Raw genomic sequence first — 55,494 nt, forward strand, 5'->3', positions numbered from 1 at the left:
CTGCTTGGTGGTGGCGCGGCCGCCGAGGCGGTCGTAGAAGCGGATGGCGTCGGTGTTCCAGGGCGGGGTCTGCCACTGGACCTGGGCGAGGCCGAGGGCGTGGGCCTCGGTGACGACGGCGTCCATCAGGCGGGCGCCGAGGCCGTGGCCGCGGTGGCCGTCGCGCAGGAAGAGGCAGTCGAGGTGGAGGTACTCGGCGCCGTCCCAGGTGGAGAGTTCGGGCGCGCAGGTGGCGTAGCCGATCGGGGCGCCACCGTCGCCCGGGTCGGCGACGAAGCAGCGCAGGCGGGGTGACGGTGCGTCGAAGAGCAGCCGGGCCAGGCGGTCGGCGAGGTCGGCCGGGGGCGGGGCGGCCCGCTCGTAGGCGGCGTGCTCGGCGGCCAGTTCGGCGATCCGGGGGAGGTCGTCGGGGCGGGCGCGGCGGACGTGGGGGGCGTGGGGGACCTGGCGGACTGCGCTGGCGGGCACGGGGACTCCTGACGCTCGGGGGTGCCCCGATCATGGCTCGGCGGAGCCGGGCCGGGCCAGGAGCGTGAGCGCCAGCGGAGGTCCGGATCCCGCCAGGTCCCCGGGCGAGGAGCGGACCGGGGCCCGGGCGGGCGTCAGACGGTGTAGCCGGTCATCGGTCCGTGGTCGGTGCAGAACCAGCAGTCGCAGGAGGTGAGCGAGTTGGCGCGGCAGTGGGCCGTGATGAGCCACGGGAGCTCGGCGCAGGGGCCCGGGTCCAGCAGGGTGCCGTCGGCGGGGAGCCTGCGGTGGCAGGCGGTGCAGTCGACGGAGACCTCCACGCCGGTCGCGCGCAGGCGGCGGGCGGCGTCGAGGGCGGCGTCCACCTGGACCGGGGGCATCAGGGGAGCGGGCAGCGGGCCGTCCAGGAGGCGTCGGCTCTGCCAGAGGCTCAGGTCGGTGATCGCCCGGACCTCCAGGAGGGGCGCGGTGCCGGAGGGCGGGGCGCGGTCCACCGTGACGGTGAACTCGGGGTCCTCCACGGGTGCTCCCTGCTGCGTGGTGACGGGTGGTCAGGCCGTCCAGAAGAGTACGGCCTGGTGGTAACGGGCGGTGGTACGGAGGAAGGCGAGCAGGTCCTGGTAGGCGCCGGCGGCGGAGTCGAGGGAGCCGTCGTGGTCCCAGTGGGAGAGGGGGTGGACGCCGGCGGCGGTGAGGTCGGCGCCGGTGACGTCCTGGGCGAGGGCGTCGGGGGTGACGGCCTCCAGGGCCTCGACCGCGCAGCGGACCTGGTCGGGCGTCAGGTAGCGGGGCGGGCCGAAGCCGAGGTCGGCCGCGCCGGTGAGTTCGGTGCCGCCGCGCACCAGGTCCACCGGGAAGCCGCGGCGGCGGAGCAGGAAGGCGATGGCGTCCCAGTACGGGCCGACGCAGTGCCGCCGGTCGGGGGACTGCTCCTGCGGATCGGTCAACTCCCTTGCCGTGTCCGGGTCGGCGAGGGCCCGCCCGAGGTCGGTGGGGGAGAGGCGCGCGTAGTACCCGTCGATGCTCATGGCGGGGATGCTAGGCGGTCGCGGAGGGCTCGCGCCGGACAACGCCAGGGTTGCCGGAGAGGGGGCGGCCGGGCGGGCGGGAGGTTTCCCGTCTATGCGCGTTCACGTGTTGCGGACCGGGCGTTCGCCGTCCCGGGGCTTGAACTGGGGCCGGGTTGGCCCTTCACTTGTCATGGCGCCGACGTTCTTGATCCCCGGCGCTGCTCCACCGCTCCGACGCCCTCACCCGACGAGTCTGGAGATCCCGCATGCCCCGCAGTCACACCCGCCTGCGCCGCGCCGCCGCCACCCTCGCGGCCCTGCCCCTGCTCGCCCTCGGCGCGGGCCAGGCCCTGGCCGCCCCCGCCCCGCTGCCCGTGCCCGCCTCCGCCGGACACTCCGCCTCCCGGGTGGCGGCGATCGAGGACGGGGTCGCCCGCACCCTCGCCTCCGCCCTCGCCGACCCGGCCGTGCGGGAGCGCGTGCGCGCCGCGACCGCCACCACCGACGCCCCCGCCGCGCTGGCACCGCTCGCGGCCGCTGCGGCGGGCCCCGCCGCCCGCGGACTGGCCGAGGCCACCGCGAAGGCGGACCGGAGCATCGCCTCGGCGAAGGGCCTGGGCGCCGACCTCGGCCCGCTGCTGCGGGTCCAGCTGGCCGACCCCTCGATGCGCGGCGCGCTGGCCGCGGGGGCCGAGCCGCTGGTGGCGACCGCCGTGACCGACGACCACGCCCGCACGGTGCGGGCGTACGACAGCGCCGGTCGGGCGCACGAGCTCGCCACGGCCGAGCTGCCCGCCCGCCCGGTGTACCTGGTCGACCTCGACGGGGCCAAGGCCCTGGCGGCCGGGACGGCCGTGCTGCAGCGGGAGTTGGGCGCCCGGGGCATCGCCCCGGCGGAGGCCGCGCAGGCCCTGTCCGGCGGCTGGTGGGGCACGAAGATCACCTCGGTGCGGGTGTCGGACGACGAGGAGCCCTGGTTCAAGGGCGCGGCCGAGATGTTCGCGCTGGTGAGCGGCTTCGGGCTGGACGGCAAGGTCCGGGTCGACTCGGTGGCCATGCCGTACCTCCAGTACGACGGCACCACCTACTACCCGAACCAGATCGTGGTGAACTGGTCGAACTACAAGTACAACCTGGCCGACGTGGTCCTGATGGAGGACGACGGCGACACCAACTACCTGGCCCTCGCCCAGGCGATCGCCGCCGTGCTGCTCACCATCGCCGACCAGGGCGCGTACATCCCGCTGGTGAACGCGGTGCTCGGCGCCATGCCCGCCTCCTGGTGGGTGGACGACCCGGACTACGTGGAGTCCTGGTACACCCTCGCGCGGGGCAGCTCGGGCCGCCTCAACGGCGCCCGGGGCAACGGCTGGATGACCGTCGAGCCGTACTTCGTGCAGCAGTTCTGATCCTGCGCCGGCTCCGGCCCGGCGACGGCCCGATCGGGCCGTCGCCGGGTCAGGAGGGCAGCCGGACACGGACGGTGAGCCCTCCGCCGGGGCGCGCGGTGGCGGTGACCGTGCCGCCGTGCGCGGTGGTGACCGCCTCGACCACCGCCAGGCCGAGCCCCGAGCCGCCCGAGCCCTGGGCGCGGGCACGGCCCCGGTGGAACGGTGTGAAGAGCGCCGGGACCTCCTCCGGGTCGAGCACCGGCCCGGAGTTGGTGACCGTCAGGAGGGCGGCGCCGTCGGCGGATCCGGTCCTGAGCTCCGCGGTGCCGCCCGGGTGGTTGTGCCGGACGGCGTTGGCCAACAGGTTGAGCACCAGCTGGTGGAGCAGCTCCGGGTCACCCTCCAGCGGAGCCGGGTCCGGGGAGACGGTCAGCGCCACCCCGGCGGTGCCGGCCTCCTCGGCCAGCTCGCGGGCCGCCGCCGAGGCGGCGTCGGCCAGGTCGGTGCGCCGCGGGTGCAGGGTGCCGCTCTCGCCCCGGGCCAGGGTCAGCAGGGCCGAGATCAGGCTCTCGGTACGGGCGTTGGCGGCCAGCGCGCGCTCCACCGCGGGCCGCAGGCCGTCCGGCACCCGGCCCTGGGCGAGCGGGATCTCCAGCGCCGTGCGCTGCACGGTCAGCGGGGTGCGCAGCTCGTGCGAGGCGAGCGCGGTGAACCGCCGCTGCGCGGTGAAGGCGCGGCCCAGGCGGTCGAGCATGGCGTCGAAGGTGTCGCCGAGCTCGCGGATCTCGTCGTACGGCCCGTCCAGCGCGAGCCGCTCGTCCAGGCTGCGGTCGGCGCTGATCCGGCGGGCGGTGGCGGTGACCTGGTGCAGGCGGGCCAGCGAGCGGCGTCCGGCCCACCAGGCCAGCAGCGCGGCCAGCAGGGTGAAGACGGCGAGCAGCAGCAGGGAGCGGGTCAGCAGGTCGGAGAGGATGGTGTTGCGGAAGTCGTCGAAGCCCTGGGCCGGGGTGGTCAGGGCGGCCGGGGTGCTGCTCCCGGACGTCGGGACACCGCCCTCGGGCGCCGGGAAGCCGGTCTCCGGGGAGGGGACGACGGGCGTCGCGGGCTCCAGGGGCAACGGCCTCAGCAGGTCCCGGTTGGCCTGGATGAGCTGACGGGCGCTCAGCAGGTTCAGCGCGAGCATCCCGCAGCCGAGCACCGCGAACACCCCGGTGGTGACCAGGGCCAGCCGGCCGCGCAGCGGCAGCCGGCCGGGCCTCCCGGGGCGCTTCACAGCCGGTACCCGAAGCCGGGGTCGTGCACGATCAGCGGTGGGTCGCCGAGCTTGCGGCGCAGCGCGTGCACCGTGACGCGGACGGCCGTGGTGGCCGGGTCGACGGCGGTGTCCCACAGCCGCTCCCGCAGGTCCTCGGTGGCCACCGGCGCGCCGTCGGCGGCCAGCAGCTCCTCCAGCACGCCGAGCTCACGCGGCGTCAGCTGCAGCGGCCGGCCGTCCCGTTCGGCCACCCGGCGAACGGTGTCGAGGCTGATGCCGCGCCGGCTGAGCACCACCGGGGCGCGGTTGGCGGCCGTGCGGCGGCCCAGCGCCCGCAGCCGGGCGACCAGTTCGAGGTAGGAGAAGGGCTTGGCCATGTAGTCGTCCGCCCCGTGGCCCAGGCCCTCCACCAGGTCGGAGAGCGAGCCGGCGGCGGTGAGCATCAGGATCCTGGCCGGGTGCCCGGCGGCGGCCAGCGCCCGGCAGACGGCGTCACCGCCGAGCGCGGGCAGGTCGCGGTCGAGGATCACCACGTCGTAGTCGGCCTCGCCGGTCCGCCGCAGCGCCTCCAGGCCGTCGTGGGCGACGTCGCAGAGCATGCCCTCGCCGCGCAGCCCCTCGGCGAGCATCGCGGCCAGCTCCCGTTCGTCCTCGACAATCAGCACCCGCATGACCCGTCCCGCTCCGTTCGCTCTCCCGTTTCCGGCCACGGGGGCCGTCTCACCGTTCGCATCGGACCGGGCCGGGCCGCCCGGCGCGTGCACGGCCCGCGGTGGGCGTGGGTGCCGGACGGGCCGGGCCCGACCCGAACGGTGAGACGGCCCCTGGGCCCCAGCCTGCCGGGCCCGGCGTTAGCCGCCGGTTAGGCGCGCAGTCACCGGTGCCTCACCGCGCGGCCCGTAGACCTGGTGGAGGTCATCCGAGACAGCCAGGGAGAGTGGACATGGAGAGCAATTCGAGGAGGGGCGTCCGGTGGATCGGCGCCGCCGCTGCCGTCGCGGTGCTGCTGACGGCCGGCTGCTCGTCGGGGAGCGCCGCGCCCGAGGTCGCCGGGGCCGGCGGCTCGGGGCGGGCGAAGCCACAGGACGACGACCAGGTCCGCCGGGCCTGGGTGGACTGCATGCACAAGCAGGGGCAGACCGGTGTCGAGCAGGACAAGGACGGCAACATCGGCTTCCCCGCCGCGCGCACCGACACCGGCCTGCCGGAGGGCTACGAGACCGCGACCCGGATCTGCGACGAGAAGGTGCCCGGCATCCACCAGGTGCAGCAGGCGAACAAGGCCAAGTTCGTCGAGATGGGCCGCAAGTGGGTGGCCTGCGTGCGGCAGAACGGCTACCCCGACATGCCGGACCCGGACCCGAAGGACGGGATCGTGGTGATCCCGCGCGCGGTGTTCGACGCCACGAAGTGGAGCGTGGCGGGCAAGGCCTGCGACGAGCGGTTCCCGATGCCCGGCTACCGGATCGGGGAGTGAGCGTGACACGCGGGGAGGAGGCCCGCGGGCGGCGCCGACTCGTGGTCCCGGTGCTGGTGGCCGTGGTCGCGGCCGGCGGCACCGCGGCCGCGCTGGGCGCGCCGTGGGAGCGCGGCGGAGCGGCCGCCGGGCCGGCCGCCGTGGCCTTCGACCTGGTGACGGTCGAACAGGGATCGCTGTCCAGCAGCATCCAGCTCACCGGCACGCTGGTGCACGACGCGCCGGTCCAGGTGGCCGCCGCCGGGAAGGGTGTGCTCACCGCGCTGCCCGCCGTCGGCGCGGTGGTCCGGGCGGGGGAGCGGCTCTACGAGAGCGACGGGCAGCCGGTGGTGCTGATGACCGGTCAGCGCCCGCTCTGGCGGGACCTGGGGCCGGAGGTGCCCGAGGGGCCGGACGTCGAGCAGCTGAAGCGCAACCTGATCGACCTCGGCCTCGCCAAGGGGCTCGGCCTGACCGCCGACCGGAAGTTCACCCCGGACACCGCCACGGCCGTGAAGCGCTGGCAGAAGTCACTGGGCGTCAGGGAGACCGGCACGGTGGCGCTCGGCAGCGTGGTCATGCTGCCGGAGAAGGCGGTGCGCATCCAGCAGCTCGGTGCCCAGCTCGGCTCGGCCCTCGGCAGCGGCCCGGTCCTGACCGTGACCCGCACCGACCTGGTGGTCACCGTGCAGCCCGCCGAGAACCAGGTCTCCCGGTTCAAGCCCGACGGGCGGGTCCGGATCAGACTGGCCGACGGCTCCACCGTCGACGGCCGGGTCCGCTCGCTGGTGCGCGGCTCGGCGGGCGGAGACGACAAGGCGGCCGGGGGCTCGGACGGACCGGGGGCCAAGACCACCGCCACCCTGGTGCTGGACGGCCAGGAGAAGGCCCAGCAGGCCGGGCCCTCGGCGGTGACGGTCAGCGTGGTCGGCGACACCGCCGAGCACGCGCTGATCGTCCCCGTCACCGCGCTGCTCGCGCTGGACGGCGGGGGCTACGGGGTGCGGGTCTCCGAGGGCGGGGCCACCCGGCTGGTCCGGGTCCAGCTCGGGCTGATCGCCGACGCCAAGGCCCAGATCACCGGGGACGTGGCGGCCGGTGCCCAGGTGGTGATCCCCAAGTGACCTCCCGGACAGATGAGTTCACGCCTCCCGTGCTGGAGCTGTCCGGTGTGGTCAAGGAGTACCCGGGCGCTCCGCCGCTGCGGGTGCTGCACGAGGTCGACCTGAGCGTCGAGGCCGGTGAACTGCTCGCCGTGGTCGGCCCGTCCGGCTCCGGCAAGTCCACGCTGCTCGCCCTGCTCGGCTCGCTCGACCGGCCCAGCTCCGGCCGGCTGCGGTTCGAGGGCCGGGACCTGGCCGGGCTCTCCGAGCCCGAGCTGGCCGCGCTGCGGGCGCACCGGATCGGCTTCGTCTTCCAGCAGTTCTTCCTGCTGCCCGGGCTCAGCACGGTGGAGAACGTGGCCACCGGTCTGCTCTACGGGGGCGCCCCGGCGGCCGAGCGCCGGGCGCGGGCGGTGGAGACGCTGCGCTCCGTCGGCCTCGGCCACCGGCTGGACCACCACCCCGACCAGCTCTCCGGCGGTGAGCGCCAACGGGTCGCCATCGCCCGGGCGTTGGTCGGCCGCCCGGCCCTGCTGCTCGCCGACGAGCCCACCGGGGCGCTGGACAGCGCCTCCGGGGAGGGCGTGGTCGAGCTGCTGCGGACCCTGAACGCCGACGGCACCACGGTCGTGGTGATCACCCACGACCGCGAGCTGGCCGCCTCCTTCCCCCGGCGGGTCGGCATCCACGACGGGCGTATCGCCTTCGACGAACGCGGGCCCGCGAGGGCCGGAGGTGGCGTGTGAAGCCCCGTCAGGAACCCCGCCAGGAGCCGCGTCAGGCGACCCGTCAGGACCCGGGCCGACGGCGGGTCAGGCTGCGCCCCGTCGACCTGCTCCGGCTCGGCATGATCGGGCCGCGCACCCGGCGGCTGCGGACCGCGCTGTCCGCGCTCGGCATCGCGCTGGGCATCGCCGCCGTGGTCGCGGTCACCGGGATCTCCAGCTCCAACCAGGAGCACCTGCTGAGCAGGCTGGACCGGCTCGGCTCCAACCTGATCACTGTGACCCCGGGCAAGGGCAGCGACCAGCGGCCGGTGCCGCTGCCGCCCACCGCCGAGACGATGCTCGCTGCGATCGGCCCCGTCCAGCAGGTCACCGCGACCGGTGCCACCCGGGCCGAGGTCTACCGCAACGACCTGGTCCCGCCCCAACAGACCAACAGCATCACGGTGTTGGCCGCCCGGCTGAACCTGCTGGAGGTGCTGCACGCCACCCTGGGCAGCGGGCGCTGGCTGGACGCGGCCGCGGAGAACCTCCCGGTCACCGTGCTCGGTGACCGCACCGCAGAGCGGCTCGGCGTGAGGGCCCCGGGCGAGCGGGTCTGGCTGGGCGGCCAGTGGTACACCGTGCTCGGCGTGCTGGCGCCGAACGAGCTGGCGCCCGAGCTCGCCACCACGGCCCTGGTCGGCTGGCCGCAGGCGGTCGCCCACCTCGGCGCGGACGGCACCGCCGCCACCGTCTACCTGCGCTCGCACCCCGAACGCGTCCCGCAGGTCCAGGCGGTGGCGGCGGCCAGCGCCAACCCGGCGAGCCCGGCCACGGTGGCGGTCAGCCGCCCCTCGGACCTGCTGGCGGCCCGGGCCGAGACCCGCTCCGCGCTCACCGGGCTGGTGCTGGCGCTGGCCGCGGTGGCGCTGCTGGTGGGCGGGGTCGGCATCGCCAACACCATGGTGGTGGGCGTGATGGAGCGCCGGGGTGAGATCGGGCTGCGGCGGGCACTGGGCGCGCGCGGCGGCCAGATCGCGGCGCAGTTCCTGCTGGAGGCGGTGCTGACCGGCTTCGTCGGCGGCGTCGGCGGCCTGCTGCTGGGCGGCCTCACCGTGTACGGCTACGCGCTGGCCCAGGGCTGGCCGGCCACCGTCCCGCCCTACACCCTGCTCGCCGGGCCCGCGGTGGCGGTGGCAGTGGCCGCGGTGGCGGGGATCTACCCCGCGCTGCGGGCGGCGCGGGCCTCGCCCACGGAGGCGCTGCGCTCGGCGTGAGTGCCGCTGCCCGGGCCCTCGCCGGAAGGCGGGCCCGGGCAACGGCGGGTGACGGCTCACCAGGCGACGGGCAGCTCCCGCAGGCCGTGCACGGCGGAGGAGCTGCGGAACTCCAGCTCCTCGTAGGGGACCGCCAGCCGCAGACCGGGCAGGCGGCGCAGCAGGGTGGGCAGGGCGATCCGCAGCTCGATCCGGGCCAGCGGCTGGCCCAGGCACTGGTGCACGCCGAAGCCGAAGGCGAGGTGGCGCCGGGCGTCCCGGGTGATGTCCAGGGCGTCCGGCCCGGTGAACAGCTCCTCGTCCCGGTTGGCGGTGGAGAGCATGCAGAGCACGCCCTCGCCGGCCCGGACCAGGGTGTCGCCCAGCTGGACGTCGGCCAGGGCGACCCGGGGCACCCCGTGGTGCACGATGGTCAGGTAGCGCAGCAGCTCCTCCACCGCGCTGTTGGTCAACTCCGGCTCCTTGCGCAGCCGTTCGGCCTGCCCGGGGTTGCGCAGCAGGGCCAGGGTGCCGAGCGCGGTCATGTTCGCGGTGGTCTCGTGCCCGGCCACCAGCAGGAGCAGGCCCATCGAGGCGGCCTCGGCGGTGGTGAGCTCGCCGCGCGCGACCAGACGGCTGATCAGGCTGTCGTCCGGGGTGCGCCCCTTCGCCTCGGCGAGTTCGGTGAGGTAGCCGGTCAGCGCGTCCACGGCCGCCGTCACCTCCTCGGGGGTGGCGGCCAGGTCCAGCAGGCTGCGGCTGTGCCGCTGGAAGAAGTCGTGGTCCCGGTACGGGACGCCGAGCAGCAGGCAGATCACCAAGGACGGGACGGGGAGGGCGAATTCGGCCACCAGATCGGCCGGACCGCCGTCGGCGGTCATCCGGTCCAGCGCCTCGTCCACGATCCGCTGGATCTCGGGGCGCATCGCCTCCACCCGCTTGATGATGAACTCGCCCGTGAGCATGCGGCGTTGGCGGGCGTGCTCGGGGTCGTCGAGGCGGATGAAGCTGGGCGTGGTGCGGGTGGTGATCTCGCGCCGGCCGGGGGAGAGGAAGGGGAAGCCCGGGTGCCGGGCGTCGGCGCTGAAGCGCGGGTCGGAGAGGGCGGTGCGGATCTCCTGGAAGCCGGTCACCAGGTGGCAGGAGGTGCCGTCCCAGAGCCGGGCCTCGGTGACGGGGGCGAGGCGGGAGGCGTCCCGGTAGGCGGGCAGCGGGTCGAAGGGGCAGCGGCCGGGGGCCGCGGGCAGCTCGGTGGGGGCGGGGCGGGCGTGGCCCTGCGGCGGCGCGGGGGTGTCGATGCTCATGGTGCGGCGCTCCTTCCAAGGTCCAGCGGGGGTGGCGGGGACGGGCGGCGGCTCGGGGCCGGGCGTTTCTCAGGCCTGATCGTCCGTCAGGGTGATGGCCCCGCCCGGGCACAGCGCGGCGGCGAGCCGGACGGCCGGGCGTTCGGCGGGCCCGGGGGCCGGGTCCAGCAGCTCCACCAGGCCGTCGTCCTCGCTCTGGTCGAAGACGGCGGGGGCGGTCAGCACGCACTGGCCGGAGCCGCAGCACCGGTCCTGGTCAACGGTCACCTGCATGGTGGGCACCTCGGTCGCTCTCGTGAATCGGTTTCCCTAGGCAACCAAATCACTCTAACCCCACGTTCATCGCACACGAAGGTCCGGCGCGCCCCGGGGCGGAATTGGCGGAAAACCGCCCCTGGCACGGGGCTTGGGGCCGGTGTCACCGCCCGTGCCTACGATGGCGGCATCCGGCCCCGAACCCCAGGAGACCTCCGATCGCCGCCGACCTCGCCACCCTGATCCGGGGCGCCCTCGACCTGCTCGCCCGTCCCGAGCTGCACCCGCGCGAGCTGGACCCGTACGCCACCAGCACCGTCGACGTGGCGGGCCGCCCGAGCGTCTGCCTGGTGTCGGCGTCGGCGCCGGGCGGGCCGGTGGTGGTCTGGTCGGCGATGGGCGCGTACGAGGAGTGGATGGCGGCCGGGCTGGCGGGCCCGTACCTCGCGCTGCACCTGGAGCCCGACTCCGGGTACTTCCACCTCGGGCAGCCGGCCCTGGTGCGCGAGCGCGGGCACCTGCGGCTGGTCGCCGAACTGGTGCCGGAAGCGCTGGCGTCGGAGCGGGAGTTGGCGGCGGCGCTGGAGGTCTTCCTCGACCGCCAGTGCCGTGCGCACGAGCTGCTGCGCGCCCTCGGCTGAGCGGGGCGGACGCCCCGTCAGGTGCGGGCGGTGGCGTTCGCCCGAAGGTGTGCGAGCAGGGCGGGCACGTCGTTGCCCGGGTCGCCGTCGCGGGTGAAGGCGGTCATCGCCTGGAGGGCGGCGCGGGCCAGGCCGCCGTTGCCCGCCGGGGTGTCGGGCACGGTCCTGGCCCAGCTCGCCAGCAGGTACGACCACTGGATCAGCAGGCGGGAGGAGACGCCCTTCTCCAGCGTCGCGAGCTGGGACTCGCGCTCGGCCGGTGGCCGGTCGGCCAGGCCCAGGGCCTCGGTGAGCAGCAGTTCCAGCGCGTAGGCGCTGTACCGGGCGACCAGCGCGGCGAGGGCCGGCTCGCCCTGGCCGCCCCGGGCCAGGGCGGTGAGGGCCCGGTCGTCCTGCTTCCAGGCGGCCTCCAGGGCGTTGACGGCCCGCAGCATCTGATCCGGCGTCATGTCGGGACTCATGGCCGCACCGTAGCCGCTGCGGGGGTGGTGTCCTGCGTGTCCTGCTGGTCAGCGCACCCAGGTGCGGGTCATGTCCTGGACCGCGGAGCCGTCGAGGTCGGCCAACTTGGGCGCGGTGAAGTCCCGGGCCCACTGCGAGGTCTGCAGGCGGAAGGCCGGCCGCTCCTCGGTCAGGGCCGCCAGGATCGGCTCGGCCGCCTCGGCGGGGGACTGGGCGTTGGCGAAGGAGGCCTGGGTGCGGGCGAGGTAGGCCTGGAGGGCGGGCGCGTAGGGGCCGGCTGCGGCCAGTGCGGCCGGGACGTCCAGCCCGATGTTGGCGACGAACTCGCTGGCCACCGCGCCCGGTTCGACCACGGTGACGCCGACGCCCACCGTGGCGGCGACCGGGGCGAACGACTCCATGAAGCCCTCGACCGCGAACTTGGCCGCGCAGTAAGCCTCGTTGAAGGGCTGGCCGACGATGCCGCCGACGCTGGTGACGGTGACGATCCGGCCGCCGGAGGCGCGCAGGTGGGGAAGGGCGGCGTGGGTGGTGGTCACCACGCCGAAGAAGTTGACTTCCATGGTGGCCCGGACGGCGTCCACGCCCATCTGCTCGACGGTGCCGACCCCGGCGGCACCGGCGTTGTTGACCAGCGCGTCGAGGCGGCCGTACTCGGCGATCACCTCGTCCAGGCAGGCGGTGACGCTCGCCGGGTCGACCACGTCCAGGCGCTTGATCCGGATCCGCTCGGCGAGGCCCTCCTCGGCGGCCGCCTTGAGCAGGGGCTCGGCCTTGCCGGTGTCGCGCATGGTGGCGATGACGGTCCAGCCCGCCCGGGCGGCGCCGAGCGCGGTGGCCAGGCCGATGCCGGAGGAGGTGCCGGTGATCAGGACGGTCTTCTCGGTGGTGGTCATGGGGCCCTCCAGCGGGACGGGTCGGGTCGGCAGGGGCGAAACGGGGAACTCCCCGGTTCCATTCGAAGGTAACCGGAGGACTCCCCGTTTGTCCAAGTAGACTGATGACCCGACGAAAGGAACCACCCGTGCCGAGCCAGCCGAGCCAGCCCGCCCCCCTGCGGGCCGACGCCCGCCGCAACCGGGAGCGCATCCTCGAAGCGGCCGTCCGCGCCTTCGCCGAGCAGGGGCCGGACGTGCCGCTCGATGCCATCGCCAAGGCGGCCGGCGTCGGCTCGGGCACCCTCTACCGCCACTTCCCCCGGCGGGAGGAACTGGTCGAGGCGGCCTACCGCAACGAGCTGGCCCGGGTCTGCGACAGCGCCGTCGAACTGCTGGACGCCTACCCGCCGGACCGGGCGATGCGGCTGTGGATGGACGGGTTCATCGGGTACCTGACCGCCAAGCAGGGCATGGCGGACGCGTTGCGCGCCGCCGTGGCCTCCGGCGCCGACCCGTTCGCCGAGACCCTGGAGCGGCTCGGCGGTGCGATCGACTCGCTGCTGCGGGCCGGGGCCGAGGCGGGGCTGCTGCGCTCGGACGTCGAGGCCTTCGACGTCGGCCTGAGCCTGACCGGCGTCGCCCAGCTCACCGGCACCCCCGGTCAGGCGGAGCGGGTCGGCAGACTGCTCGACCTGCTCCTGGACGGACTGCGGTACGGGGCCCGCGGCGCCCGGGGGGCCTGACGGCGGGTCAGTGCAGAGTGGGTCAGCGGCGCGGCGTCCAGGAGGGGGTCCAGGTGCCCGGTGCGTCGTGGCCGGGGGCGGTGGCGGCGAGGTGGGCGCGCAGGGCGGCCAGGGCCGGGTGCGGGTTGTCGCGGTGCCAGAGGAAGGAGTGCGGGTAGACCGGCGTCGGGTCGGTGACCGGGATGCGGCGCAGGTCGTGCCCGGCGGGCCAGATCAGGCGGGTGTGGCCGCCCATGAAGGTGGCCAGCGCCGGGGTGTCGGCGATGGTGTCGAGGAGGGAGTCGGAGCCGAAGTTGGGGCCGGTCGCCTCGATGGTGAGGCCGAACTCCGCGGTCAGCTCCGCGTAGTAGGCGGCCCACTCGCTGCCGGGCAGCAGGCCCGGCATCCAGATCCGGTGCGCGGCCAGCTCGGCGAGCGTCACGGACCTGGCGCGGGCCAGCGCGTGGTCCGGGCCGGTGAGCAGGTGCAGCGGCTCGTCCAGCACCCGGACGGAGCGGAGCTCCTCGGGCAGCGGGTGCCCGGGCGCGGCCACCGCGCGGAACGACCCGTCGAGCGCCCCCGAGCGGAGCGCGGCCACCGCCTGCTCGACGTCCAGCAGCATCAGTACGTCCAGCTCGGTCTCCGGGTGCGCCCCGTGGAAGCCGCGCATCAGGCCGGAGCCCGCGCCGCGCGAGTTCAGCACGTCGATCCGCAGCGCCCGGTGGCCGGTGCGGACGGAGGCCAGCGCGCGCTCGGCGGCGCGCAGCAGCTCGCGGGCGTGCGGGAGGAAGGCCCGGCCGTCGATGGTCAGCTCCGCGCCGCGCGGGGTGCGGGTGAACAGCCGCACCGCGAGGCTGCGCTCCAGCGCGGCGATCCGCTTGGAGACGGCCTGCTGGGTGAGCGTCAGCTCGTCGGCCGCCTCCTGGAACCGGCCCGAGTCGGCGGCGGCCACGAAGGTCCGGACGGTGTCGAGGTCCATGGTCCGCCACTGTACGGGAACAACCGGTGGTTGTGACTGGCGGCCGGATCGTTGTTTGAACTCCGAGGATCCCGAGAGATTTGATGCCGGAGGTCGCCTGCCGGTTGTGGCGGGCCGGGGGAGGGTGCGAGCTGATGGGGCGTCGGTTCGGGTGGTTCCTGGGTGCGTACGGCGCGAGCGCGCTCGGCACCTGGCTGGCCTTCGGCGCCTTCCCGGCGATCGCGGTCGGGGTGCTGCACGCCGGCCCGGCCGAGGTCGCCCTGCTCTCCTCGGCGGCCGCGCTGACCGGAGCCGCGGCGGCGCTGCCGCTCGGGGCCTGGGCGGAGCACCGGCGCAGGCGGCCGGTCATGGTGGCCGCGGACCTGGTGCGGTGCGGCGCGCTGCTGACCGTCCCCGTCGGGTACGCGCTCGGCCTGCTCACCCTGCCCTGGCTGCTGGCCGTCGCGGCGCTGCTGGCGGCGGCCGAGACCACCTTCCGCGCGGCCTCCGGCGCGTACCTGCGCGAGCTGCTACCGGGTGGGGAGCTGCTGGCCGCCAACTCCCGCCTGGAGGCGGCTTCCTGGACGGCTACGGCGATCGGCCCGCCGCTCGGCGGAGTGCTGGCCGGGCTGCTGGGGCCGGTCGCGACGGTGACGGCCGATGCGGTGAGCTACCTGCTCTCGGCGCTGGGGCTCGCGGCGTCGGGACGTCCAGAGCCCGGGGTGGAGCGGAGGGCAGGGGGCGGGACCGGGACCGGGACCGGGGCTGGGCAGCGGCGGGAACTGTTCGACGGCTGGCGGCTGATCCTCGCCGACCCGGTGCTGCGGCCGCTGCTGCTGCACACCGCCCTCTTCAACGGGTTGGTCACCGCCACCGAACCGCTGCTCGCCGTGCTGATGCTCGGTCAGCTCGGCTTCGCCCCCTGGCAGTACGGCCTCGCCTTCGCCCTGCCCTCCCTCGGCGGCCTGCTCGGCGCCCGCCTGGCCCGGCCGCTGGCCGCCCGCCTGGGCGAGCACCGGGTGCTGCTGGCCGCCGGCGCGCTGCGCGCGCTCTGGCCGCTCGGCCTGGTCCTGGTCGGCCCGGGCACCGGCGGTCTGCTGCTGGTGACGGTCGTCGAGGGCGGTCTGATCGTCTGCTGCGCCGTCTTCAACCCGCTGCACGCCACCTGGCGGCTGCGCCGGACCGCGCCCGGCCACACCGTCCGGGTGATCTCCGCCTGGTCGGTCACCACCCGCGCCGCCACCGCGCTCCTGACGGCCGTCTGGGGTGTGCTCGGCAGCCTGCTGGGCGTCCGGACGGCGCTCGGGCTGGCCGGTGCGCTGGTCCTCGCGACGCCGCTGCTGCTGTTCCCGCAGGGAATTCGGCGAGCCGTTTCTGTCAGTGCTCGGCCGTAAAGTGGAACCAACGCTGAAGGGAACGCCGGAAAGGCGCCCGAGTCGCGTTTCCACCGCACCGTCGAATTGGGGGATCCTCATGTCCGTCAGCAGGATCAAGCACAAGGTCAACCACGTCTCCCTGGTGGTCGACAAGTCGGGTTCGATGCACCAGCACGAGGCCCAACTGATCCGCGTGGTGGACGAGTTCGTGAAGGGCCTCCAGGAGGAGTCCGACCGGCTCGGGCACGAGACGCGCATCAGCCTCTACGCATTCGACCACGAGGTGCACAATCTCGTCTGGGACATGGACGTCAAGCACCTTCCGTCGCTCAAGGGCCTTTACCGCGTGGAGAACGGCGCGACCGCGCTGATCGAGGCCGCGGTGAAATCCGTGGACGACCTGAAGAACATCTGGGAGGGGTACGGCGAGCACTCCTTCCTCCAGGTCGTCGTCACCGACGGCGAGGAGAACGCGTCCGGATTCTCCGAGTCCGGGAAGATGCACGTCCGGCAGAAGGGCGGCACCGGCACCGCCGTGCTGCGCTCCTGGACGGAGCGGATCCACACCGCGATGGAGGAGCTCCCCGAGCACTGGACGTCCGCGATCCTGGTGCCCAACTCGCTGGCCAAGCGCACCGCCCAGGAGTACGGCTTCCCGGCGGGGAACATCGCGATCTGGGACGCCGACTCCACCCAGGGCGTCGAGGAGGCGATCGGCACCGTCAAGTCGGCCGCCACCAGCTTCCTGCGCGGCCGCGAGAAGGGCGTGCGCGGCACCAAGAACCTCTTCGCCATGGGCCAGGACCTCAAGGCCGCCGACGTCAGCGCGAACCTGGACGCCCTCGACGCGGGCAAGTACATCCTGGTCCCGGTCGACGAGCAGCTGCCGATCCGTCAGTTCGTCACGGCCGCCGGGCACCCGTACAAGACCGGCTGCGCCTACTACGAGCTCTCCAAGCGGGAGAAGATCCAGCCCCGCAAGCAGCTGGCGGTGGCGGAGAAGGACCCGACCACCGGCCGGATGACCGGACGGGTGTTCTCCGGCCCGGCCGCCCGCCGCCTGCTGGGCCTGCCCGCCACCGAGACGACCGTGAAGCCGGGCGACAACCCGAACTTCACCGTCTTCGTCCAGTCCACCTCGGTCAACCGAAAGCTGGTCCCGGGCACCAAGCTGCTCGTCATGCTGTAGCGGCTCGGTCCGGCCGGGTCCGGGCGGGCCCGGTGTGGCTCGCTGGAGGTGCAGAGGTGCACCTCCAGCAGGCTGCGGCGGAGGATTCGGTGACGGTGCCTACCGGAGCCTGCTGGTCCTCACCCGGGGACGTCCCGACGCCCAAGGCCTGGCCTTCGACACCATGTACTACGCCTTCCACCCGCTGGACGTCCTCGCGGCCGTCCGGGCCGTCGCCCCGCCGACCGTCGGTACGGCGGACCACACCGGCACCACGCCCCTGCCCGGGAGCATCCAGCTCTGGTGAGACCCGCTCCGGTGGTGTCCAGCGTGCGGTGGTGGAGGCGGGGGTTGATCCCGGCCGTGCGGTGCGGGTGGCGGGCCGTCAGGCGGTGGCCGCCGCCACGGCGGCTGAGAGCGAGGGGAGGTAAGGGCCGGGCCAGTCGTCCTCGCGGGAGTGGGCGTCGTTGGCCGCCCAGTCGCTGGCGCGCAGCATCATCGCCGTCATGCCCTGCCCGCTCGCGCCGGTCAGTTCGCCGCCCCCGCCGTCCCCGATGTAGAGGCAGTCCGCCGGCTCGGCGCCGAGCGCTGCCGCGATCCGGTGGAACAGCTCCGGGGCGGGCTTGCGCAAACCTTCCCGGCAGGAGAACACCACCGCATCCACCAGCGGCGCATGCGGCAACTCCGCCCAGAGTTCCGCGAGTTCGATCGAGCAGTCGGTCAGCACGCCGGTCCGCAGCCCCAGGCCGCGCAGCCGCTCCAGGGTGTCGAGCGCGTCCTCGCGGAGGACGAAGAGCTCGCGCTGCGCGCCGAGCCGCGCCGCCACCGCCTCGGCCAGAGCCTGCTCGGACGGCTCCACTCCGCAGCGGCCGGCCAGGGTGCGGATCGTCTGCGGGAGATCGCCGAGGGCACCCGTGGCCCGCTCCGGGAAGGACGCGTCCAGAGCCCGCCGCCAGAGGTGCGGCGGGATGCCGAGCGGAGCGGCGCTGCGGGCCGCGTGCTCGTCCCAGACGGCGGTGGGAGTGCTCGGGGTGAGGGTGCCGAAGAAGTCGAAGACCGCGGCCGAGAGGGGCATGGCCGGACCCTACACGGTGCGTCAGCCCCGGTGCGGGGACGCGCCGTTCGGGAACGTGCCGTGCGGGAACGCGGGCAGGTGTCAGGACAGGGAGAAGCCCAGGTCGCGGACGATCGGGGTCATCGGGACGTAGAGGACCTGCCAGTAGCAGGTGGTCGGGGTGGCGGTGGAGCGGGGCGGGCAGGTGACCGAGCTGGAGGAGCCACCGGCCACCACGACGCCGCGGGCCTCCATGTCCTGTTCCGCGCCGTAGGGATTGGCGAGCACCGGTCCGCCGCTGTCGCCCTTGGCGACGATCGGACGGTGGTCGCCGCCGCGCGACTCGGCCACGTCCACCGGCTTGGTGACGGAGCCGTCCGCGCCCTTGGCCTGGACGTCGACCGCCGTCACCTTGACGTCGCAGGTCCAGCCGGTCTGGGCACCGCTGAGGCAGACCAGGTCGCCGACGTTGTTGCGGCCCGGCCCGTACACCCGGCGGGAGGTGCCCCGGGCGTCGGACCAGGAGCCGTCGTAGACCCGGCCGGAACCGTCGCCGTTGATGCCGACCAGGCCGACGTCGAAGCCCTCGTTGGCGGCGATCCGGTCACCGATGTAGCGGTCGGCGCCGTTGTAGTAGCGGCCCGGGCCGCAGTGCGCGGCGGTGAGCACCACCTTGGCCGAGCCCTTCCAACCCGTGAACGCGGTGGAGCAGAACGCCGCCTTGTCGGTACGGACCTGGGAGCCCGCGTAGTAGGGGGAGTTGTCGCCCTGGCGGCCGCCGGAGAGCGGGACGGCGTGGCCGGCGGCCCGGACGGTCACCGGCAGGCCGGCCAGGTCGGAGGCCCGTTCGGCGAGGCTCGTCCGGGCGGTCTTCGCGTCGCGCTCGGCGGTGGCCGGATCGTGGGTGACGGTGATGCCGCTGCCGTCCTCGTTCGGCCCGGCCGAGGTCCAGGAGTCCGGCGCGGCCCGTCCGGTGAAGCGCTCGACCGCCGCCGTCATCTCGGCCCGGGAGTAGCGCCCGGTCCGCAGCTCCACGGCCAGCCCGGGCGGGGTCAGCCGGCTGACCAACTCGTGGATCTCGCCGGGCACTTCGCCCTTCCAGTAGACCTGGGCGCGCCCGGCCGCGGCGTCGATCACGGTGCCCGCGTAGCCGCCGCTGCCGGGCAGGCCCGACTCGGCCCAGTCCTGCACCGCGTCGGTGGTGCGGTGGAGTTGACGCTGGGTCAGCGGATCGGCGGGCAGCAGCAGGGACTCGCCAGGCACCCGGACGCCGCCGGCCTCGTCGGGCTGGTCGGCGGCCGCACCGAGGGCCGCCACCGAGGCGGCGGCCAGGCCCAGGGCGAGCGTCACGCGGACGGGGCGCATCCCGTACTTCCTCTCAGCGGGGTGGCCCTCAGCGTAGGGGTGCGGGCACGGCCGACCGGCCTCCGAAGAGCGGAGATCACCCGGGTAGGCGTACGCCCAGCGCCGGGTGCCCGGGCTCGGGAGGCGTTGACCCTCGACCGAGCTCGACCAGTCCTTCGGAGTCCACGCGGCCCGTGAACCGGCTTGCCGAGCAGGCCTGTTCGCCGACGCCTCGGGAGAACCTGGCCCGCTTCGCGGAACTGCGGAAGGCGTGCTTCCGCACTTACCCCCGCGGGCCCTCGGGGCCGGCCGGACAGACGGACCCGTCGGTCCGGTCGGGCGGCAGGTAGACCGCCTTCTCGGTCGGGCTGAGGTCACGGCCGACGGCCTCGCAGATGGCGGTGACGGCGGCGTCCGGTGCGAGATGGGTCCACAGCCGTACGGTGAGGTCCCCGCCGGCAGTGGCGAGCGCGCGGCCGTCGGGGCTGAAGGCGACGGAGTTCACGTCGCCGGTGTGGCCGGTGAAGGTGGCGGTGGTCGTGCCCGTGGCCACGTCCCACAGGCGAGCGGTGTGATCGTCGGCGGCGGTCGCGAGGGTGTGGCCGTCCGGGCTGAACGCCACCGAGTTGACGGCTTCGGTGTGGCCCGTGAGGACGGCGGTCGTTCTGCCGGTGGCCGCGTCCCACAGGCGCACGGTGCGGTCCCGGCCGGCGGTGGCGAGGGTGCGGCCGTCGGGGCCGAACACCACGGCGTGCACGGTGTCGGTATGGCCGGTGAGGACGGCGGTGGTCGCGCCGGTGGCCGCGTCCCACAGGCGCACGGTGTCGCCCTGGTCCGCGGTGACGATGGTGGCGACCGTGCGGCCGTCGGGGCTGACCGCGCCCCTGGGCGGGGGTGCGGGGCGGCTGTCGGTGGTGGCGGTGGCCTTGCCGGTGGCCACGTCCCAGGACTGCGTGGTTCCGCTGCTGCTCGTGGTGGTGAGGGTGTGGCTGTCGGAGGTGAACACCGCCGAGAGCACGTCCTCGGTGGGCCCGGTGAGGACGGCGGTGGTCCTGCCGGTGGCCGCGTCCCACAGGCGCACGGTGTTGTCGTCGGAGGTGCTGGCGAGGGTGCGGCCGTCGGGGCTGAACACCACCGACCGCACGATGCGGGTGTGGCCGGTGAGCGTCGTGGTGGCCACGTTCCACAGGCGCGCCGTGCCGTCGGAGCCAGCGGTGGCGAGGGTGCGCCCGTCGGGGCTGAACGCCACCGAGGTCACGATCTCGGTGTGGCCGGTGAGGACGGCAGTGGTCCTGCCGGTGGCCAACTCCCAGAGCCGCGCGGTGTGATCGTGGCTGGTGGTGGCGAGGGTGCGGCCGTCGGGGCTGAACGCCACCGAGTCCACGGCGCTGGTGTGGCCGGTGAGGACGGCGGTGGTCGCGTGGCTCGCCACGTCCCACAGGCGCGTGGTGTGGTCCCGGCCGGCGCTGGCGAGCGTGCGCCCGTCGGGGCTGAACGCCACGTCGAACACGTCGTTGGCGTGGCCGGTGAGGACGGCGGTGGTTCTGCCCGTGGTCACGTCCCAGAGTCGAACGGTGCGGTCGTAGCTGCCGGTGGCGAGCGTGCGGCCGTCGGGGCTGAAGGCCAGGGCGAACAGCTCGTTGGTGTGGCCGGTGAGGATCGCGGTCGTCGCTCCGGTGGCCACGTCCCACAGGCGCGCGGTGTGGTCCCAGCTCGCGGTGGCGAGGGTACGGCCGTCAGGGCTGAACGCGAGCTCGACCACGTCGTTGGTGTGGCCGGCGAGGACCGTGGTGGTGGCACCGGTGGCCACGTCCCACAGGCGGGTCGTGTTGTTGTCGGCGGCGGTGGCGAGCAGGCGGCCGTCCGGGCTGAAGGCCACCGCGCGGGCGGTCCCTACGAGAACGGCCGTGACCCTGCCGGTGGTCACGTCCCACAGCCGCGCCCGGCCGTCGTTGTCGGCGGTGGCCAGGGTGCGGCCGTCGGGGCTGAACGCCGCTTCGGAAACCCATTCGCCCGGGCTGACGAGGGTGCGGCGCAGGGGAAGGGCAGCGGCACTGCGGACCGCGGCGGCCGCCTCCGCGGTGGGGTCGGTCCGGTAGGCGGCGACGGCGAGGAGAGAGGCAATGTCCGAGTCGGCGACCAGCAGGGCGGTCGACTGGGACGCCAACTTCCGCGACTGCGAGATGAGTTGAGCGGCCCGGGCGGTGCGCTCCGCGGTGACGGCCGACTGGCGCTGCCACAGGGCCAGCCCCGAGGCGAGCAGGGTGAGGGCGAGGAAGGTCGCCAGCACGGTGTTCCGCAGCCTGCTGCGCCGTGCGGCGGCCTGCTGGTGGCGTCGGCCCGCGTCGAGGAACGCCGCGAGCTCGGCCGGGATACGCCGGTGGTGGGACCAGTCCGTCCCTTCGGCGAGGAGGGCTCTGGTGGGCAGGTCCTGGGGATCGCCGCCCGCCTGCCAGCGGGACTGCTGGACGCGGGCGCGGTGGAGCCAGTCGTTGAACCGGGCGGTTTCTCCCACCCAGCGCCGCAGGGTGGGCCAGTCACGGACGAGGGCGTCGTGGAACAGCTCGACCATCGGCGTCCCGACCGCGTCACCGGCCCGGCTCGGCCCGGGTATCCGGTCGGTGGTGATGACGCGGTGTCGGGAGAGGACGGCCAGGACCTCGTCGACCGCGCCCAGCGCCTCGGGTGTGTCGGCGGCGGCGGCGAGTTCGCGCAGCTGCTGGAGCGGGAGCTGTTGGCGTGCCGCGGGGAGGTTCAGCAGCTCGTCGGCGGGGCGGACCAGAGCGGTGAGAGCGCGGCGGGCGATGTTCCGTTGCTGTTCGTCGAGCTCACGCAGGGCGTCGCCGTACAGGTCGGCCAGAGCTCCGGTGACGCCGCGGATGCGGCGGTAGGCGTCATGGGTGAGGCGGCCGTCGTGGGCCAGGCGGCGCTCCCAGAGTCGGCTGAGAGCGACCTCGAGCAGCGGCAGGACGGTGACCGGTGCCGCGGAGTCCTGGGCGGCGAGGGGGTTGAGGGCCAGGGTGTCGGAGACGATCCGTTCGGCGAGCCCCGCTTCGAACCGGACCGGCAGGTCGGACGGCCCGCCGACGATCGCCTCGAGGTCCCCGACGGACAAGGTGGCGGGGACGTTGAGCACGCCGTGCGTGTCGAGTGCGGCCTGCAGCAGGCCGGGGGCCAGGGCGGACAGGCGCGGGTAGAAGTCGTCGCGCATGACGAGGACGAGGACCACCTCGGGGGCTGGGTCGGAGATGATCGCCCCGGCGAGTTCGGTCAGTGCCGTGAGGCTCTCGTCACGGTGACCGGTGGTGGGCGCCAGGAGCTCCTCGAACTGGTCGATCACCAGCACCACGCGCCCACGGCTCCGGACGGTCTCCGGCCCGGCTGCTGACGCTCCGTCGGATCCGGGGGTGACCGACGGTGGGCCGGCCTTCGCGAGGGCCGTCGGCAGCTCGGGCCCGGGACGGGTGACCACCTGGCGCCAGCGGTCGCTGCCCGGCAGCCGCCCGTCGGCCAGGGCGGGCAGGAGACCCGCCTGGACCAGGGAGGACTTGCCCGCCCCGGACGGACCGAGCAGCAGCATCACCTGCTGCCCGCTCCCCAGGACCGCCAGGAGCTGGGACACCGCCTGCTCGCGGCCGCGGAACCATCGGGCGTGCTCGGCGGTGAAGGGCTCCAGCCCCCGGTACGGCGACACGTCGCGCAGCTCCAGGGAGGGCCGGGCCGCCCGGAGCACCTCGGTCGGCGTGGCATAGGCGATGCCCTGGCCCCGGGCGTGGACGTCGGGTGCCGTGATCGAGGTGACCATGCCGACCACCAGGCCGGTCGACTCGTCCAGGAGCGGCCCGCCGCTGAACCCGGTGGTCAGATCGTTGGCACCGGTCAGCTGCAGCAGATCACCGGAACCGTCGGCCGCCGACAGCAGCCCGACGACGGTGGCGGAGCCGAAGTGCCCGTCCGCCGGGGCCTGGACGGGGAAGCCGAGCGAGCGGACCCGGTGCCCACCGCAGCCCACGGCCGATCCCAGCACGAGCGGGGTCGTACCCGCCGGGGACTCGTCGAGGAGGACCAGGCCGATGTCCTGCTCCGCCGGGGCGCGCCACCCCTCCTCCAGCACCCGACCCGTCGGAGCCGGGACACCCGGCACGCGTGGGAAGACCAGGCGGACCGGGTCCCCCGGGCCGTAGCCACCGTCGGCCAGCACGTGTGCGCAGGTGATCAGCAGGTCGCCGGCGACCAGGAAGCCCGTCCCCAGCACCGCTCCGTCGGCATCGCGGACCTGGGCGACCGCGGCGGTCAGCACATCGGGTGCGAGGGACTCCTGGACGTCGTCCACCGGGTCAGACCGCCGCTGCGCTCGAACCGGCGGTCCTGAGCAGGAACGAGCCGTCACGGTCCAACGGCACCCGGGCTGCCTGTCGCCCCATCAGATCCCCCTGCCGGCAAGCCCCACGGCGAGCACAGCGACAAGGTACCCGCGGTGGGGCGGGGGCATGGAAGGAACGGAGAGAACCGGCCGGCCACCCCGTGCTCCTTCAGGCGGACGGCGGTCAGGCTTGCCGGGGCCCGGTCAGGGCCGGCAGGTCGAGGGTGACGTGGAGGCCGCCGTCCGGGTTCGGGATGAGGTGGAGGGTGCCGTGGTGGGCGGTGGTGACGGCGCTGACGATGGTGAGGCCCAGGCCGTGGCCGCGGCGGGTGGGGTCGGTGGCGGTAGTGCGGCCGCGGGCCCGGAGGAAGGGTTCGGTGAGGGTGGCCACGGTCTCGGGGGTGAGCGAGGGGCCGGTGTTGGTGACGGTCAGTCGGACGTGGGAGGGGTCGGAGGGGTGGGGGCCGGTGGTGAGGGTGACGGTGCCGCCGGTGGGGTGGTTGTGGCGCAGGGCGTTCTGCAGGAGGTTGAGGGCGGCCTGACGGAGCAGCACCGGGTTGCCGGTGGTGGGTGCGGGGTCGAGCGTGGCGGTGATGGCGATGCCGTGGGCGGTGGCCTCGGCGCGGACGGTGGCCAGGGCCTCGCGGGTGGCGGTGGCCAGGTCGGTGGGGGTCAGCTCGGGCGGGGACTCGTCGAGTTCGGCGAGGGCGAGCAGGGCCTCGGTGATCTCGATGCCGCGCTGGTTGGTGTCCTGGAGGCGGGTGACCAGCCGTCCCCAGTCCTGGCCGTCCGGGTCGGCGGCGGCGACCTGGAGCATGGTGCGGGTGATGGCCAGCGGGGTGCGCAGCTCGTGCGAGGCGTTGGCGGCGAAGCGCTGCCGGGCCTCGAAGGAGTGCTGGAGGCGGTCGAGCATCTCGTCGAAGGCGTCGGCGAGTTCGGTGAACTCGTCGCGCGGCCCGGTGAGGGCGACCCGGTGGCCGAGCGCCCCGTCGGCGGCCCGCCGGGCCGCACCGGTGAGGTCCTTGAGCGGCCGCAGCACCCGCCCGGCGATGAACCAGCCGCCGACCAGGCCGACCGCGGTCATCAGGGCGAGGGCGTAACCGCCGGCCACCAGGAGGGTGGTGAGGATCTGCTGGCGGGACGGCGCGTCCGAGCGGTAGCGCGGGTTGGAGGAGGTCAGCGGGTAGTTCGGGACGTACTTCATGCCGACGTAGATGACGGCGAGAGAGAGCGTCCCGGCGGCCAGGGTGAAGAGGGTGTAACTGAGTGTCAGGCGCATCCGGGCCGTCAGGCGACGGGGCCGCGGCGCGGCGCCGGGGGGCCGGTTCACTCGGTGCTGCCCTGGGTGCCGTTCTCGGGCTCGCCGAAGCGGTAGCCGACGCCGGGGACGGTGTGGATCACCCAGGGGTGGCCGAGGCGCTTTCGCAGGCCGGAGATGGTGATCCGGACGGCGTTGGTGAACGGGTCGGCGTTCTCGTCCCAGGCCCGCTCCAGCAGGTCCTCGGAACTGATCACCCCGCCCCGGGCCGCCATCAGCACCTCCAGGACCGCGAACTGCTTGCGGGAGAGCGCGACGTAGCGCCCGTCGCGGTAGACCTCGCGGCGGAACGGGTCCAGCCGCAGCCCGGACTGCTCCAGCACGGGCGGTGCGGACTCGGCCGGGCGGCGGGCCAGGGCGCGCAGCCGGACGACGAGTTCGGGCAGGTCGAAGGGCTTGGTGAGGTAGTCGTCGGCGCCGAGCTCGAAGCCGCCGACCTTGTCGCCGAGCCGAGCGGCGGCGGTGAGCATCAGCACCCGGCAGCCGAGGCCGCGCTCCACGACGATCCGGCAGACCTCGTCCCCGTGGGTGCCGGGGATGTCCCGGTCGAGGACGACCACGTCGTACGCGTGCACGGCGAGCCGTTCCAACGCGGCGTCGCCGTCGCCGACCACGTCGGCGGCGATCGCCTCCAACCGCAGCCCGGCTTGGACCGCCTCGGCGAGGTAGAGCTCGTCCTCGACCACCAGGACCCGCACGTGCCGTTCTCCCGTCTGCGCTGCTCACGTTCCCCTGCGGGCTCCATTGGACCTCATCGGACGTATCGAAAACGTATCGGCCCGCTGGAGGGGTTCGGGGGCGGGTCGGGGAGGGCGTGGGCGGGGGTGAGGGGTGGGAGGAGGTGTATCGAAAACGTATCGGCCCGCGCGTACGTCCTCGTAACACCGGCTCCCGTCGAATGGCTCCGGCAACGCAGGTGGACGAGGACGGGAGTACGGGATGGGTGGCAGGCGTCGGTTGGTGGTGGGGGCCGTGGCGTTGGCGGTGCTGAGCACCGTTGGGGTGTGGGTGGCCGGTTCGGGGACGGCGGGGATCCGTGGGATCGCGGCCATGGTCGGCGGCGGGTCGTCCGGGCCGGAGGACGGGGCGGTCCCGGCGGGGACGAGGTTGAGCCCGTTCGACGACGGTGCCCCGGCGGTCGGGAAGCTGGACGCCGCCTTGCTGGCCGCGCTGCGGAAGGCGGCCACCGACGCCCGGGCGAAGGGCATCGAGGTGGGCGTCACCTCGGGCTGGCGCAGCCGCGACTACCAGCAGGGGCTGCTGGACCGCGCGGTGGTGGAGCACGGGAGCCTGGACCGGGCCCGACGGTTCGTCAACACCCCGGACTCCTCGACCCACGTGGCGGGCAAGGCGGTGGACGTCGGGCCGACCGACGCCGCGTACTGGATGGCCCAGTACGGCCCCCGGTACGGGCTCTGCCAGGTCTACTCCAACGAGGTCTGGCACTACGAACTGCTCACCACCCCGGGCGGGACCTGCCCGGACAAGCTCCCGAACGCCGCCGGATGAGCGCGGGTACGGCGGCGGCGGAGGCGGCGCCGCCTCCGGTGCGGGCGGTGCGGGCCCGGCCGGCGCGGTGGCGTCGAGGGCTCGTCCCGGCGGGGCTGGGGGCGGTGACGGCGCTCGCGCTGGCGGGGCACCGGTGGTTGCCGGACCTCGGGCTCGGGCTGCGCAGTCTGTGGGAGAGCGTGCTGCCGTGGAGCGCGGTGGTGGCGGTGGGGCTGCTCGGCTGGGCCGCGCTGCGGCGGGCGCCGTCGGCGGCCTGCGCGGGCGGGGTGGTGGCGGTGGTCTGGGCGGTGATGTTCGGGCCGTTGCTGACGGCGGGTCAGGCGGTGGCGGGCGGTGAGGGTCTGACGGTGGTCACCCACAACGTGGCGGCCGACAACCGGGATCCGGCCGGGACCGCCCGCACCCTGCTGGCGGCCCGTCCGGACCTGGTGGCCCTGGAGGAGGTCACCGACGCCACCTGGCCGGCCTACCGGGACGCGCTCGGCGCCGAGCTGCCGCACCACATCCGCTCCGGCACCGTCGCCCTGTGGAGCCGCCACCCGCTGGCGGAGGCCGGCCGGCTGGTCATCGACCCCGGCTGGAACCGCTCGCTCCGGGCCGAAGTCCGCACCCCCTTCGGGCCGTTGGCGGTCTTCGTGGCCCATCTGAACTCCGTCCGCCCGCACCTCACGGGCTTCACCACCGGCCACCGCGACGGCAACCTGAGGGCCCTCGGCCGTGCGGTGGCGGCCGAGCCGCTGCAGCGGGTGGTGGTGCTGGGCGACCTCAACACCGCCCCGGACGACCACGCCCTGGCCCCGCTCACCGAGCACCTCGGCCTCGCCCGCACCGGTTTCGGCTTCACCTGGCCCGCCGCCTTCCCGTTCACCCGCATCGACCACGTGCTGACCCGGGGCCTGTCCGCCGACACCTGGACCCTCCCCGCCACCGCCAGCGACCACCTGCCGCTGGCGGGGCGGCTCCGGCCCTGAGCGGACGGGGCCACAGTGTCCGGGGGCCTCCGGGGCCGGGCCCGCCTCGCGGTAGCCGCCGGCCGGCGGGCAGGTAACGGAACGGTGGGGATCACCGTGCGTGACGGGAGGAGGCGGACGGTGCCGTCGTCCCAAGGGTGGTTTCGCTGAGTAGCCGGGACGGGGTGACACTGGGTGGTGGGGGCGGCCCCGAAGTGAAGAGGCTCCGTCATGAGCAGTCGGCTCCGCCGCGTGGGCGCGGCAGCGGCAGTGATCACCTTCGGTCTCGGTGCGGGCCTCAGTGCCTGCGGCGAGGCCAAGCAGTCCACCGGGGGAGGAGGTTCCTCGGCGAGCGGCGGCCAGGTCAAGATCGGACTGCTGCTGCCGGAGACCAAGACCACCCGGTACGAGCAGTTCGACCGGCCGCTGATCGAGCAGAAGATCAAGGAACTGGCCCCGCAGGCCCAGATCGACTACTACAACGCCAACGAGAACGCGACGACCCAGCAGACCCAGGTGGACACCGCCCTGACCAAGGGCGACAAGGTGCTGATCCTGGACGCGGTGGACGCCAAGGCGATCCAGTCCTCGGTGCAGAAGGCGCACGACGCGGGCGTGAAGGTGATCGCCTACGACCGGCTGGCCCAGGGGCCGGTGGACGCCTACGTCTCCTTCGACAACCGCAAGGTCGGCGAGCTCCAGGGCCAGGCCCTGGTCACCGCGGTCGGCGACAAGGCCGGCGCCGGGTCGATCGTGATGATCAACGGCTCGCCCACCGACCCGAACGCCGCCGACTTCAAGGCCGGTGCGCACAGCGCCATCGACGGCAAGCTGAAGGTCGGCAAGGAGTACGACACGCCCAACTGGGACCCGAACAACGCCAACCAGGAGGCCGCCGCGGCGATCACCGCGATCGGCGGCTCCAACGTGGTCGGCGTCTACTCGGCCAACGACGGCATGGCCGCCGGCATCGCGACCGCCCTCAAGGCGGCCGGCCTGAGCGTGCCGCTGACCGGCCAGGACGCCCAACTCGACGCTGTCCAGCGGATCCTGGCGGGCACGCAGACCATGTCGATCTACAAGCCCTTCAAGCCCGAGACGGACAAGGCCGCGCAGCTGGCCGTCGACTTCGCCCAGGGGAAGACCCCGGACGCCGCGCTGCTGCCCGTCCAGGTCACCAACGGCAGCGGCAACCAGGTGAAGGCCGACCTGATCACCCCGGTCGTGCTGACCAAGGACAACATCAAGACCACCGTGGTAGCGGACGGCCTCTACTCCGTCGACAAGATCTGCACCCCCGACTACGCCGCCGCCTGCAAGGCAGCCGGCCTCCAGTAGGGGACGGGCCGTCATGACGGGCGAGACCGTACTGGCCCTGCGCGAGGTCTCCAAGCGGTTCGGCGCCGTGCAGGCGCTGACCGACATCGAGCTCGAGGTCGGGGCGGGGGAGGTGGTGGCCCTGGTCGGGGACAACGGGGCCGGGAAGTCCACGCTGGTCAAGGCGATCGCCGGGGTGCACCAGCCGGACCACGGGCGGATCGAGTGGCAGGGGCGCCCGGTCGCCATCCACCGGCCGCAGGACGCCCAGCACCTGGGCATCGCCACCGTGTACCAGGACCTGGCGCTGTGCGACAACCTCGACGTGGTCGGCAACCTCTTCCTCGGCCGCGAGCTGCGGCGCTTCACGATCCTGGACGAGGTGGCCATGGAGCAGCGCTCGCGGGCGCTGCTGGACACCCTGTCCATCCGGATCCCCAGCGTGCGGATCCCGGTCGCCTCGCTCTCCGGCGGCCAGCGCCAAGTGGTCGCCATCGCCCGGGCGTTGATCGGCTCGCCGAAGGTGGTGCTGCTGGACGAGCCGACCGCCGCGCTCGGCGTGGAGCAGACCGCGCAGGTGCTGGACCTGGTCGAGCGGCTGCGCGAGCAGGGCCTGGGCGTGGTGCTGATCAGCCACAACATGGCGGACGTGATGGCGGTGGCGGACACCGTGGCGGTACTGCGGCTGGGCCGCAACAACGGTGTCTTCGACCGCCGTTCGACCACCCGGGAAGAGATCATCTCGGCCATCACCGGCGCCACCGACAACGCGGTGACCCGTCGGCAGGCCCGTGGCACGGAGGGCTCGCCATGAACGGGCAGACTCCCGGCGGTGGCCGTGAGCGCCGCCCGCTCCCCGAGGACCGGATGCCCAAGGGCGGCGTCAACGCACCCGTCCCGGTCGCACCGAACGCCACCCCCGCGACCGACCCCCGGCTGATCGTGCGTCAGGAGGGCCTGCGCGGCTACCTGGGCGAGTTCCGGCGGCGGCTGCACAGCGGAGAGCTGGGCTCGCTGCCGGTGGTGCTGGCGCTGGTGGTGATCTGGGCCGTCTTCGGCAGCCTGGACTCCAGCTTCCTGTCCGCCCAGAACCTCTCCAACCTTTCGCAGCAGATCGTCGGCACCGGGATGATCGCGATCGGGGTGGTCTTCGTGCTGCTGCTGGGCGAGATCGACCTGTCGGTCGGCTCGGTCAGCGGCCTGTGCGCGGCGATCTTCGCCGTCCTGAACGTCACCCACGGGGTCAACGCCTGGGTGGCGATGCTGGTCGCCATCGCCGGCGGCACCGTGGTCGGCGTGGTCCAGGGCCTGTTCTTCGCCAAGGTCGGGGTCCCCGCCTTCGTGGTCACCCTGGCCGGAAACCTCGGCTGGAACGGCGCGATGCTGCAGATCCTCGGTGCCAGCGGCACCGTCAACCTCTCCGGGAACGACATCGTCTCCCGGCTCTACAGCACCATCTACGGCCAACAGGCCGCCGCCTACGGGGCGGCGGCCGTCGCCGTGCTGCTGTTCCTGGGCGCCTCGCTGCTGGAGGCCCGCCGCCGCCGCGGCGCCGGCGTGCCCTCGCGGCCGGCCGCGGACATCGCGCTGCGCACCGCCCTGCTGGCGGTGGTCGCCTTCCTCGCCGCCTACACGCTCAACCAGTACAAGGGCCTGCCGCTGGCCCTGCTGGTCTTCCTGGTGTTCATCGTGGTGCTGGACTTCGTCCTGCGCCGCACCGCCTACGGCCGCCAGGTCTTCGCCCTCGGCGGCAACATCGAGGGAGCCCGGCGGGCTGGCATCAACGTGGCCTGGATCCGGATCAGCGTCTTCGCCATCTGTTCGACCATGGCGGCCGTCGGCGGCCTCTTCCTGGCCGCGCAGATCCAGTCGGCCAGTCAGACCTCGGGCGGCGGCAACCTGCTGATGAACGCCATCGCGGCGGCCGTCATCGGCGGCACCAGCCTCTTCGGCGGGCGCGGCTCGACCTGGTCGGCGCTGCTCGGCGCCCTGGTGATCGGCTCCATCCAGTCCGGGATGAACATCCAGGGCCTGAGCAACGCGATCCAGTTCATGATCACCGGAGCGGTGCTGCTGGCCGCCGTGGTGGTCGACTCGCTGGCCCGCCGCACCCAGCGCGCGGCCGGCCGGGTCTGACGGCCCGTCGGACGGCCCGGCGGACGTCGGACCGCTGCTCGGCGGACCGTTACGCCCCGGCCTCCCAGGCGAAGCCGTCGGGGTCGGTGAAGGACTCCACGCCGCCGCCCAGCACGATCCGGTGCGAGCCCTCGCCCTCGACCGGGACGCCGAGGTCCTTGGCCAGCGCGCGCCGCTTGTAGAGCGCCAGCCTGACCGAGCCCTCGGCGGCCGGGGCGAACTCGGCGTACTTGCCGCCGAAGCTCCTGGCCACGGCCAGGCCCCGGCCGACGTAGAACTGCCTGGTCGCCTTCACGCTCTCGACGCCGATCAGCAGCACGAGGTCGTCGAACTCGAGGGCGGCGGGGCCGTCGCCCTTCTTCGCCGAGGTGGCGATCTTCCAGATGGTGCCGTCCGGCGCCCGCACCACGCCGCTGTAGCCCCAGAGCGACTTCGCGGTGGGCTTCAGGACGGTGGCACCGGCCTCGACGGCGGCGGAGAAGAAGGCGTCGACGGTCGCCGGACCGGCCACGGTGAGGGCGAGGGTGAAGCCCCGGAAGCCGGTGGAGCCGGCCTCGGAGGACCGGAGGTCGACGCAGTGGTCCACGCCGAAGGCGCGGTAGAAGGTGCGGGCCGCCTCGGTGTCGGCCACCTCGAGGGTGACGGAGCGGAGAGCGGTGCCGGTCGTGGAGGAAGTGGTGATCGCCATGACCACCACGCTAGGGGCCGGGGCACCGCCGGTGCTTCTCCGATCCTGACCGGTCTCGCGGGACGCCGCGTCATGGTGTCCGCCCGCTCAACCGAGCAGGTACTCGGCCGCGTTGGTGTGCCGGGCGCCGACCAGCCAGCCCGTGCGCGGGCCGCCGTCGTTGTGGCTGACCACGGTGGAGTCCGAGCTCGCGTGCACACCGCGCTGCGGGGCGGCCTGGGCCGGGGAGCTCAGGAGGGGGAGGGCGAGGGCGGCGGTGCCGAGCACCGCGAGGAGGCGCTGGAGGGAGGTCATGCCGGGCCCAACGCGCGGGCTGACGGAGCGTCACCCCGGCTACGCCGCACGGGCCGTGCGTGCACTGCGCCAACCGGGTGGCATCGCACCCGAAGGTGTTCGCGGTTCGGCTGAACGAGGGACGGGGCGTGACCCCGGCGCTGCTCCGTTTGCCATGATCGGCCCCATGCGAACTTTCGGTAAGGCGTTCGGCGCCTTCATTGCGGCATGCGCTCTCTCGGTCCTCCCCACCGCGGCCTTCGCGAGCAACGCGACCGGCCAGTCCGGCAGCGGGAACGTCGGCATCGGCCAGGGCTCCAAGGCCGACAACGGCGGGGTCTCCTCCAACTACGCCAACGTCACCTCGGTGACCGCGGCCGACTCCAACGTCGGCAACACCCTCGACCTCTGGCCGGGCGCGGTCCTGGTCGTCCCGACCGCCCACTGACGCACGCACCGTCGGCGGACCCCGGCCGGAGCGCTACGGCCGGGGTCCGCCCCTCGATCGATTGGACTGCGGCGGACCGGTGAACGCGGAGACCATCCTCCTGTCGGTGTTCACGCCCGAGGGCCGGGAGGACCCCTATCCGGCCCTGGCCCGCCTGCGGGAGACCGAGCCGGTGTGCTTCAGCCCGACGGTCGGTTCCTACTTCCTGACGGCGTTCGACGACTGCCGGTCGGTCCTGGCCGACCCGGACTTCCTGGTCCCTGACCGGGACTGGTGCGAGCGGCGGATCCCGGACGGAGCCGGACGCCCCTCCGCCGACTTCTTCTACTCCTCGATGCTGGCCACCGACCACGCCGCCCACGACCGGCTGCGCCGGCTGGTGGTGCGCGAACTGAGCGTCCGCCGGGTCGCGGCCCTGGCGGCCGGGGTCGAGGAACTCTGCGCCGAGGCGCTCGACCGCTTCGCCGCGGCCGCCGACGGCACGGCCGCCGACTTCCACGAACTGGTCGCGGCTCCGCTGCCGGTCGCGGTCGTCGGCGAGCTGATCGGCGTGCCGCCCGGGGACCGGGAGCGGCTGCGGGCGCTCGGCGACGACACCTGCCGCCTGCTGGAACCCGTCCGCACCCCCGAGGACTGGGACCGCGCCGACCACGGCGTCACCGGGCTGCGGGAGTACTTCACCGGACTGCTGCGCGAACGCCGCGCCCGCCCCACCGAGGACCTCGCCTCCGCGCTGGCGGCGCAGCCTCCGGACGGCGGCGGGCTGACGGAGCGTGAACTGGTGGACGTGCTGGTCCTGGTGTTCGCCGCCGGGTTCGAGACCACCGTCGGCATGCTCGGCCAGGCGGTGCACGCCCTGCTCGCCCACCCGGAGCAGTGGGAGCTGCTGCGCCGCCGCCCCGAGCTGGTGCCGGCCGCGCTGGAGGAGTCGCTGCGCTGGGACGGGCCCGTCCCGATGACCGAGCGGATCGCCACCCGCGCCACCGAGCTCGGCGGAGTGAGCGTCCCCGCCGGCGCCAGCGTCATCACCGTGATGGCCGCCGCGCACCGCGACCCGGCCTGCTTCACCGACCCGGACGCCTTCCGGGTCGAGCGGACCGACGGCCGGGTGCTGAGCTTCAGCGCCGGCGCGCACTACTGCGTGGGGGCCGCCCTGGCCCGCCTGGAGGGCGCCGCCCTGCTGCGCCAACTCCTGGAGCGCTTCCCCGGCCTGAAGCCGGCCGGACCGCCGGTCCGCCGCACCGGGGACGGGCTGCGCGGCTTCCTCCGGCTGCCGCTGGCCACCTGACCCCCCTTCGATCCGAACTCCGCTCCCGGAGGAGCCCACCCGTGTACTTCCTGCAGCGCGAACGCGCCGCCCTCCAAGCCCACCTTCCCGGTCTGGACGTCGCCCTGGCGGCCCAGCCCCTGGAGCGCCTGGAGAGCGCGCCGAGCCCGGCCATCGGCGCGTTCCGCGCGGCCGGCGGCCCCGGCCTGCTGGTGCCCCGCGCCCTGGGCGGCAAGGGGGCGAGCGCCCTGGGGGCGGTGCGCGTCCAACGCGCGGTCGGCTCCCGGTGCCCCTCGCTGGCGGTGGCCACCACCATGCACCACTTCTCGGTGGCGGGCCTGGTCCGTTCCGCCGCGCCCGGCGGCGCCGAGGAGCAGCTGCTCGCCTCGGTCGCCGCCGACGGCCTGCTGCTGGCCTCCGGCTTCGCGGAGGGCCGGGCCGGCCAGAACATCCTCAAGCCCCACATCACCGCGCAGCTGCGCGGCGGGAAGGTGGTGCTCAACGGCAGCAAGATGCCCTGCAGCCTGGCCCGTTCGATGGACCTGCTGACCGCCTCGGTGCTGCTGGCCGACGAGGACGGCGTCGAGCGCCTCGCCGTCGCCCTGGTCCCCGCCGGGACCCCGGGCGTCGAGGTGCGCCCGTTCTGGCGCAACCCGGTGCTGGCCGGGGCGGAGAGCGAGCAGGTGGTGCTCACCGAGGTCGAGCTGGACCGCGGGCAGGTGCTGCTCACCGAGGTCACCGCGGACGCGGTGCCGGACGACCTCAACACGGCGGGCTTCCTCTGGTTCGAGCTGCTGTTGACGGCCGGCTACCTCGGCGTGGCCTCCGCCCTGGTGGAGCGGGTGCTGACCAAGCCGGGCGGCCCGCCCGAGGACCCGGCCGTCCACCTGGTGGAGGTGGAGGCCGCGATGCTCGCGGTGGAGGCGGTCGCCCGCGCCCTGGACGACGAGGACCAGCCCTGGGACGACGGGCTGCTGGTGTCCGCCCTGACGGCCCGTTACGCCGCCGAGGACGCCATCGCCCGCACCACCCGCGGCTGCCTGTCCGCCCTCGGCGGCATGGCCTTCGTCGGCTCGGGCGACGGCGGCTACCTGGCCGCGGCGGCCGGGGCGCTCGGCTTCCACCCGCCCGCCCGGGCGCGGATGGCCGGGCCGCTGCGCGAGTACCTCGGCGGCCGTCCGCTGCGGATCGGATGACCGGGGTGACGGCCGCCCCCGGCTACCGGGTCGAGGTGGCGCGCGGCGTCGACGCGCTCCCGCCCGGACTCTGGGAGCGCCTGGCACCGCCGGACGACCCGGTCTGGTCACGCCCGGTGCTGCGCGCGATGGAGGCGGGCGCGATCGGCCCCGACGGCTACGCCCACCTGGTGCTCCGTCAGGACGCCCCCGGCGAGCGGGAGGCGCTCGCGGTGCTGCCGGTCGCGCTCTTCCCGGGACTGCGGCTGGACGAGGTGGTCGGGGCCGAGGACCGGCGCCGCCTGGCCCCCGTCCGGCGGGCCCTGCCGGGCCTGCTCCGGGCGCCGATGCTGTTCTGCGGCCACCTGCTGGGCCAGGGGCACCTGCTGACGGACCGCCGCCTCCCGCCGGCGGCCCTGGACGCGCTGGTCGCCGGGGCGCTGGCACTGGCCCGGCGCGAGCGCCTCGGCACGGTGGTGTTCAAGGACTTCGCCCCCGCCGAACTGGCCGGGCTGCTGCCCGCTCTGGAGGCCGCCGGGTTCTTCCCGGTCCCCGCCCTCCCCGACACCGAACTGCGCCTCGGCCCCGGGGGGTTCGAGGACTACCTGGCCCGGCTGCCCGCCAAGGCGCGGCGCAACGCCCGCAGCAAACTGCGCCGCGCCGCCGCCTGGCCCGGCCTGCGGACCGAGGTGCTGACCGACTTCGCCCACCTGCTGCCGCAGATGCTCGGGCTCTACCGGCAGGTGATGGCCCGGGCCGACCAGCGGCTGGACGTGCTGGACGGGGCCTTCCTGGCCGCCGTCCACGGCGCGCCCCCGGCCGGGCGGCGGCTGGTCGCCTGCTTCGAGGGGGACCGGCTGGTCGCCTTCCTGCTCTGCCTGTTCGCCGGTACGGGCGCCACCGGCGCCCGGATCGGCCTGGACTACCGGATCGCCCACCAGGCCGGGCTCTACCACGCGGTGCACCACGCCGCGATCCGGCTGGCCCTGGACGCGGGGTGCACCCACATCCGGTTCGCCCAGACCGCGTACCAGCCCAAGCTCGAACTCGGCTGCGAGCTGGTCGAGCTGTGGTCCGCGATGACCCACTTGCGCCCGCTGCGGCGGACCCTGCTGCGCCGGGCGCTGCCCCCGGCCCTGACGGCCGCGCGGGACCGGGCCCTCGGCCCGCACGCCGCCGGCCACACCCCCGTCCCCGATCCCGAGAGGTTCCCCCGTGCCGCACGTTGAGGTCGAACTGCCGATCGCCGCACCGCCGGACGCGGTCTGGGCGGCGGTGGTCGACGTGGAGTCGTACCAGCACTGCATGGAGAGCGTCGACGAGGTGGTGGTGGTCGAGCAGGGCGACGAGCACCACCGCACCACCGCCTGGTCGGTGCGGCTGGAGGGCTCGGTGCTGCGCTGGACCGAGGCCGAGGTGGTCGACCCGGCCGCCCGGCGCTTCGACTTCCGTCAACTCACCGGCGACCTCGGCGAGTTCCGCGGCCACTGGGCCGTCCGGGAGGACGGCGAGGGCGGCAGCCTGGTGGCACTCGCCGCCGAGTTCGACATCGGCATCCCGCTGCTCGCCGAGATGCTCAACCCGATCGCGGCCGAGGCCCTGCGGGAGAACGCCGAGCAGATGATCGCCGCCCTGCGCACCCGCCTCGTCCCGGCCGTCGCGGTGGGCGCATGACCACGACGGTGGCGACGGAGGTCTTCGACCAGCTGCGCCGCCACCTGTCCGCCAAGCTCGCCCTCACCGGCAGCTTCGCCGGCCGCGGCGCCGTGGAGGCGGCCGCCGAGGGGGCCCGGGTCACCCTCTCCGACGGGCGCCGGGTACTGGACTTCGGCTCCTACGCCGTCACCCTGCTCGGCCACCGCCACCCCGAGGTGCTGGCCGCCGTCCGCCGCCAGCTGGACACCATGCCCACCGCGACCCGCAGCCTGGCCAACCCGGTGGCCGCCCGCGCCGCCGGGCTGCTCGCCGCCCACCTCGGCGGCGCCCTGCCCAAGGTGCACTTCGGGCTGAACGGCTCCGACGCGGTCGAGGTCGCCGTCAAGCTCGCCCGGCTGTCCACCGGCCGCGACCGGGTGCTCGCGGTGCGCGGCGGCTTCCACGGGAAGTCGCTCGGCGCCCTGGCCCTGACGCACAGTCCGCTCTACCGGGTCGGCCTGCGCGGCTGCGCGGTCGAGGTCGCCCACCTGGACCCGGACGACCCGCAGGCCCTGGCCCGGGAGCTGGCCGCCGGGCCGGTGGCGGCCCTGGTCTTCGAACCGGTCCAGGGGGAGAACGGCGCCGTCCCGCTCCCGCCGGAGGTGCTGCGCACCTGGTGCGCGGCGGCGGTGGAGCACGGCGCGATGGTGATCGCCGACGAGATCCAGTGCGGACTGCGCCGCTGCGGCGAACCCTCGCTCGCCCTGGCCCTCGGCCTGCCCGTGGACGGCGTGCTGCTGGGCAAGCCGCTCGGCGGCGGAGTCGTCCCGCTCTCCGCCCTGGTCTGCTCCGAGCGGCTGTACGCGCCGCTGGACGCCGACCCCTTCCTGCACTCGGCGACCTTCGGCGGCCACCCGCTGAGCTGCGCGGCCCTGCCGCCCGCCCTGGAGCTGACGGAGCGTCTGGCCGGGCACGGCCGGACCCTCTCCGCCCGGCTGGACGACGGGCTCGCCCGGCTGCGCGCCCGCCACCCCGAGGCGGTGCGCGAGGTGCGGGGCCTGGGGCTGCTGCGCGGGGTCGACCTCGACACGCCCGCCCGCGCGGGCGCGATGGTGCTCGAACTGGCCGCCCGCGGCCTGCTGGTCTCGCCCTGCCTGGGCCGCCCGACCACCATCCGGCTGCTACCGCCGCTGGTGGCCACCGAGGCCGAACTGGCCGAAGGGCTCGGCCTCCTGGACGCCGCCCTGACGGCGGTGACCACCCGATGATCGCTCCGGCTCGACGAAGGACGGACATGCCCACGCGCGAGGAACTGGCCCTGGTGGTCAGGACGACCATCTCCGATGTGCTCGGCACGGAGGTCGAGGAGGTGCAGGAGCACACCAGCCTGCTGGCCGACTACGGCATCGACAGCCTGGAGCTGATGGAGATCGGCTCCCGGCTGGAACGCACCCTGGCCCTGCGGATCGAGGTCGAGGACCTGACCCGGGCCGAGGACGTCGGCCAGGCCATCGACCTGCTCACCCTCCGCACGGCGGAGGCCCGGTGACGGCGCGTCGGGGAGCCCGGCGGCCGGACGGCGGTCACCGGGTGGCGGTCACCGGGATCGGCGTGAAGACCCCGGCGGGCAACGAGGTGCAGGAGGCGTACGAGACGGTGCTCAAGGCCCGCCCCACCGCCTCCGTCAGTGAACTCCTCACGGCGCGCGGCGTCTCGGTGCGGATCGCCTGCCTGGTCCCGCCGTTCGACGTGGAGTCCTACCTGACCCGCCGGGAGCTGCGGCAGATCGACCGGGCCGCCACCCTGCTGCTCTGCGCCGCCTCCGACGCCGTCGCCTCCGCCGGGTTCGCCGACTGCGGCGGGCTGTCGCCCGAGCGGGTCGGGGTGCAGATCGGCACCGGCATGGGCGGCCTGGCCAGCATGGAGCAGGTCACCACCGACCACTGGGACAGCCCCGGCGACCTCCCCGTCCACACCGTGCCGCGCACCATGGCCAACTCGGCCGCCAGCCGGCTCGCCCTGCGCTACGGGTACCAGGGCTCCTGCACCACCTACTCCTCGGCCTGCGCCAGCGGCACCACCGCGATCGGCGAGGCGGCCCGCCGGATCCGGCACGGCGAGCTGGACGCGGCGCTGGCCGGCGGCGTGGACGCCCCGGTCACCACGGTGATCGTCGGCGCGTTCGCGAAGATGCGCGCGATGTCGGCGCGCAACGGCGAACCCGGCCTGGCCAGCCGCCCGTTCGACACCGACCGGGACGGCTTCGTGATGGCCGAGGGCGCCGCCGTGCTGGTGCTGGAGCGCTGGGAGTCGGCGCTGGCCCGGGGCGCCACGGTCCTGGGCGAGGTGGCCGGGTACGCGGACAACTGCGACGCCTTCCACATCGTCGCCCCGATCGAGGACGGCGGGACGGCCGCCCGCTGCATGCGGCGGGCCGTCGCCGACGCCGGGCTGGCACCGGCCGACATCGGCCACGTCAACGCCCACGGCACCTCGACGGTGCTCAACGACCGTGCCGAGGCGCGGGCGATCGAGCGGGTCTTCGGCGCCGGGACGCTCCCGGTCACCGCCATGAAGGGCGTGACGGGCCACCTGATCGGCGGCTCCGGCGCCCTGGAGGCCGCCCTCGGACTGCTCTGCGCCGCCCGGGGCGAGGTGCCGCCGATCGCCAACCTGCGCAGCAGCCCCGAGGCCGCGCTGGTCGACCTGGTCCGTTCGGCGCCGCGCCGCATCCCGCCCGGGCGGCCGGTGCTCTCCAACTCCTTCGGCTTCGGCGGCCAGAACGCGAGCCTGGTGCTCCTCCCCGCCTGACCCGCCGTCACCTCCTCTCCTACGCTGGGACGATGCCATGCGAATCCTGCTGACCGGCGCGACCGGAGTGGTCGGCACCGAGGCCCTGGGCCTGCTGCGGGCCACCGGCCACACCGTGGTCCCGGTGGCCCGCCGGGCCACCCCCGAGGCCCCGCTCTCCTGGCGGATCGGCGCCGAGCTGCCGCCCGCCGACCTGGCCGGCCACTGGGACGTCATCGTGCACGCCGCTGCCACCACCCGGTGGACCCTGAGCCGCCCGGAGGCGGTCGCCGCCAACCTCGAACCGCTGCGCGCCGTGCTGGCCCTGGCCGACCGCGACACCCACCTGGTGCAGGTCTCGACCGCCTACGTCGGCGGCACCCGCAACGCGCGGGACCTGCGCGGCGCCGAGTTCGAGGGCTACCGCAACGGCTACGAGTGGTCCAAGGCCCGCTGCGAGGAGCTGGTCCGGGAGGAGCACCCCGGGCCGCTCACCGTGGTCCGCCCGCCGCTGGTGGTCGGCCGCAGCGGCGACGGGCGGATCGCCCGCTTCTCCGGCCCGTACACCATCCTGCAGGCCCTGGTCTCCGGCCTGGCCGCCGTGGTGGTCGGCGACCCGGGCGGCTACGCCGAGATCAGCCCCGTCGACCAGGTCGCCGAGGTGATCGCCGCCGCCGCACTGGCCGCGCCGCCCGCGGCCCCGCGCACCGAGGTGATCGCGGCGGGGCACGCCTGCCTGACGCTCTCGGAGCTGCTGGACGTCATCTGCGGGACGCTCAACTCCTGCCGAGCCGCCCACGGCGTGCCCCCGATCGCCCGGCCGCCGCTGGTCCCGGTGGAGCGCTGGGACCGCTTCTTCCTGCCGCTGGCGGACCGTCACCTCTCGCCGTTCCAGGCCCAGGCCGTGAAGCTGCTCGCGATGTTCCAGAGCTACACCGCGATGACCGAACCCTTCGCCCCCACCCACCCCGTCGCCGACCCGGCCGGTGTGATGGCCACCGCCGTGCAGCACTGGGCCGAGGCCAAGCCGCGGCTGTCGCTCGCCCGCCCGGAGCCGTGGACCCTGTTCGCCACGGCCTCCTGAGGGCGGGTCAGCGCGGCGGGCGCAGGCCGTCGGTGATGACCGCGAGGACGCGGTCGCGGGCTCCGGGAGCGGCGGCGAGCTGCTCCACCGCTCCGCCGGCCGCGACCAGCAGGGCGATCAGCTCCGGCATCGCCAGGGCGGGGCGGACGGCACCGGCGCGCTGCGCGTCCTCCAGGAGCGCGGTGAGCCGGCCCAGGATCGCCTCGCTCGGTCCGCGGAGCGCGGTGTGGGCGTCCACCCCGGCCGCGGCCAGGGCCCGGGTGAACTCGCCCTTGCCGACCGAGCTCTCGACCAGCAGCCGGACGCAGTCGAAGAAGGCGGTGGCCGGGTCGTCCTCGTCGGCGAGTTCGGCGACCCGGGCGGCGACCGCCTCCAGGCGGCCGACCATCACCGCCTCCAGCAGGGCCTCCTTGGTCGGGAAGTGCCGGAACAGGGTGCCGACCCCGACCCCGGCGGCCCGGGCGATCTCCTCGGTGGGCACGGCGGTGCCGCGGGTGGTGAAGACCTCCGTGGCGACGTCGAGCAGCCGGGCGCGGTTGCGGGCGGCGTCCGCGCGCAGCGGGCGGTCCTGGCGGTCCTGACGGTCGGTCACCCTGCACCACACCTCTCGCCCGCCGGGGGCGGGAAAGCCTGGACAAGCGGAGTCGCCAGTCCGTATCGTTCTAAGCGGAGTCGCTGGTCCGATTCTAGCGGCCGAACCCACGGGGGTTGACCATGCCCGAAACCCTGTCACCGAGCGCCGTCTTCCACCGGCTGGTCGAGGCGATCGGCGAGGAGCGCTACGGCGACCTCGCCGCCCTCTACGCCGAGGACGCGGTGGTCGAGACGCCCTTCCAGCCGGTCGGCCCGCGCCGGATCGAGGGCCGCCGGGCCCTGGCCGAGCGGTTCGCCCTGGTCGGCGCGGCCACGCCGGTCCGGCTGACCGCCACCGAGGTGGTGGTGCGCCGGACCGACGACCCCGAGGTGGTGGTGGCGGAGTGGGACTACCTGGTCCACCACCGGCCCACCGGGCGGGAGTTCACGGTCGCCAACGTCCAGGTGCTCCGGGTGCGGGACGGGCTGATCGTGCACAGCCGGGACTTCCACGACCACCTCGCCCTGGCCACGGCCACGGGTGCGGTGGAGGGCCTAGGCCTTCCCGACCCGCAGGTCGGGCCCGGTGCGGGGGAGTGACCACGGGGCCAGCGCGCGCGGTGCGGGCTGGTCGCAGAGCGTCTTGACGATCAGCGAACCGATCGGCCCGCCGCTCGCCGAGTCGTCCCTGCCCACGTACGGGTTGTAGGAGAGGGCGAACTGCCGCTTCCCGTCCCGGCTGCCGAGCAGCAGAGTGCTCCAGCCGGGCAGCCCGCCGTCGTGGCCCCAGGCCGGTTCGCACCCTGGGCCGAGGTCGATCCGCAGCACCCCGAGCCCGTACGTCCCGTTCGGGGTGTTGGTCGGGACGGTGGCGGTCAGCGCCGCCATCTCGGCCGGGCGCAGCAGCTTCCCGCCGAAGAGTGCGGCGTGGAAGCGGTTCAGGTCGGCGGTGGTGGAGATGCCGTTCCCGGCCGCGTCCACCACGCTCGGGTTGAGCCGGGAGATGTCGGCCGGGCCGGCGGGCATGTCCAGGTAGGCGTGCGCGTACGGGCCTCCGAGGCCGGTCTGCGAACCCGGGAAGGTGGTGTGCTCCAGGTGCAGGGGCTCCACGATCCGGCGCTCCACCTCGCGCTGCCAGCTGCGGCCGGTGACCTTCCGGACGATCATCCCGGCGAGGACGTAGTTGGTGTTGGAGTAGTGCCAGCCCTGGCCGGGGGCGAAGTACGGCGGGTGCTCGACGCCCACCGCGACCAACTGGCGGGCCTGGTAGTCGCGGTAGCGCCAGCCGCCGTAGGCGAAGTCCTGGAGTTCGGCCTCGTCGTTCACCAGGAAGCGGTCGTCCTCGGTGAAGTTGAACAGGCCGCTGGTGTGGTTGAGCAGCTGGCGGACGGTGATCGCGCCGCCGTTCGGGACGACGCCGGGCAGGTGACGCTCCACCGGGTCGTCGAGCCGCAGCCGGCCCTCGCCCGCCAGCTGGAGGACGACCGTGGCCACGAAGGTCTTGGTCACGCTCCCGATCCGGAACCGCCCGTCCGCCCGGGCCGGCCGCCCGCCGTCCAGCTCCGCCACCCCGGCGGCGCCGTGCCACTGCGAGCGGCCGACCCGGATCTCGGCGAGCGCGGCCGTCATGCCGCCGTGTTCCACCAACTCCCGCAGCTCCTGCTGCCCCTCGACCCGGGCCCGCCGCTCCTCCCCGGCCCCGGCCACCGCCCCCTCGGCGGCGGCCACCGGAGCCACCGCCAACACGCTCGCCCCCGCCAACGCGACGGCTGCCAGCCGTACGCCCAACCCGGCCATGACGCCCCCTCTCCCCGGCCCCCCTGCGGCACCGGGCCACCACCCTCGCACCCGCCGCGCCCGCCGCACCTCCCCCGCGCGGGGTGCGCCGGAGCCCTGCGGAGGATGACCCTGACGGCCCGTCAAATCCTCCGTAGGGAGCTTGACTTGACGCTCCGGGTGCGAGGTCGAGGCGGACGCGTGCCCCGGTGGCGACCGCCCGATCCCACCAAGGCGACAGCCCCCTAGAGGTCGGCGCCCAGCTGCCGTCCCTCGGGGGCGCCGGGGAGGACCCAGGCGAGGACGGAGGCGGTGTGGGTCAGGAAGGGGGTGAGGGCGTCGTGTTCGGCGAGGCGGGTCTGGACCCGGGTGAAGAGGGCCGGGTCGCGGAGGAAGGCGCAGAACAGCAGGCCGCGGTCGGCGGGGCCGTCGTCGTAGGACCAGCTGCGCCGCAGCATCCGGGCGCCGCCGTCGAGCCGGGGGTTGCTCAGGCGGACGTGGGCGTCGGCGGGGAGGACGTAGGAGCCGTCGGGGTGCTTGGCGTAGACGTCGGGGGTGTCGTGCTCGGCGTTCCCGGTGAGCGGGGCGCCGGTGTCGGCCCGGCGCCCGACGGCCAGCTCCTGACGCTCCGTCGGGAGGGCGGCGAAGGCGGCGGTGTCCATCCGGATCCGGCGGTAGACCAGGACCGTCCCGTCCGCGTGCGGCCCGGGTAGGCCCCAGAGGGAGGGGTCGTCCGGGGCGGGGTTGGCGGTCCCGTCCTTGAAGCCGAAGAGGTTGCGCGGTGTCCGCCCCTCGGGGACGGGCGGCAGGAAGCCGGCCTGGCTCCAGCGGACGGCCGCGCCGCACCGCGCGGCGGCGGTGACCAGGTGCTCGGTCAGCACAGCGGTGGTCCAGGGCTGTTCGGCGGCGAGCTGGACCAGCAGGTCGCCCCCGCTGCGGGCGGGTTCGAGGCGGTCACCGGAGAAGGCGGGGAGCTCGGCCAGGGCCGGAGGGACGTTCAGCCGCAGCCGGGTGGCCGGGCCGGGCCCGAGCGCCACCAGGGAGGTGACCGGCGGCGTGCCGTCCAGGCGGGCGTCGGCGAGGGAGCCGTCCGCCGCCGAGGCCAGCACCGCGCCGATCGAGGCCAGCAGGGCGCGCAGCGCGTCCCGGCCCGCGCCGTCCGGCAGGTCGAGGGCGAGCAGCCGCACCGAAGGGAGTTGAGCGTGCGTCACCCCGGACTGCCGGGCGCCGTGGAACGGTACGGAGCCCGGTGCGGGCGGTGGCCCGGCCGGAGTGCGTTGCGGCGAACGGGTGAACGCGGTCGCGCCCGCCGCCCCGGCCCCGACCCCGGTGGCGAGGGCCGCGGTGAGCAGGGTCCGCCGGTCGAAGCAGGGGCGTGCGGTGGTCGGCACGCCCTCCGGGTTCGGGCGTTCGGTGTGCATGCCGTCCGTCCCGGACGGTAGAACACGATCCATGCAATTCCTCCGTGGTTCCGTGAAGGTGATGATCCGTCAGGCCGCCGTCTGCCTGGCGGTGCCGGTCCTGCTGGCGGCGGCCGGCTGCTCGGCGGGCGGCGGGGGCGAGGACTCCGCGGACCGCCACCCGGCGGGGGCGGTGATCCGGGTGCCGGCCGATCTGCCGACGGTGCAGCGGGCGGTGGACGTGGCGGTGCCCGGCGACCTGGTGCTGGTCTCGCCCGGCACCTACCGGGAGAGCGTGCGGATCACCCGGCCCCGGGTGGTGCTGCGGGGCACGGACCGCAACGCGGTGGTGTTCGACGGCGGACTCAAGCTGGTCAACGGGATCACCGCGACCGGCGCGGGCACGGTGGTGGAGAACCTGACGGTGCGCGGCTACCTCGCCAACGGGGTGCTGTTCACCGGCGTCACCGACGAGAAGCTCCAGCGGCACGGCGCTGGCGGCTCGGCCTACGACCCGCTGGACACCACCCGCTTCCCCCCGGTGGAGGGTTTCCGGGCGACCAGGGTCACCTCGTACGGGAACGCGCTCTACGGCATCTACGCCTTCGACGCGCGCGGCGGGATCATCGAGGACTCGTACGCCTCGGGGATGGCCGACTCGGGGATCTACGTCGGCCAGTGCCGGCCCTGCGACACCCTGGTGCGGGGGAACACGGTGGAGCGCAACGCCGTCGGCATCGAGATCACCAACGCCTCGGAGAACCTCACCGTGGTGGGCAACCGGGCGGTGGGCAACCGGGTCGGAGTGACCGTCAACTCCAACGACCTGGAGTCGCTGGCCCCCCAGCACGGCGCGGTGATCGCGGGCAACGTGGTGGCCGACAACAACGCGGCGGACTCGCCGCAGCAGGCCGACGGCGGGTTCGGCATCGGCATCGGGATCGGCGGCGGCGTCGACAACCGGGTGGAGCGCAACCTGGTGACGGGCAACCGGTCGGCGGGCGTGGTGGTCACCGACCCGCCCGGGCACCCGGCCAGCGGCAACCGCGTCACCGCCAACCGGGTCACCGGCAACGGGGTGGACCTGGTCGGGGCGGCGGCCGCGCCGAGCAACTGCTTCACCGGCAACGGGCCGGTCAGCCAGAGCCCGCCGGGGCTGGAGCAGGTGGCACCCTGCGGGGTGAACGGCTCCGCCCCGGTGCCCAGGGGCCGCGCGGCGGCCGTCCAGGCCCCGCCCGGCACGCCGTTCAACGAAGTCCCCGCGCCGCCCGCCCAGCCCTCGCTGCCCGACCCGAACGCCCCTGCCGTCCCGGCCGTCGCCCTCCCCGGCCCGGTCGACCCGGCCGCCTACCCGCTGCCGACGGGCGTCTGACCGCACGTCAGCCGACCGTCGCCCAGGGGGCCTGCGGCAGCCGGGCGTCCGGCTGCGGCCCCTCCAGGTCCAGGACGGTGGGCGTGGCGAGCCCGGTGATCCGCATGGTGACCCGCCGCAGGCCGCCGTCGGCGTCGATCCAGTAGGTGAGCGGGGAGGCGGCCGTGTCGCGGTCGGCGGCGCCGCGCGGGCGGGGGCCGGAGATCCGGTCGTGGGCGCGGCCGTCGATCCGGTCCCGGCCCAACCAGCGGGGGCCCGACTGGGCGAGCAACAGGGGGTTGTCGGGCCGGTCCGCGCCCAGTCGGGCCAGCAGGTCGAGGCCCGCGTCGAGCGGGTCGGTGCCGAACGGCCGGGAGGCCCAAGCGCTGCGCGGCAGGTGCTCGGCCTGCTCCCAGGCCGGGCCCGTCGCACCGGCGGACGGCTTCGCCAGGCCCAGCCCGCCGGTGTCCCAGACCACCAGGCCCTCGTCCACGGTGCCGGCCGGTCCGTGGACCCGGTAGCCGCCCGCCGCGTGCCGGGTGCGGTAGTCGATCACGCCGTGCACCTCCGTGACCAGGCCGCCGCCCGCCGAGGCGGTGAGGGCCACCCGGACGGGGCCGTGGCCGTAGAGGGTGAACCGGGCCAGCGCCAGCCGGGAGGCCTCCTCGCTGCTGAGCGGGCGGCTCTGCTCCTGACGGTCGGTCATCCGCCAGGCCGTCACCCCGCCGGCGGCGAGCAGTGCCGCCGCGAGGGCGGCGGCCACGGCGGTGCGGCGGCGCTTCTTGTGGGTCGGCATCCGGGGGCGTCCTTTCCAGCGGAGGGCGGGGCCCCGGGGAAGCTCCCGGGGCCCCGGTGTTCCGGGTGTCTGACGGGGTGTCAGCCGGTGCGGCGCTTCCTGAGCACCAGCAGGACCACCGTGCCGAGCACCACCAGCAGGCCGCCCGCGGCGACCAGGTACGGGGCGCTGCCGCCCCCGCCGGTGTTGGCCAGCGGCCCCGAGGGCTGCGGCACGGCCGGCGGTGGCGGGGTCGGGGTCGTGGTCGGACCGGGCGCGGGGACCTCCACCGAAGGCGTCGGGGTCGGGGTCGGCGTGGGCGTCGGGGTCGGCGGGATCAGGGTGTTGACCGCCGTGGTGGTGACGCCCGCGTCCAGGTGCTCCTCGTCCAGCACCACGGGCCCGAGGACCGGCTGGTCGGGAGCCCGGTAGCCCGGCGGCGGGCTGAGCTCCTGCCAGTAGTAACCGCCCAGGTCCGCCCGGCCGGTGCAGGTGCCGTCCGCCCCGGTGGTGCAGGGGCCGTCGACCTTGGTGTCCGGCTTTCCGCCGTCCGTCTGCAGACCTGCGGTGTCGTTGCTCTCCCGCCACAGCTGGAACACCGCACCGGGCAGCACCTTGCCGTCCGGGTCCTGCTTGACCAGGCGCAGCGCGCCGAGCTGACGCCGGAACCCGAAGTCGAAGCCGTGGTCGTTCTGCCCGGGACCGTCTGTGGTGAGCGCCCGCTCGACGTACGTGCCGCCCGGCGGGACGGTGCCGTCGGAGTCGGTCAGGCGGTTGTCGCCGACGTCCGCCGCCGTCGGCACCCAGTGGTGCAGCGGCCCGCCCACGGCGTAGTCCGCGGGGTTGTCGAGGCGGATGGTGTAGGCGGTCCTCGGCTTCAGCCCGCCGGTGACGTTGGTGTCGTCGAAGTAGTACTCGCCGCGCGCGGTGGTCGTGGTGCTGCCGACCTTCGTGCCGTCCGCGTCGTAGAGGTTCACCGTCGCGCCCACCACCGGCTTCTGCTGCGGCAGTTGGAGCCCGGAGCGCTCGGGGTCGTACCAGACCCGGTTGCCGATCTGCAGCGGCGCCCGGTCGCAGAGCACCTCCAGGTCGGCCATCGCGGCGCCCTTGCCGAACCGCGACCGGCCGTCGGACAGCTCCTGGCCGAAGCCCGGGTCCGGACCGCCGGTGCGCAGGGTGAACATGGTGCCCGCGCTGACGATGTTGTTGGCGACGTCGTAGCCGGAGGTGGCGACGGAGGTCTCCACCTTGGAGAGCGCCAGCCCCGCGAAGGCCGGGTACGGGTGGCCCCAGGGGTAGGGGCGGGGCTGGTCGAAGAAGTTCTTGTTGCGGACGGTCGCGCCGCAGCCCAGGTTGACGTCCAGCACGTACCGGGCGTCGGGCGAGGTGCCGGACCTGCAGGCCTTGTTGAGGTCGGCCGAGGCGAGCACCGAGACGAATCCGGGGGGCTGCGGCCCGCCCTCGGCGGGGAACGCGGCGGCCTGGTCGGCGTAGCGGTCGCGGAAGACCAGCAGCATCGAGCCGTCGGTCTCGAAGCCGATCTCGCCGAGCTCGGGCTCGGGGTGGACGTTGCAGACCTGCCCGGTGCCGGTGGTCGGCTGGGTGTCCGTCCACGGGTACCAGAAGTAGCCCGCGCAGCCGGTCGGGGTGCCCCGGTGGTCCAGCGGCTGGTCCAGCACGACCGTGCCGAAGGCACCCGTCGCCGGGTCGAACTGCCGCACCACGGCCCGCAGATCGCCGATCTTCTGGGTGGACTCGCCGGAGCAGACGCCGCCGAGGTAGCCGACGCCGTCCTGCACGCCGAGGCCGAACGGGCGCCAGTCCTCCGGCGAGGGGCAGTCCGCCGCCGGGATCGGGTAGACGCCCTTGGGTTCGGTGGCGGCCGGCGCGGTGGCGTCGTACCGGTAGAGCCTGCGGTCGGCCAGGTTGACCACGTACAGGTCGCGGCCGTCCTCGGTGAGCTTGAGCCCGCCGAGGCTCTCCCGGCCGACCGGGGCGAAGAAGCCCGGGTCGTCGGCGCCGGTGTGGGTGGTGGAGCCCGCGTCGGGGACGGTGGTGAAGAGCGAAGTCGCCTTGGTCACCGGGTCGGTGACGTACACGGCGCCCGGCCCGCCCGGGCCGTAGGCGGTGTTCCGCTTGGCGTGGGCGGAGCTGAACAGCCGCCGGTCCTCGCGGTTCCAGGCGATGCCGAAGACGTTCCCGGTGGTGGCGGCGGTGGAGACGTTCGTGACGTCCTTGTTCACCCCGCGCGAGCGGTACGGGAAGGTCAGCAGGGAGCGGCTGGTGCCCGGTTCGAGCGAGGCGGGCTGACAGGCGGTGGCCAGCGGCGCGTTCGCCTGGCAGTAGTCGGCGGGGTTCCACAGGCCGGTGGTGAAGGTGACCTGCCGGCCGGCCGAGAGGTCGACGAACTCCTCGTTGCTGCTGAGCGCGGTCGGTGCCCCCGTCAGCCCCGTCCGGGAGGCGAAGGCCGGGAAGAGCACGCCGGGCTTCGGGTTGACCACCTCGACCCGGTACCGGCCGCCGGTGCTCCCGGCCTCCGGCGTCAGCGTCACGGTGCCGTCGGCGGTGGTCACGGCGGTGCGCACCGCCCCGTCCGCCCCGGTCAGGGTGACCGTGACCCCCGCCAGCCCCGGCTCCAGCGCCGGGCTCCACGTCCCGTCGTCGTCGACGGCCCGGACCACCCGGACCGTCACCGACCCGTCCGCGTCGGCCGGCGAGGCCGGCGGCGCCGCCACGGTGGTCGCCGTGGTCACGGTGGCGAACGCGGCCACCAGGGCTGCGGCCCGGCCGGCCGCCCGGCGCCCGGCCCTCTTCGGCACGGGTGCTCTCGTCTGCTGCGGTATCTGCCTCATAACCTGCTCTCGCTGGTCGGGAAGGCGCGCCGGGCCGGGCCCGGCACATCACCTGAATGGTGTCGCGTACGCACCATTCGGCCGATCGTAAGCGGAAGCAGGACATCCGGCAGGTGGTGGAGGGAAACTGACGGTTCGTCAGGAAGCACGCCCGGTGGTTCGTGTGCACCGGGTGCGCCCCCGGCGTGCTCTCCTCAGCCCCTGATGTCCACGTGCACGTTGAAGCGCACGGTCACCACGGTCACGAAGACGTTGCCCCGCACCTTGCGGGTGGCCAGGGTCTTGCCGACCGCCCCCTTGCCCTTGCCCTTGGCGTCCTTGTCCTCGGCCTCCAGGGACTCGAAGCGGGAGAACGGCGAGGCGGCGAGCCGGCCCGAGGGGGTGCCGAGGCGCGTCCACTCCGCTTCGGCGGGCTGGCGCTCCGTCAGGAGGGCGCGTCCGCGCGGACGGAGCGCATCCGGACCGCCGCGTAGACGCAGCCCGCCAGGGCCAGGTCGGAGAGCAGCATGAAGCCGATCGAGTAGCTGCCCTTCTCGCTGTACACCGCCCCCATCACCAGCGGCGGCACGAAGCCGCCCAGCCCGCCGACCGCGCCCACGATGCCGGTCACGCTGCCCACCTGGCCCACCGGCGTGACCTGCGCGACCAGCGCGAAGACCGCGCCGCTGCTGGTCGACAGGCCGGCCGCCATCAGCAGGAAGGCGATCGTGCCGACCGGGCTGAGCTCCGGGTCGAAGGCCTGGACGATCGCGAAGAGCGCGGTCAGCGCCAGCGACCAGGCGGTCACCACGGCCGGGTGGACCCGGTCCGACAGCCAACCGCCGAACGGGCGGAACACCACCGTCACCAGGGCGAAGCCGGCCGCCTTGGCCCCCGCGTCGGTGGCCGAGAGGTGGTACCAGGTCTTGAGGTAGGTCGGCAGGTAGACCCCGAAGGCGACGATCCCGCCGAAGCCGATCGCGTACAGCGCCGAGAGCTCCCAGGTCACCCGCAGCCGGCCGGCCGCCGCCAGCCGCGCGGGCAGCGGGGCGGTCGGCACCACCCGGTCCGGCCGGTCGCGCAGGAACAGCAGGGCCAGCACCACGTAGACCGCGAGGGCCACCGCCATCACCGTGAACGGCAGGGCCTCGCCGTGCTTCCACAGCCGCGGCGTGACGTACCCGGACAGGGCCACCCCGCCCATCCCCATGCCGAACACGCCGACGCCCAGGCCGCGCTTGTGCGGCGGGAACCAGGAGTTCACCAGCGGCACGCCGATCGCGAAGGTGGTCCCGCCCAGGCCGAGCAGGAAGCCCACCGCCAGCAGCGCCCCGTAGGAGCTCTTGGCCGGGATCAGCAGCAGCACGGGAAGGATCGTCAGCCCCGACACCAGCGGGAACATCAGCCGCGCCCCGTACCGGTCGGTCAGCGCGCCGACCGGCACCCGGCCCAGCGAGCCGACCAGCACCGGCACCGCCACCAGCAGCGACTGGGCGAACGAGGACATGTGCAGGGTCCTGTCGAACTCCCCGGCCAGCGGCGCGATCAGGTTCCAGGCCCAGAAGGTCAGCGTGAAGCCGACCGTGGCCACCACCAGGTTCACGTACGCGGCCCGGGGCACCCGCTGCTCCGCCGTGCTCACAGGGCCACTCCCGCTCTCGGTCCACTTGCCTGACGCCCCATCACAGCAGCGGCCCCCCACCGGGGCGTGCAGGCGCCGCGCCCGCGCCCGCCCGTTCGGACCAGCCGCGTCATCCCTCCGGGTGGGCTCCTTCCCGAGGGCGTCCGGCAGCCGGCGCACCGACGGCCGCCGCCCGGTGGAGGTTCCACCGGGCGGCGGCCGTGGGTCGTGCGGGTCTCCGTCAGCCGCGGCGGCGGGCGGTCCGCCAGAGGGTGAAGCCGGCCAGCAGGAGGGTGGCGGCCAGGACAGAGCCGAGCAGGGCCGCTCCGGTGCCGGTGGCGGGGAGGTCACCGGCGGGCGGGGCGGGGGCCGGGAAGGTGTTGACGACCTCCACCGAGGCGTTGCCGGCGACGGTGACGGTGCCGTCGGTGCCGCCGTCCGAGGCGGTGAAGGACACCGTCGCGCCGTCCGGTGCCTCCGGCTCGGTGACGGTGCACTCGGCGCCCTCGGGCACGGTGACGGTGCGGCTCTGACCGTCCGTCAGGGCGAAGGAGCGGTCCTCGGCCGACAGCGGCACCCGGCCGGCCGCGGTGGTGCAGGCCAGGCCGAGGGTGTACGGGCCCGCGGGGCCGTTGACCACCGTCTTGCGGACGGTCAGCCGGGCGGCCGGGAAGGTGTTGGTGACGGTGATGGTGGCGGTGGAGTCCGCCGTGATCACCACCGGGTCCTCGGCCGTGCCGTGGTCGACCACGGCCTCGGCGGCCGCGCCGGTGTCGATCTCCTCGGCCCAGCAGCGGGAGTTGACCGGCAGCGGGGAGATCACCACGGGCTGACCGGCGGTCAGCTCGTAGGTGTGGTGGAGCACCAGGCCCCCGGCGGCCCCGGCGGCGTCGGGCAGGGCGCAGGAGACCTTCACCCGGAAGGTGAGCCCGGCGGCGTAGCCCGCGGCCTCGCCGGTGAGCTGCTTGGCCAGGGTGAGCGCGCCGAACTCGAAGTCGTTGGTCACGGTGGCGGTCTGCACCGACGGGGTGCCGAGGCCCGGGGTGATGGTCACGGTGACCGGAGCGGAGGCCGGGTGGTCGGCCTGGCCACCCCGGGCGGAGGTCTCCCAGACCCGGCAGACGGTGCCGGCCGGGAGGTGATCGACCGTCACCGGGGCGTCCACGGTGACCCGGTAGTCCTGGTCCACGACGGTCCGGGCCGGGTTGCCCTGCGGCTGCAGGGTGCAGGTGACGTGGAAGGGGAACGGCACCTTCGACATCAGCGGGCCGAGCGCGGCGGGGTACGTGCCGAGGGCCTTGGCCAGCTTCAGCGCGCCGTAGCCGAGGGCGACGCCGACCTGGACGGGCTCGTTGGGCTGGAGCACCCGGTCGGTGCCGGCCCGGTCGGTGGTCTCGTTGTGCGCGTAGGAGTTCCAGGCGATGGTCGGGTCGCCGTTGTGCGCCACGTCCAGCGGGGTGTCCATGGCGTAGGTGACGTCCACCGTTCCGCCGGGGGCCAGGGTGGGGGAGAAGGCCAGGTCGAGGCGGAGGCCGACGGCCTGCGGGCCGAAGGGGTCGTCCCAGGTGGTGGCGGGGCAGCGGGCCGCCGAGGAGCCGGCGCCGCCCATCTTCAGGTCGTCGCTGCAGAGCGGCTCGGTGTTCTCGTAGGCGGCCGTCATGCTGCCCGGGCCGGTCAGCCGCGGGGCGGTGGCCAGCGTCGGGCGGTGGTCCCAGGCCGTGTTGCGGGGCTGGTCCAGCAGGACGCCGCGGTCGCCCTGGACCGGGAAGCGGTCGACGATCCGCATCGCCTTGGCCGGTTCGGTGCCCGCGTTCTGAAGGCGCATCAGGTACTGGTAGCGGTCACCGGGGTTGACCAGGGCGATGCAGAGGGTGGAGGTGTAGCGGCGGCCGTCGGCGTCGGTGGTGGCCAGGCAGCCCTCGCCGCCGACCGGGACGGCGGTACCGGTCTGGACGTTGTACCAGCCGAGCGCGTCGTTGCCGGACACCCACTTGCGGGCGCTGAAGGCGGCGCCCGACTTGGCGCTGAGGGTGGCCGAGGCGGTGCAGTACAGCCCGGAGCCGAAGGCGCCGTCCCGGTCGCCCGGCCCGTCGCAGGCCAGCGCCGGGTCCGAGGAGGTGGCGCCCATGGTGTTGGTGACGGTCTGTCCGGCGTCGATGCCCGGCTCCAGGGTGACGTGGAACTCGATGGTGAAGGTCGCCCCGGGGGCCAGCACCCAGGGGGTGCCGTCGGCGTTCTTCGAGAAGTCCCAGGTCAGGGCGGAGACCCGGCTGCCGCTGGTGGTCTCGGTGAAGACCGGCGTGGGCACCGGCGCCGTGCCGGCCGGGACCTGGGCGTCCGTCACCTTGAAGGGCTTGCCGCCGTCGCCCTGGAAGGTGTCGAGGAAGGCGATGCCCGGCGGCAGGGCGTCCTTGACCACCAGGCCCGGGACGTTGGCGGTGCCGGTGTTGGCGACCTTGAGGTAGAACGGGGCGTCCTCACCGGGGGCGAGCACGGTGTTCGGGGTCTTGCTGACGGCGAGCACCGGGTTGCCCTTGACCAGCTTGAGGGTGGCGGTCACGGGGGAGATGGCGGCGGGCTGCCCGTCCGTCTCCAGCTTGGTGAGGTAGCTGCCGCTGACGGTGTCCTCCAGCTGGTCCGGGACGGGGCCGCCGGTGGAGCGCAGCGCCGGGCGCGGGCTGACGTCCAGGTGCAGGACGCCCGCGCAGCTGTCGCCGCCGCAGGGGGTGAGGGTGTAGCCGTCGTTGAAGGTGCTGGTCGAGGACCAGGTGGCCCGGACCCCGGTCACGTCGGCGGCGTTCACCCCGGCGGGGAGCGCGGCCGAGCCGGCCGGGGTGCCGTTCACCCAGGCGCCGTTGACGAAGGCGTCGACCTGGACCCGGTCCGCCCCGGCGGGCATCTTGTTCGAGGTGATGGCGGTCAGGTCGACGGCGTCGAAGAAGTCCGCGTCCTGGTCGGTGACCTGGAGGGTCTTGGCCGACATGTTGCCGGTGTTGACCACGGTGAGGGCCACGTCCGCGTGCTGACGCTCCAGCCCGGGGACGTACTGGGGGAGCTGGCCGGGGCTGATCGACTTGTTGAGCGAGGCCGAGTCGGAGGCCGGGCCGGTGTTCATCGAGGAGGAGCAGAGCGGATCGCCCGAGGTGTAGCCGGAGTCCGCGGTGAGCGTGAAGCAGTTGCTGAAGGTGGTGCCGTCCGGTGTGCCCGGGCGGCGCTCGGCCACCACGTCGACGGTGAAGCCGCCCCCGGGCGGGATCTCGCCGGGGTAGGCGACCCGGATCGCGGTGGCCCGGTGGAGCAGCGCGGTGTCGGCGGCGGAGTAGGCCACCCAGCCGCCGGCCCCGGCGTTGGCGGTCGGGTCCCAGACCTGGACGGTGGCGCCGGAGGTGCTCGGGTTCAGCGTCACCGAGTCGATCTGCAGGGTGCTGAAGGGGGTGCCCTTGCTGAAGTCGGGCGTGCCGTCGGGCTTGGCGGGCGGGTCGGTGAGCACGGGGTTGACCATCGGGATGTTGCCGTTGTTGCGCACCGTCAGGTGCATGGTGAACGGCTGGCCCGGCGGGATGTCGGTCTGGTCGGTGGACTTGCTGCCGCCGGTGGAGGAGCGCGGGTCCTCGACGGTGAGGGCCTGGCAGGCCCGGCCGGTGGCGGTGCCGCTGCCGTCGGTGCGGCCCGCGTCCCCGGCGAAGGCGGCGCAGTCGTTCAGCTGACCGGCCGTCACCCCCGGGGCCAGCGGGCCGTGCAGGTCGAGCCCGGCGTCGGCGCCCGGCGCGATGGACGGGTTCCCGTCGGCGTCGGTCCCGGTGTAGGTGACCTCGACGCCGGTGACGGTGGTGCCGGCCTTGGCCACGTCCACGGTGGTGTCGGCGGTGTAGGTGGTGGTGCTGCTGGTGCCGTCCGCGTAACGGACCGTCAGGGTGGCCTGGGTGGCGCCGTCCGGGAAGCGCAGCCGCACCTGCTGGACCTGGACCTTGGCGAAGTCGGCCTCGGTGCCCGGCTGCGGCTCGGTGACGGTGACGGACTTCACCGGGAACGGGGAGGCGTTGGTGACGTCGACCATCGCGGTCACGGGCGAGCCCTCACCGGCCACGGCGTGCTCGTCGCTCTGCTGGGTGAAGTCGCCGTTGGTGTCCGGGAAGAACTTCTTGGTGCCGGTGAGCACCAGCACGTCGGGGAGGATGTCGTACGGGGCGCAGGCGGCCGTGCCGGTGGCCGTCCCGGCGACCGGGTCCTGGGCGGAGGGGGTGGCGCAGTTGGAGACCGTCACCTTGTCGGTGGGGCGCAGCGGTTGCCCGGTGGAGCGGGTGGTGTCGCGCAGCTTCAGGCCGACCGTGACGGTGCCGCCGTCCGGGTCGTAGGGCAGCGGATCGCCGTTGCTGTTGGTGAAGGTGACCGAGAAGCCGGTGACGTCCCCGGGTGCGACGCCCGCCGGCAGCGGCAGCGGCCCGGGAGCGCTGATCGACGGGCCGGTGACGGTGGCGCCGGAGGCGGTGGTCACGGTCAGGGCCGCCCGGTCCGCCCCGGCCGGGAAGGCGGTGACGGTGGCGGACTCGAAGTCGAAGTACTCGAAGGTCTGCTGGCCGGTGTCGGAGACGGTCAGGCTGCTCACCTGGGCGGAGGAGCTGGAGTTGTTGCGGACCCCGAGGGTGAGCGTGCTCTCCTCGCCGCTGCCCGCGACCGCCGAGCCGTCCGTCCAGCTCTTGGTGGCCACCGGCTTGACGACGCGGGGGATGGAGACGGTGACGTCGTCCGAGGCGGAGGCGGGATCGGCGTTGTCCGCCTTCACGTCGGCGGTGTTGGTCAGCACGGTGCCGTCGGCCAGCTGGGTGTCGGCCGGGACGCGCATGCCGACCTCGACGCTACCGGCCTGGCCGGCCCGCAGGCCGGTGGTGTCGGCGGGGTTCTGCAGCGGCTGCTTGTAGACCACGGTCAGCAGGCGGGTGCCGGCGTCGTAGGTGACGTCCCGGGTGCTGGTGGACTTCGGAAGGCTGGTCACCTCCAGACCGGCCGGGAGGGTGTCCGTGACGGTGAAGTGGACGCAGTCCACGGTCAGGCCGGAGCACTGGCCGGCCAGGGTGTAGGTGAACTCGTCACCGGGCTGGAGGGGGCGGCCCGAGGGGTCGTGGATCTTGGTGATGCCGACCGAGCTGAGCGCGTCCGCCGCCGAGGCGAGCGGGAGGAGGGTGCCGGCCGATCCCAGGAGCAGGCCGAGCACCAGCGCGATCCGTAGCGGCGGGCGGAGTGGGCGGCGTCCCGGTCGGGGCGTCGGGCATTCCTCCTGATCAACGACAAATACGATCAGAACGGTAGGCGGTGACGCTGCGTCAACCGCCGAGGTGGGGGCGTGTGTCCCGCCGAGTGCGGCCGAACGGGTCGGGCGTCCGACGCGTCCGACGGTTCGTCACCGGG

Annotated in this window: 50 protein-coding genes (1 of these 50 cut by a window edge); 26 read left to right on the forward strand and 24 right to left on the reverse strand. The window is 74.6% G+C overall.

Annotated features, from left to right (window positions below; all coding sequences use genetic code 11):
* The 3 genes from ACWCYY_RS24100 to ACWCYY_RS24110 form a co-directional block, all read right to left on the reverse strand.
* Positions 1-468 carry the 5' portion of an N-acetyltransferase family protein gene (locus ACWCYY_RS24100; RefSeq protein ID WP_449797207.1) on the reverse strand. 45 nt of this gene lie to the left of the window's left edge, so 468 of the gene's 513 nt are visible here — the first part of the coding sequence; it begins with the start codon at positions 466-468; the stop codon falls past the left edge of the window.
* 134 nt (positions 469-602) lie between these two features.
* Positions 603-989: a hypothetical protein gene (locus ACWCYY_RS24105; protein ID WP_380149799.1), complete on the reverse strand. Its 387-nt coding sequence runs from the start codon at positions 987-989 to the stop codon at positions 603-605.
* 30 nt (positions 990-1,019) lie between these two features.
* Positions 1,020-1,496 (reverse strand): YfbM family protein, encoded by a 477-nt coding sequence (locus ACWCYY_RS24110; RefSeq protein ID WP_380149800.1) that lies wholly within the window; start codon positions 1,494-1,496, stop codon positions 1,020-1,022.
* Between the two features lie 248 nt (positions 1,497-1,744).
* Between ACWCYY_RS24110 and ACWCYY_RS24115 the strand changes: the two genes are divergently transcribed.
* Complete coding sequence (locus ACWCYY_RS24115; RefSeq protein WP_449797208.1) at positions 1,745-2,887, forward strand: DUF3103 family protein; 1,143 nt, start codon at positions 1,745-1,747, stop codon at positions 2,885-2,887.
* 49 nt (positions 2,888-2,936) lie between these two features.
* Here the strand turns inward: ACWCYY_RS24115 and ACWCYY_RS24120 are convergent, their stop codons facing one another.
* Both ACWCYY_RS24120 and ACWCYY_RS24125 read right to left on the reverse strand, forming a co-directional pair.
* Positions 2,937-4,142 carry a sensor histidine kinase gene (locus tag ACWCYY_RS24120; RefSeq protein WP_380149802.1) on the reverse strand — a complete coding sequence of 402 codons (1,206 nt, stop codon included), beginning with the start codon at positions 4,140-4,142 and terminating at the stop codon, positions 2,937-2,939.
* The gene (locus ACWCYY_RS24125; protein WP_449797209.1) at positions 4,139-4,795 is read right to left on the reverse strand and encodes a response regulator transcription factor; all 657 of its coding nucleotides are present in this window, start codon (positions 4,793-4,795) and stop codon (positions 4,139-4,141) included. The genes ACWCYY_RS24120 and ACWCYY_RS24125 overlap by 4 nt, the downstream gene beginning before the upstream one ends.
* Positions 4,796-5,067: 272 nt before the next feature.
* Between ACWCYY_RS24125 and ACWCYY_RS24130 the strand changes: the two genes are divergently transcribed.
* The 4 genes from ACWCYY_RS24130 to ACWCYY_RS24145 are packed head-to-tail and all read left to right on the forward strand — an operon-like array spanning position 5,068 to position 8,667.
* On the forward strand, positions 5,068-5,601 hold the full coding sequence (locus ACWCYY_RS24130; protein ID WP_345288128.1) for a hypothetical protein: 534 nt from the start codon (positions 5,068-5,070) through the stop codon (positions 5,599-5,601).
* 2 nt (positions 5,602-5,603) lie between these two features.
* A complete protein-coding gene (locus ACWCYY_RS24135; RefSeq protein ID WP_449797210.1) occupies positions 5,604-6,704 on the forward strand; it encodes a peptidoglycan-binding protein in 1,101 nt (366 codons plus the stop codon).
* A gap of 29 nt (positions 6,705-6,733) precedes the next feature.
* On the forward strand, positions 6,734-7,429 hold the full coding sequence (locus tag ACWCYY_RS24140; RefSeq protein WP_449797211.1) for an ABC transporter ATP-binding protein: 696 nt from the start codon (positions 6,734-6,736) through the stop codon (positions 7,427-7,429).
* A complete protein-coding gene (locus ACWCYY_RS24145; protein ID WP_345288125.1) occupies positions 7,426-8,667 on the forward strand; it encodes an ABC transporter permease in 1,242 nt (413 codons plus the stop codon). The genes ACWCYY_RS24140 and ACWCYY_RS24145 overlap by 4 nt, the downstream gene beginning before the upstream one ends.
* Positions 8,668-8,723: 56 nt before the next feature.
* On the opposite strand, the gene ACWCYY_RS24150 is transcribed toward ACWCYY_RS24145, so the two are convergent.
* A complete protein-coding gene (locus tag ACWCYY_RS24150) occupies positions 8,724-9,950 on the reverse strand; it encodes a cytochrome P450 (RefSeq protein WP_449797212.1) in 1,227 nt (408 codons plus the stop codon).
* A 69-nt stretch (positions 9,951-10,019) separates the two neighbouring features.
* Positions 10,020-10,223 carry a ferredoxin gene (locus ACWCYY_RS24155; protein WP_345288121.1) on the reverse strand — a complete coding sequence of 68 codons (204 nt, stop codon included), beginning with the start codon at positions 10,221-10,223 and terminating at the stop codon, positions 10,020-10,022.
* Between the two features lie 104 nt (positions 10,224-10,327).
* Here ACWCYY_RS24155 and ACWCYY_RS24160 point away from each other — a divergent pair, with 104 nt between their 5' ends.
* Positions 10,328-10,846, forward strand: a complete 519-nt coding sequence (locus ACWCYY_RS24160; RefSeq protein WP_449797213.1) for a hypothetical protein — start codon at positions 10,328-10,330, stop codon at positions 10,844-10,846.
* Between the two features lie 17 nt (positions 10,847-10,863).
* On the opposite strand, the gene ACWCYY_RS24165 is transcribed toward ACWCYY_RS24160, so the two are convergent.
* Together ACWCYY_RS24165 and ACWCYY_RS24170 are read right to left on the reverse strand one after the other, a co-directional pair.
* A complete protein-coding gene (locus ACWCYY_RS24165; protein WP_449797214.1) occupies positions 10,864-11,307 on the reverse strand; it encodes a hypothetical protein in 444 nt (147 codons plus the stop codon).
* Positions 11,308-11,355: 48 nt separating this feature from the next.
* Positions 11,356-12,204: an SDR family NAD(P)-dependent oxidoreductase gene (locus ACWCYY_RS24170; RefSeq protein WP_449797215.1), complete on the reverse strand. Its 849-nt coding sequence runs from the start codon at positions 12,202-12,204 to the stop codon at positions 11,356-11,358.
* Positions 12,205-12,332: 128 nt separating this feature from the next.
* On the opposite strand from ACWCYY_RS24170, the gene ACWCYY_RS24175 reads away from it, so the two are divergent.
* On the forward strand, positions 12,333-12,929 hold the full coding sequence (locus ACWCYY_RS24175) for a TetR/AcrR family transcriptional regulator (RefSeq protein WP_449797216.1): 597 nt from the start codon (positions 12,333-12,335) through the stop codon (positions 12,927-12,929).
* Between the two features lie 22 nt (positions 12,930-12,951).
* On the opposite strand, the gene ACWCYY_RS24180 is transcribed toward ACWCYY_RS24175, so the two are convergent.
* Positions 12,952-13,887, reverse strand: coding sequence for a LysR family transcriptional regulator (locus tag ACWCYY_RS24180; RefSeq protein ID WP_449797217.1), 936 nt, complete (start codon positions 13,885-13,887; stop codon positions 12,952-12,954).
* 134 nt (positions 13,888-14,021) lie between these two features.
* Between ACWCYY_RS24180 and ACWCYY_RS24185 the strand changes: the two genes are divergently transcribed.
* From ACWCYY_RS24185 to ACWCYY_RS24195, 3 genes are all read left to right on the forward strand, one after another.
* Positions 14,022-15,260 carry an MFS transporter gene (locus ACWCYY_RS24185; protein WP_449797218.1) on the forward strand — a complete coding sequence of 413 codons (1,239 nt, stop codon included), beginning with the start codon at positions 14,022-14,024 and terminating at the stop codon, positions 15,258-15,260.
* A 79-nt stretch (positions 15,261-15,339) separates the two neighbouring features.
* Complete coding sequence (locus ACWCYY_RS24190) at positions 15,340-16,431, forward strand: vWA domain-containing protein (RefSeq protein ID WP_345288109.1); 1,092 nt, start codon at positions 15,340-15,342, stop codon at positions 16,429-16,431.
* A 163-nt stretch (positions 16,432-16,594) separates the two neighbouring features.
* Positions 16,595-16,717, forward strand: coding sequence for a hypothetical protein (locus ACWCYY_RS24195; RefSeq protein WP_449797219.1), 123 nt, complete (start codon positions 16,595-16,597; stop codon positions 16,715-16,717).
* Positions 16,718-16,795: 78 nt separating this feature from the next.
* Here the strand turns inward: ACWCYY_RS24195 and ACWCYY_RS24200 are convergent, their stop codons facing one another.
* From ACWCYY_RS24200 to ACWCYY_RS24220, 5 genes are all read right to left on the reverse strand, one after another.
* The gene (locus ACWCYY_RS24200; protein WP_449797220.1) at positions 16,796-17,485 is read right to left on the reverse strand and encodes an HAD family hydrolase; all 690 of its coding nucleotides are present in this window, start codon (positions 17,483-17,485) and stop codon (positions 16,796-16,798) included.
* Between the two features lie 81 nt (positions 17,486-17,566).
* Positions 17,567-18,829, reverse strand: coding sequence for a hypothetical protein (locus ACWCYY_RS24205; protein ID WP_449797221.1), 1,263 nt, complete (start codon positions 18,827-18,829; stop codon positions 17,567-17,569).
* A gap of 262 nt (positions 18,830-19,091) precedes the next feature.
* Positions 19,092-23,141, reverse strand: coding sequence for an nSTAND1 domain-containing NTPase (locus ACWCYY_RS24210; RefSeq protein WP_449797222.1), 4,050 nt, complete (start codon positions 23,139-23,141; stop codon positions 19,092-19,094).
* A gap of 214 nt (positions 23,142-23,355) precedes the next feature.
* On the reverse strand, positions 23,356-24,450 hold the full coding sequence (locus ACWCYY_RS24215) for a sensor histidine kinase (RefSeq protein WP_449797223.1): 1,095 nt from the start codon (positions 24,448-24,450) through the stop codon (positions 23,356-23,358).
* A gap of 47 nt (positions 24,451-24,497) precedes the next feature.
* Positions 24,498-25,187, reverse strand: a complete 690-nt coding sequence (locus tag ACWCYY_RS24220; RefSeq protein WP_449797224.1) for a response regulator transcription factor — start codon at positions 25,185-25,187, stop codon at positions 24,498-24,500.
* A 241-nt stretch (positions 25,188-25,428) separates the two neighbouring features.
* Here ACWCYY_RS24220 and ACWCYY_RS24225 point away from each other — a divergent pair, with 241 nt between their 5' ends.
* The 5 genes from ACWCYY_RS24225 to ACWCYY_RS24245 all read left to right on the forward strand — a co-directional run bounded on the left by ACWCYY_RS24225 (position 25,429) and on the right by ACWCYY_RS24245 (position 30,401).
* Positions 25,429-25,998: a M15 family metallopeptidase gene (locus tag ACWCYY_RS24225; protein WP_449797225.1), complete on the forward strand. Its 570-nt coding sequence runs from the start codon at positions 25,429-25,431 to the stop codon at positions 25,996-25,998.
* Complete coding sequence (locus ACWCYY_RS24230; RefSeq protein WP_449797226.1) at positions 25,995-26,969, forward strand: endonuclease/exonuclease/phosphatase family protein; 975 nt, start codon at positions 25,995-25,997, stop codon at positions 26,967-26,969. Before ACWCYY_RS24225 ends, ACWCYY_RS24230 begins: the two co-directional genes overlap by 4 nt.
* Positions 26,970-27,179: 210 nt before the next feature.
* Entirely contained in the window at positions 27,180-28,286 is a 1,107-nt protein-coding gene (locus ACWCYY_RS24235) for a sugar ABC transporter substrate-binding protein (RefSeq protein ID WP_449797227.1), read from the forward strand.
* A 13-nt stretch (positions 28,287-28,299) separates the two neighbouring features.
* The gene (locus tag ACWCYY_RS24240; RefSeq protein WP_345288149.1) at positions 28,300-29,079 is read left to right on the forward strand and encodes an ATP-binding cassette domain-containing protein; all 780 of its coding nucleotides are present in this window, start codon (positions 28,300-28,302) and stop codon (positions 29,077-29,079) included.
* Complete coding sequence (locus ACWCYY_RS24245) at positions 29,076-30,401, forward strand: sugar ABC transporter permease (protein WP_449797228.1); 1,326 nt, start codon at positions 29,076-29,078, stop codon at positions 30,399-30,401. Before ACWCYY_RS24240 ends, ACWCYY_RS24245 begins: the two co-directional genes overlap by 4 nt.
* Positions 30,402-30,450: 49 nt before the next feature.
* Here the strand turns inward: ACWCYY_RS24245 and ACWCYY_RS24250 are convergent, their stop codons facing one another.
* Together ACWCYY_RS24250 and ACWCYY_RS24255 are read right to left on the reverse strand one after the other, a co-directional pair.
* On the reverse strand, positions 30,451-31,089 hold the full coding sequence (locus ACWCYY_RS24250; RefSeq protein WP_449797229.1) for a glyoxalase: 639 nt from the start codon (positions 31,087-31,089) through the stop codon (positions 30,451-30,453).
* A gap of 87 nt (positions 31,090-31,176) precedes the next feature.
* Positions 31,177-31,383 carry a hypothetical protein gene (locus tag ACWCYY_RS24255; protein WP_449797230.1) on the reverse strand — a complete coding sequence of 69 codons (207 nt, stop codon included), beginning with the start codon at positions 31,381-31,383 and terminating at the stop codon, positions 31,177-31,179.
* A gap of 166 nt (positions 31,384-31,549) precedes the next feature.
* Between ACWCYY_RS24255 and ACWCYY_RS24260 the strand changes: the two genes are divergently transcribed.
* From ACWCYY_RS24260 to ACWCYY_RS24300, 9 genes are all read left to right on the forward strand, one after another.
* Positions 31,550-31,810 carry a hypothetical protein gene (locus ACWCYY_RS24260; protein WP_345288153.1) on the forward strand — a complete coding sequence of 87 codons (261 nt, stop codon included), beginning with the start codon at positions 31,550-31,552 and terminating at the stop codon, positions 31,808-31,810.
* A gap of 106 nt (positions 31,811-31,916) precedes the next feature.
* The gene (locus tag ACWCYY_RS24265) at positions 31,917-33,098 is read left to right on the forward strand and encodes a cytochrome P450 (RefSeq protein ID WP_449797231.1); all 1,182 of its coding nucleotides are present in this window, start codon (positions 31,917-31,919) and stop codon (positions 33,096-33,098) included.
* Positions 33,099-33,139: 41 nt separating this feature from the next.
* Positions 33,140-34,273 carry an acyl-CoA dehydrogenase family protein gene (locus tag ACWCYY_RS24270; RefSeq protein WP_449797232.1) on the forward strand — a complete coding sequence of 378 codons (1,134 nt, stop codon included), beginning with the start codon at positions 33,140-33,142 and terminating at the stop codon, positions 34,271-34,273.
* A complete protein-coding gene (locus ACWCYY_RS24275) occupies positions 34,270-35,481 on the forward strand; it encodes a GNAT family N-acetyltransferase (RefSeq protein ID WP_449797233.1) in 1,212 nt (403 codons plus the stop codon). Before ACWCYY_RS24270 ends, ACWCYY_RS24275 begins: the two co-directional genes overlap by 4 nt.
* Positions 35,468-35,926 (forward strand): type II toxin-antitoxin system RatA family toxin, encoded by a 459-nt coding sequence (locus ACWCYY_RS24280; protein ID WP_345288160.1) that lies wholly within the window; start codon positions 35,468-35,470, stop codon positions 35,924-35,926. Before ACWCYY_RS24275 ends, ACWCYY_RS24280 begins: the two co-directional genes overlap by 14 nt.
* A complete protein-coding gene (locus ACWCYY_RS24285) occupies positions 35,923-37,155 on the forward strand; it encodes an aspartate aminotransferase family protein (RefSeq protein WP_449797234.1) in 1,233 nt (410 codons plus the stop codon). Before ACWCYY_RS24280 ends, ACWCYY_RS24285 begins: the two co-directional genes overlap by 4 nt.
* A gap of 26 nt (positions 37,156-37,181) precedes the next feature.
* A complete protein-coding gene (locus ACWCYY_RS24290; RefSeq protein WP_345288163.1) occupies positions 37,182-37,436 on the forward strand; it encodes an acyl carrier protein in 255 nt (84 codons plus the stop codon).
* Entirely contained in the window at positions 37,433-38,698 is a 1,266-nt protein-coding gene (locus ACWCYY_RS24295) for a beta-ketoacyl-[acyl-carrier-protein] synthase family protein (protein ID WP_449797235.1), read from the forward strand. Before ACWCYY_RS24290 ends, ACWCYY_RS24295 begins: the two co-directional genes overlap by 4 nt.
* 37 nt (positions 38,699-38,735) lie before the next feature.
* Complete coding sequence (locus ACWCYY_RS24300; protein WP_449797236.1) at positions 38,736-39,761, forward strand: SDR family oxidoreductase; 1,026 nt, start codon at positions 38,736-38,738, stop codon at positions 39,759-39,761.
* A 7-nt stretch (positions 39,762-39,768) separates the two neighbouring features.
* On the opposite strand, the gene ACWCYY_RS24305 is transcribed toward ACWCYY_RS24300, so the two are convergent.
* On the reverse strand, positions 39,769-40,353 hold the full coding sequence (locus tag ACWCYY_RS24305; RefSeq protein ID WP_449797237.1) for a TetR/AcrR family transcriptional regulator: 585 nt from the start codon (positions 40,351-40,353) through the stop codon (positions 39,769-39,771).
* Between the two features lie 122 nt (positions 40,354-40,475).
* On the opposite strand from ACWCYY_RS24305, the gene ACWCYY_RS24310 reads away from it, so the two are divergent.
* The gene (locus ACWCYY_RS24310; RefSeq protein WP_449797238.1) at positions 40,476-40,934 is read left to right on the forward strand and encodes a nuclear transport factor 2 family protein; all 459 of its coding nucleotides are present in this window, start codon (positions 40,476-40,478) and stop codon (positions 40,932-40,934) included.
* Here ACWCYY_RS24310 and ACWCYY_RS24315 read toward each other — a convergent pair.
* Both ACWCYY_RS24315 and ACWCYY_RS24320 read right to left on the reverse strand, forming a co-directional pair.
* Positions 40,890-42,131 carry a serine hydrolase domain-containing protein gene (locus tag ACWCYY_RS24315; RefSeq protein ID WP_449797239.1) on the reverse strand — a complete coding sequence of 414 codons (1,242 nt, stop codon included), beginning with the start codon at positions 42,129-42,131 and terminating at the stop codon, positions 40,890-40,892. The two genes, ACWCYY_RS24310 and ACWCYY_RS24315, sit on opposite strands and share 45 nt — an antisense overlap.
* A gap of 224 nt (positions 42,132-42,355) precedes the next feature.
* The gene (locus tag ACWCYY_RS24320) at positions 42,356-43,564 is read right to left on the reverse strand and encodes a Dyp-type peroxidase (RefSeq protein WP_449797240.1); all 1,209 of its coding nucleotides are present in this window, start codon (positions 43,562-43,564) and stop codon (positions 42,356-42,358) included.
* Here ACWCYY_RS24320 and ACWCYY_RS24325 point away from each other — a divergent pair.
* Positions 43,563-44,882 (forward strand): right-handed parallel beta-helix repeat-containing protein, encoded by a 1,320-nt coding sequence (locus tag ACWCYY_RS24325; protein WP_380149808.1) that lies wholly within the window; start codon positions 43,563-43,565, stop codon positions 44,880-44,882. The two genes, ACWCYY_RS24320 and ACWCYY_RS24325, sit on opposite strands and share 2 nt — an antisense overlap.
* A gap of 7 nt (positions 44,883-44,889) precedes the next feature.
* Here ACWCYY_RS24325 and ACWCYY_RS24330 read toward each other — a convergent pair whose 3' ends face one another.
* The 4 genes from ACWCYY_RS24330 to ACWCYY_RS24345 form a co-directional block, all read right to left on the reverse strand.
* Positions 44,890-45,657, reverse strand: coding sequence for a hypothetical protein (locus ACWCYY_RS24330; RefSeq protein WP_345288181.1), 768 nt, complete (start codon positions 45,655-45,657; stop codon positions 44,890-44,892).
* Positions 45,658-45,737: 80 nt separating this feature from the next.
* Positions 45,738-48,455 carry an SdrD B-like domain-containing protein gene (locus ACWCYY_RS24335; protein WP_449797241.1) on the reverse strand — a complete coding sequence of 906 codons (2,718 nt, stop codon included), beginning with the start codon at positions 48,453-48,455 and terminating at the stop codon, positions 45,738-45,740.
* A gap of 457 nt (positions 48,456-48,912) precedes the next feature.
* Positions 48,913-50,109, reverse strand: a complete 1,197-nt coding sequence (locus ACWCYY_RS24340) for an MFS transporter (protein WP_345288185.1) — start codon at positions 50,107-50,109, stop codon at positions 48,913-48,915.
* Between the two features lie 220 nt (positions 50,110-50,329).
* Positions 50,330-55,300 carry a DUF5979 domain-containing protein gene (locus ACWCYY_RS24345; protein WP_449797242.1) on the reverse strand — a complete coding sequence of 1,657 codons (4,971 nt, stop codon included), beginning with the start codon at positions 55,298-55,300 and terminating at the stop codon, positions 50,330-50,332.
* Between the last annotated feature and the right edge of the window lie 194 nt (positions 55,301-55,494).

Source organism: Kitasatospora sp. NPDC001664, from assembly GCF_053596675.1.

What these genes read in the sequence shown, in the direction of transcription:
- ACWCYY_RS24110 (WP_380149800.1), bottom strand. Translation starts at nt 1,496, where the DNA reads ATGAGCATCGACGGGTACTACGCGCGCCTCTCCCCCACCGACCTCGGG.
- ACWCYY_RS24285 (WP_449797234.1), top strand. Translation starts at nt 35,923, where the DNA reads ATGACCACGACGGTGGCGACGGAGGTCTTCGACCAGCTGCGCCGCCAC.
- ACWCYY_RS24330 (WP_345288181.1), bottom strand. Translation starts at nt 45,657, where the DNA reads ATGCCGACCCACAAGAAGCGCCGCCGCACCGCCGTGGCCGCCGCCCTC.
- ACWCYY_RS24310 (WP_449797238.1), top strand. Translation starts at nt 40,476, where the DNA reads ATGCCCGAAACCCTGTCACCGAGCGCCGTCTTCCACCGGCTGGTCGAG.
- ACWCYY_RS24315 (WP_449797239.1), bottom strand. Translation starts at nt 42,131, where the DNA reads ATGGCCGGGTTGGGCGTACGGCTGGCAGCCGTCGCGTTGGCGGGGGCG.
- ACWCYY_RS24155 (WP_345288121.1), bottom strand. Translation starts at nt 10,223, where the DNA reads ATGCAGGTGACCGTTGACCAGGACCGGTGCTGCGGCTCCGGCCAGTGC.
- ACWCYY_RS24240 (WP_345288149.1), top strand. Translation starts at nt 28,300, where the DNA reads ATGACGGGCGAGACCGTACTGGCCCTGCGCGAGGTCTCCAAGCGGTTC.
- ACWCYY_RS24125 (WP_449797209.1), bottom strand. Translation starts at nt 4,795, where the DNA reads ATGCGGGTGCTGATTGTCGAGGACGAACGGGAGCTGGCCGCGATGCTC.
- ACWCYY_RS24185 (WP_449797218.1), top strand. Translation starts at nt 14,022, where the DNA reads ATGGGGCGTCGGTTCGGGTGGTTCCTGGGTGCGTACGGCGCGAGCGCG.
- ACWCYY_RS24180 (WP_449797217.1), bottom strand. Translation starts at nt 13,887, where the DNA reads ATGGACCTCGACACCGTCCGGACCTTCGTGGCCGCCGCCGACTCGGGC.
- ACWCYY_RS24320 (WP_449797240.1), bottom strand. Translation starts at nt 43,564, where the DNA reads ATGGATCGTGTTCTACCGTCCGGGACGGACGGCATGCACACCGAACGC.
- ACWCYY_RS24115 (WP_449797208.1), top strand. Translation starts at nt 1,745, where the DNA reads ATGCCCCGCAGTCACACCCGCCTGCGCCGCGCCGCCGCCACCCTCGCG.
- ACWCYY_RS24190 (WP_345288109.1), top strand. Translation starts at nt 15,340, where the DNA reads ATGTCCGTCAGCAGGATCAAGCACAAGGTCAACCACGTCTCCCTGGTG.
- ACWCYY_RS24150 (WP_449797212.1), bottom strand. Translation starts at nt 9,950, where the DNA reads ATGAGCATCGACACCCCCGCGCCGCCGCAGGGCCACGCCCGCCCCGCC.
- ACWCYY_RS24245 (WP_449797228.1), top strand. Translation starts at nt 29,076, where the DNA reads ATGAACGGGCAGACTCCCGGCGGTGGCCGTGAGCGCCGCCCGCTCCCC.
- ACWCYY_RS24230 (WP_449797226.1), top strand. Translation starts at nt 25,995, where the DNA reads ATGAGCGCGGGTACGGCGGCGGCGGAGGCGGCGCCGCCTCCGGTGCGG.
- ACWCYY_RS24130 (WP_345288128.1), top strand. Translation starts at nt 5,068, where the DNA reads ATGGAGAGCAATTCGAGGAGGGGCGTCCGGTGGATCGGCGCCGCCGCT.
- ACWCYY_RS24325 (WP_380149808.1), top strand. Translation starts at nt 43,563, where the DNA reads ATGCAATTCCTCCGTGGTTCCGTGAAGGTGATGATCCGTCAGGCCGCC.
- ACWCYY_RS24275 (WP_449797233.1), top strand. Translation starts at nt 34,270, where the DNA reads ATGACCGGGGTGACGGCCGCCCCCGGCTACCGGGTCGAGGTGGCGCGC.
- ACWCYY_RS24205 (WP_449797221.1), bottom strand. Translation starts at nt 18,829, where the DNA reads ATGCGCCCCGTCCGCGTGACGCTCGCCCTGGGCCTGGCCGCCGCCTCG.
- ACWCYY_RS24300 (WP_449797236.1), top strand. Translation starts at nt 38,736, where the DNA reads ATGCGAATCCTGCTGACCGGCGCGACCGGAGTGGTCGGCACCGAGGCC.
- ACWCYY_RS24250 (WP_449797229.1), bottom strand. Translation starts at nt 31,089, where the DNA reads ATGGCGATCACCACTTCCTCCACGACCGGCACCGCTCTCCGCTCCGTC.
- ACWCYY_RS24195 (WP_449797219.1), top strand. Translation starts at nt 16,595, where the DNA reads ATGTACTACGCCTTCCACCCGCTGGACGTCCTCGCGGCCGTCCGGGCC.
- ACWCYY_RS24215 (WP_449797223.1), bottom strand. Translation starts at nt 24,450, where the DNA reads ATGCGCCTGACACTCAGTTACACCCTCTTCACCCTGGCCGCCGGGACG.
- ACWCYY_RS24260 (WP_345288153.1), top strand. Translation starts at nt 31,550, where the DNA reads ATGCGAACTTTCGGTAAGGCGTTCGGCGCCTTCATTGCGGCATGCGCT.
- ACWCYY_RS24200 (WP_449797220.1), bottom strand. Translation starts at nt 17,485, where the DNA reads ATGCCCCTCTCGGCCGCGGTCTTCGACTTCTTCGGCACCCTCACCCCG.
- ACWCYY_RS24290 (WP_345288163.1), top strand. Translation starts at nt 37,182, where the DNA reads ATGCCCACGCGCGAGGAACTGGCCCTGGTGGTCAGGACGACCATCTCC.
- ACWCYY_RS24255 (WP_449797230.1), bottom strand. Translation starts at nt 31,383, where the DNA reads ATGACCTCCCTCCAGCGCCTCCTCGCGGTGCTCGGCACCGCCGCCCTC.
- ACWCYY_RS24225 (WP_449797225.1), top strand. Translation starts at nt 25,429, where the DNA reads ATGGGTGGCAGGCGTCGGTTGGTGGTGGGGGCCGTGGCGTTGGCGGTG.
- ACWCYY_RS24235 (WP_449797227.1), top strand. Translation starts at nt 27,180, where the DNA reads ATGAGCAGTCGGCTCCGCCGCGTGGGCGCGGCAGCGGCAGTGATCACC.
- ACWCYY_RS24165 (WP_449797214.1), bottom strand. Translation starts at nt 11,307, where the DNA reads ATGAGTCCCGACATGACGCCGGATCAGATGCTGCGGGCCGTCAACGCC.
- ACWCYY_RS24170 (WP_449797215.1), bottom strand. Translation starts at nt 12,204, where the DNA reads ATGACCACCACCGAGAAGACCGTCCTGATCACCGGCACCTCCTCCGGC.